The organism is Pseudomonadota bacterium (assembly GCA_022572885.1).
GTDB lineage: Bacteria > Pseudomonadota > Gammaproteobacteria > Steroidobacterales > MnTg04 > MnTg04.
The window spans coordinates 1-41565 of record JACZVC010000026.1 but is presented as its reverse complement, the minus strand read 5'-3'; the positions used below and the strand labels follow the sequence as shown (position 1 = coordinate 41565).

General features: G+C 55.4%; 41 protein-coding genes and 1 pseudogene. 25 read left to right on the top strand and 17 right to left on the bottom strand.

Annotated elements, in window-relative coordinates; all coding sequences use genetic code 11:
* Positions 1-55: 55 nt before the first annotated feature.
* The 6 genes from IIA05_10255 to IIA05_10230 form a co-directional block, all read right to left on the bottom strand.
* On the bottom strand, positions 56-1507 hold the full coding sequence (locus IIA05_10255; protein MCH9027486.1) for a tetratricopeptide repeat protein: 1452 nt from the start codon (positions 1505-1507) through the stop codon (positions 56-58).
* 282 nt (positions 1508-1789) lie between these two features.
* A complete protein-coding gene (gene nhaD / locus IIA05_10250; protein MCH9027485.1) occupies positions 1790-3247 on the bottom strand; it encodes a sodium:proton antiporter NhaD in 1458 nt (485 codons plus the stop codon).
* Between the two features lie 141 nt (positions 3248-3388).
* Positions 3389-3601 carry a hypothetical protein gene (locus IIA05_10245; GenBank protein ID MCH9027484.1) on the bottom strand — a complete coding sequence of 71 codons (213 nt, stop codon included), beginning with the start codon at positions 3599-3601 and terminating at the stop codon, positions 3389-3391.
* A 74-nt stretch (positions 3602-3675) separates the two neighbouring features.
* Positions 3676-3936, bottom strand: a complete 261-nt coding sequence (locus tag IIA05_10240) for a hypothetical protein (GenBank protein MCH9027483.1) — start codon at positions 3934-3936, stop codon at positions 3676-3678.
* A 116-nt stretch (positions 3937-4052) separates the two neighbouring features.
* The gene (locus IIA05_10235) at positions 4053-4286 is read right to left on the bottom strand and encodes a hypothetical protein (GenBank protein ID MCH9027482.1); all 234 of its coding nucleotides are present in this window, start codon (positions 4284-4286) and stop codon (positions 4053-4055) included.
* Positions 4287-4293: 7 nt separating this feature from the next.
* A complete protein-coding gene (locus IIA05_10230) occupies positions 4294-5262 on the bottom strand; it encodes a hypothetical protein (protein MCH9027481.1) in 969 nt (322 codons plus the stop codon).
* 465 nt (positions 5263-5727) lie between these two features.
* On the opposite strand from IIA05_10230, the gene pgaA reads away from it, so the two are divergent.
* From pgaA to IIA05_10200, 6 genes are all read left to right on the top strand, one after another.
* Positions 5728-8214: a poly-beta-1,6 N-acetyl-D-glucosamine export porin PgaA gene (gene pgaA / locus IIA05_10225; protein ID MCH9027480.1), complete on the top strand. Its 2487-nt coding sequence runs from the start codon at positions 5728-5730 to the stop codon at positions 8212-8214.
* Complete coding sequence (gene pgaB, locus IIA05_10220) at positions 8214-10151, top strand: poly-beta-1,6-N-acetyl-D-glucosamine N-deacetylase PgaB (GenBank protein ID MCH9027479.1); 1938 nt, start codon at positions 8214-8216, stop codon at positions 10149-10151. Before pgaA ends, pgaB begins: the two co-directional genes overlap by 1 nt.
* Positions 10152-10156: 5 nt before the next feature.
* Positions 10157-11410 carry a poly-beta-1,6 N-acetyl-D-glucosamine synthase gene (gene pgaC, locus IIA05_10215; GenBank protein ID MCH9027478.1) on the top strand — a complete coding sequence of 418 codons (1254 nt, stop codon included), beginning with the start codon at positions 10157-10159 and terminating at the stop codon, positions 11408-11410.
* Between the two features lie 5 nt (positions 11411-11415).
* A complete protein-coding gene (gene pgaD / locus IIA05_10210; protein ID MCH9027477.1) occupies positions 11416-11892 on the top strand; it encodes a poly-beta-1,6-N-acetyl-D-glucosamine biosynthesis protein PgaD in 477 nt (158 codons plus the stop codon).
* Between the two features lie 92 nt (positions 11893-11984).
* A complete protein-coding gene (locus IIA05_10205; GenBank protein MCH9027476.1) occupies positions 11985-12221 on the top strand; it encodes a hypothetical protein in 237 nt (78 codons plus the stop codon).
* 91 nt (positions 12222-12312) lie between these two features.
* Entirely contained in the window at positions 12313-12510 is a 198-nt protein-coding gene (locus IIA05_10200; GenBank protein ID MCH9027475.1) for a hypothetical protein, read from the top strand.
* 43 nt (positions 12511-12553) lie between these two features.
* Here IIA05_10200 and IIA05_10195 read toward each other — a convergent pair whose 3' ends face one another.
* The 7 genes from IIA05_10195 to IIA05_10165 form a co-directional block, all read right to left on the bottom strand.
* On the bottom strand, positions 12554-13507 hold the full coding sequence (locus IIA05_10195) for a lyase (GenBank protein MCH9027474.1): 954 nt from the start codon (positions 13505-13507) through the stop codon (positions 12554-12556).
* Positions 13508-13594: 87 nt separating this feature from the next.
* Positions 13595-15298 carry a tetratricopeptide repeat protein gene (locus tag IIA05_10190; protein MCH9027473.1) on the bottom strand — a complete coding sequence of 568 codons (1704 nt, stop codon included), beginning with the start codon at positions 15296-15298 and terminating at the stop codon, positions 13595-13597.
* A gap of 155 nt (positions 15299-15453) precedes the next feature.
* Positions 15454-15660 carry a hypothetical protein gene (locus IIA05_10185; GenBank protein MCH9027472.1) on the bottom strand — a complete coding sequence of 69 codons (207 nt, stop codon included), beginning with the start codon at positions 15658-15660 and terminating at the stop codon, positions 15454-15456.
* An 18-nt stretch (positions 15661-15678) separates the two neighbouring features.
* Positions 15679-16131: a methyltransferase domain-containing protein gene (locus tag IIA05_10180; GenBank protein ID MCH9027471.1), complete on the bottom strand. Its 453-nt coding sequence runs from the start codon at positions 16129-16131 to the stop codon at positions 15679-15681.
* Positions 16132-16285: 154 nt separating this feature from the next.
* The gene (locus tag IIA05_10175; protein ID MCH9027470.1) at positions 16286-17218 is read right to left on the bottom strand and encodes a PA2778 family cysteine peptidase; all 933 of its coding nucleotides are present in this window, start codon (positions 17216-17218) and stop codon (positions 16286-16288) included.
* A gap of 8 nt (positions 17219-17226) precedes the next feature.
* Positions 17227-17613, bottom strand: coding sequence for a PA2779 family protein (locus IIA05_10170; protein ID MCH9027469.1), 387 nt, complete (start codon positions 17611-17613; stop codon positions 17227-17229).
* A gap of 213 nt (positions 17614-17826) precedes the next feature.
* Positions 17827-19356 (bottom strand): peptidase, encoded by a 1530-nt coding sequence (locus tag IIA05_10165; protein MCH9027468.1) that lies wholly within the window; start codon positions 19354-19356, stop codon positions 17827-17829.
* Positions 19357-19570: 214 nt separating this feature from the next.
* Here IIA05_10165 and IIA05_10160 point away from each other — a divergent pair, with 214 nt between their 5' ends.
* Both IIA05_10160 and IIA05_10155 read left to right on the top strand, forming a co-directional pair.
* Positions 19571-20815 (top strand): hypothetical protein, encoded by a 1245-nt coding sequence (locus tag IIA05_10160; protein MCH9027467.1) that lies wholly within the window; start codon positions 19571-19573, stop codon positions 20813-20815.
* A gap of 190 nt (positions 20816-21005) precedes the next feature.
* Positions 21006-22679 carry an FG-GAP repeat protein gene (locus IIA05_10155; GenBank protein MCH9027466.1) on the top strand — a complete coding sequence of 558 codons (1674 nt, stop codon included), beginning with the start codon at positions 21006-21008 and terminating at the stop codon, positions 22677-22679.
* Positions 22680-22684: 5 nt separating this feature from the next.
* Here IIA05_10155 and ggt read toward each other — a convergent pair whose 3' ends face one another.
* Positions 22685-24370 (bottom strand): gamma-glutamyltransferase, encoded by a 1686-nt coding sequence (ggt, locus tag IIA05_10150; protein ID MCH9027465.1) that lies wholly within the window; start codon positions 24368-24370, stop codon positions 22685-22687.
* Positions 24371-24656: 286 nt separating this feature from the next.
* Between ggt and IIA05_10145 the strand changes: the two genes are divergently transcribed.
* The gene (locus IIA05_10145; GenBank protein MCH9027464.1) at positions 24657-24941 is read left to right on the top strand and encodes a hypothetical protein; all 285 of its coding nucleotides are present in this window, start codon (positions 24657-24659) and stop codon (positions 24939-24941) included.
* 42 nt (positions 24942-24983) lie between these two features.
* On the opposite strand, the gene IIA05_10140 is transcribed toward IIA05_10145, so the two are convergent.
* Together IIA05_10140 and IIA05_10135 are read right to left on the bottom strand one after the other, a co-directional pair.
* Complete coding sequence (locus IIA05_10140) at positions 24984-25424, bottom strand: hypothetical protein (GenBank protein ID MCH9027463.1); 441 nt, start codon at positions 25422-25424, stop codon at positions 24984-24986.
* A 106-nt stretch (positions 25425-25530) separates the two neighbouring features.
* Positions 25531-26685 (bottom strand): Fic family protein, encoded by a 1155-nt coding sequence (locus IIA05_10135; GenBank protein MCH9027462.1) that lies wholly within the window; start codon positions 26683-26685, stop codon positions 25531-25533.
* A gap of 376 nt (positions 26686-27061) precedes the next feature.
* On the opposite strand from IIA05_10135, the pseudogene IIA05_10130 reads away from it, so the two are divergent.
* A pseudogene (locus tag IIA05_10130) lies at positions 27062-27154 on the top strand (SEC-C domain-containing protein).
* Positions 27155-27959: 805 nt separating this feature from the next.
* Here the strand turns inward: IIA05_10130 and IIA05_10125 are convergent.
* On the bottom strand, positions 27960-28592 hold the full coding sequence (locus tag IIA05_10125; protein MCH9027461.1) for a cytochrome c: 633 nt from the start codon (positions 28590-28592) through the stop codon (positions 27960-27962).
* Positions 28593-28879: 287 nt separating this feature from the next.
* Here IIA05_10125 and IIA05_10120 point away from each other — a divergent pair, with 287 nt between their 5' ends.
* The 15 genes from IIA05_10120 to IIA05_10050 form a co-directional block, all read left to right on the top strand.
* A complete protein-coding gene (locus IIA05_10120) occupies positions 28880-29161 on the top strand; it encodes a hypothetical protein (protein ID MCH9027460.1) in 282 nt (93 codons plus the stop codon).
* Between the two features lie 65 nt (positions 29162-29226).
* Entirely contained in the window at positions 29227-29766 is a 540-nt protein-coding gene (locus tag IIA05_10115; GenBank protein ID MCH9027459.1) for a cytochrome c3 family protein, read from the top strand.
* A gap of 32 nt (positions 29767-29798) precedes the next feature.
* Positions 29799-32048, top strand: a complete 2250-nt coding sequence (locus tag IIA05_10110) for a molybdopterin-dependent oxidoreductase (GenBank protein ID MCH9027458.1) — start codon at positions 29799-29801, stop codon at positions 32046-32048.
* A 15-nt stretch (positions 32049-32063) separates the two neighbouring features.
* Positions 32064-32819 carry a 4Fe-4S dicluster domain-containing protein gene (locus IIA05_10105; protein MCH9027457.1) on the top strand — a complete coding sequence of 252 codons (756 nt, stop codon included), beginning with the start codon at positions 32064-32066 and terminating at the stop codon, positions 32817-32819.
* Positions 32812-34137: a polysulfide reductase NrfD gene (gene nrfD / locus IIA05_10100; protein ID MCH9027456.1), complete on the top strand. Its 1326-nt coding sequence runs from the start codon at positions 32812-32814 to the stop codon at positions 34135-34137. The genes IIA05_10105 and nrfD overlap by 8 nt, the downstream gene beginning before the upstream one ends.
* Position 34138: 1 nt before the next feature.
* Positions 34139-34651: a DUF3341 domain-containing protein gene (locus IIA05_10095; GenBank protein MCH9027455.1), complete on the top strand. Its 513-nt coding sequence runs from the start codon at positions 34139-34141 to the stop codon at positions 34649-34651.
* On the top strand, positions 34648-35178 hold the full coding sequence (locus IIA05_10090) for a cytochrome c (GenBank protein ID MCH9027454.1): 531 nt from the start codon (positions 34648-34650) through the stop codon (positions 35176-35178). The genes IIA05_10095 and IIA05_10090 overlap by 4 nt, the downstream gene beginning before the upstream one ends.
* A complete protein-coding gene (locus tag IIA05_10085) occupies positions 35175-36446 on the top strand; it encodes a hypothetical protein (protein MCH9027453.1) in 1272 nt (423 codons plus the stop codon). The genes IIA05_10090 and IIA05_10085 overlap by 4 nt, the downstream gene beginning before the upstream one ends.
* Before the next feature lie 53 nt (positions 36447-36499).
* Positions 36500-37000 carry a DUF4426 domain-containing protein gene (locus IIA05_10080; GenBank protein MCH9027452.1) on the top strand — a complete coding sequence of 167 codons (501 nt, stop codon included), beginning with the start codon at positions 36500-36502 and terminating at the stop codon, positions 36998-37000.
* Between the two features lie 63 nt (positions 37001-37063).
* Positions 37064-38338, top strand: coding sequence for a SpoIIE family protein phosphatase (locus tag IIA05_10075; protein MCH9027451.1), 1275 nt, complete (start codon positions 37064-37066; stop codon positions 38336-38338).
* A gap of 192 nt (positions 38339-38530) precedes the next feature.
* On the top strand, positions 38531-38932 hold the full coding sequence (locus tag IIA05_10070; protein ID MCH9027450.1) for an ATP-binding protein: 402 nt from the start codon (positions 38531-38533) through the stop codon (positions 38930-38932).
* A 3-nt stretch (positions 38933-38935) separates the two neighbouring features.
* Positions 38936-39232, top strand: coding sequence for an STAS domain-containing protein (locus IIA05_10065; GenBank protein ID MCH9027449.1), 297 nt, complete (start codon positions 38936-38938; stop codon positions 39230-39232).
* Between the two features lie 95 nt (positions 39233-39327).
* On the top strand, positions 39328-39873 hold the full coding sequence (locus IIA05_10060; GenBank protein MCH9027448.1) for a sigma-70 family RNA polymerase sigma factor: 546 nt from the start codon (positions 39328-39330) through the stop codon (positions 39871-39873).
* The gene (locus IIA05_10055; protein ID MCH9027447.1) at positions 39870-40628 is read left to right on the top strand and encodes a hypothetical protein; all 759 of its coding nucleotides are present in this window, start codon (positions 39870-39872) and stop codon (positions 40626-40628) included. The genes IIA05_10060 and IIA05_10055 overlap by 4 nt, the downstream gene beginning before the upstream one ends.
* An 82-nt stretch (positions 40629-40710) precedes the next feature.
* On the top strand, positions 40711-41565 hold an 855-nt coding region (locus IIA05_10050; protein MCH9027446.1), incomplete at its 3' end, for a hypothetical protein.

Genomic DNA, 41565 nt, shown 5'->3' with positions numbered 1-41565 from the left:
GCGTGTTGTCATTTGGATCTGTCGAGTCGACAAACAGACTGGTCGTCAAGTTTGCTCAGGACAGACTTTTCAGAATTGCCTTGAATCGCGGATGATCCCGGACAGTGTCCCAGTCGCTGTCCTGCTCTAGCCAATCGATATGGACGTTGCTTTTTCGTGTGTGTTCTTCAAGGAGATTCAGAGCGCGCTCTGTCTTTCCTGCCAATATGAGCGAGCAGGCTGTATTGTATCCGCAGGCGCTCGGGTTGATCGCATACGCGCGTTCGGCCCATTCGATACCTTTGTCGATGTTACCGCTATAAATCAAACCATTGGCGCCACGAGACATGGCGATTGCATCGTCGGGATTCAACACCAGATATTGCTCGGCAACCTCTACAGAATGCTCGGCCGCGTCCTGTTTTTCTTCTTCTGTCCCTACCGTTCGCAGCGATGTACTTCGTAATGTTGCAGCTGCAACGTCGTCAGGGCGAACGGCTCCTGCTTTTGCAAACATGTCGGCCGCTTCGCGGAATTTCCCTTGTGCGAAATAGGCCCTGCCAGCGTAATAATAGCCTTCGAACAGCCGTGGATCGAGTTTAATTGCGGACTGGTACTCAACCTCGGCTTCAGTATATTTGCCGTTCGTCGACAAAGCCAAACCGCGGCACGCATGTGCTTCGGCCAGGTCCGGTGCGAGTTGCAGTGCTTTAAGACTGCATTCCTTTGCTGCTTGTAGACTTTCCGGCGTTTTTTTAAACCACATACAGTTCCAGGCGTGGCATTCCGCAGCTCCAGCCCAGGCAAGTGCAAACTCAGGGTCCTGCTCGATGGCCTTCTCGAACATCTGTTGTGCGTAGTCGAGTTCTTTGCGTTCAAAGAAATAACGGCCGCGAAGATAGAAATCGTATGCATCCATGTTGCCCGTCGTGGCCTTCTTTTGAATCGAGCGTTGCTGAGTCGGCGTCAACTTGATTTCCAGCGCTTCCACGATATGGTGCGCAATCTCATCCTGGACGGCGAAAATGTCCTTCAGTTCGCGATCATAGGTTTCCGACCAGAGGTGTCTGTCGGATTTTCCGTCGATGAGTTGGCCAGTGATCCTGACCCGATCGCCGGAGCGCCGGACACTGCCTTCGAGGATCACATCCACGCCGAGCTTTTCCGCAACCGTACTGAGGTCGACGTCCTTCCCTTTAAAGCAAAATGAAGACGTTCTCGAGGCAACCGTGAGCTGTGGCAGCTTGCACAAAAGATTGAGCAATTCCTCGGCCATCCCGTCACTGAAATACTCGTTTTCCGGATCGTTGCTGAGGTTCAGGAATGGCAGCACGGCGATCGAACGACGCTGGTCGTCTTCACTTTCTGCTGTGGATTTCGTGGCAATCACTTCAGCGGCCTGTTCGGAGACTCCTGAATCGCCTTTGATGCCGTCGGGCGTTAGTTCGATGGCCCAGGCCATTACCAGGGCGATCGGAAAGCCGATGATTGCGAGCGCGATGACGAGTCGAACGGTCCAGTCGGGCAACAGGAGTCCCGGGAAAACGACGGAAGCGACTTCGATCAGCAGCCACGCGACGAACGCGTAAACGATCGCTACGCGAATCACCTTGCGGCGTCTTAATTCATGGTAGAACCGAACCAGGGAATTTTCTGCCATTCGCCGAGTTTTCCGTATCTGGAGGATGCGTAATCATAGCAGTCCGATTTCTCGAGGGCACATGTATTAACGCCATTGTCCCGGAGTGCGACCGCCCATTACCCCGATTCGCTGATTCTTTATTGGCTATTGGGTCAGTTCACCCAGGCTCTAATTCACCGCAACGCCAACGAAGCGAGTGTTGACCAGCAAATGCACCCAAACACTGAGCGCGTAACCGAGCAAAATGGCGGGCGCCCACTTGAGGTGGCCAAAGAAAGTATAGATGCCACGAGCCTGTCCCATTAGCGCGACGCCGGCGGCAGATCCAATCGATAACATGCTGCCACCGACACCGGCGGTCAGAGTGACCAGGAGCCACTGGTTGAGATCCATTATTGGGTTCATCTGCAGGACTGCAACCATGACCGGTATATTGTCGATGATCGCTGAGAAGAAGCCGACCAAAATGTTCGCCGTGGTCGGGCCGAGTTCCAGGTACATAAACTGCGACACCAGATCGAGATAGCCGATAAAACCCAGACCGCCGACGCACATGATAACGCCAAAGAAAAACATCAGCGTATCCCACTCCGCCCGGGCGAGTTCCCGATAGCTATCGAATGGCTGAATATCGCCTATAACGCCATAGCCGGCTTGATCGGCCGTTGCCCTAACATGCGTTCTTTGCAGGTAGTAGCCGAACATTTTTAGATAACCGAGACCCAACATCATGCCGAGGAATGGCGGCAGGTGCAGGAAATTATGGAAAGACACTGCGGTTACTATCGTACAAGCGAACAAGAATATGATGGTTTTTGCACCGCGCTTCATCTCGACAGCATCGGAATCATCGATTTTTGGTACTTCGTGCGAAACGGCGAAAGACATGATCGTCGCTGGCACAAGGTAGTTCACCACGGAGGGTATGGCGAGTGCAAAAAAGGCCTGGAATTCGACCAGCCCGCTTTGCCATACCATCAACGTCGTAATATCACCGAACGGGCTAAACGCTCCCCCGGCATTGGCAGCTACCACGATATTGATACAACTCAGTGCGGCAAAACGTCGATTATCTTTGCCGACGGCGAGGGCGACGGCACACATCACCAGGGCGGCCGTCAAATTATCAATTATTGGCGACAGAAAGAAAGTGATAAGTCCTGTGGTCCAGAACAAGCGCCGGTACCCGTACCCTTGATTGATCAGCCAGGCTCGCAGAGACTCAAATATGTTTCGCTCGCTCATCGCGTTGACGTACGTCATCGCGACCAGCAGAAACAAGAACAATTCCGTAAATTCAATCAGGAAGACCCTCACGGCAGTTTCAGCCGCGTGAACCAGGCCGTGACTCGCATACTCATAACCGACCAGCGCCCAGATAAATCCGGCGGCGAGCAATACCGGTTTGGACTTCTTCAGCTGCGTGAATTCCTCTATCACAACGAAGACATACGCAACCGCAAACAATATCAGCGCGGAGATTCCGACCCAGTTCTCCACCAGCTTCAGGGTGCCAGCAGTACCTGCCGCCAACACGCTGCCGGGAAGCAGCGCACACGCAAGGCCCGTCAGGAGCAGAACAATCGGCCGCGAGCGCCTGACAGCACGAATTTTACGAGTGGGCATGACGGATACTTTCATTTTGATTTCCTTTAGAACTCCGCGAACTGGCTCTGCCTCGGGTGCCAGGTCAATGAATTAACGAACAATTTTTTAGGCTATCAGGTGGAATATTATCAGGGCGCAAGATACGAGTTCATGAATAGATCAGAGCTTCCCGTACTTTATTCCCGCGATTTCCATAGGGTGGCCAAAGCGGTACCGGAAAAGCGACCGCAGCGCGACAACCAGCAAGGCTCCACCGACGAAAATACCAAACAATGCCAGACTGATTGGCAGCCATGGGTGATGAATGTCCATGCCCGTTCCAAACGCGATAAGGATTCCCAAAATAAAAAGGATGTGTCCGAACTGCTGCATCCGCGTTGCCTCCGTATGACATCGAGTTTTGTGCGCAGGTACGATGCCATGATATACAATTTTTGTGTCGCGTACTATATGTCGTAAGACATGCTCGCGCCACGGGGAACACGGATAACGCCAGCAACAGCCACGGCAATTGGTCTTTTTTCAGCAACAACGCGCATATGCTTGTTTGCCTTACACAAATGCCCCAACCAACGACGCGAGAAATAGCCATTCGAGTAGGTATAACCGAGCGTGCGGTACCAAGAATATTGACCAGACTGGCCGAGGCCGGTGTCTTGATAATCAAGAAGATTGGGCGGCGGAACCGCTACGAAATAGACCTTCAACGGCGACTAAGGCACCCATTGGAGTCTCACAAAACTATTGGTGAGTTTCTCCGGCCGATCAACCCTGACGGTGGTTGAGCGAGCCGCAAGTCTCGCGAAGCAAGCCAAACTTGAAATCATCTTGCTGCGTTTTGAGCCTCAACATGATCGGCAAACCCGGCGCCCGCTTCAGTATAGATATTGAACACATTGGTTGCGCCGGCTTGCTCAACAATCTCTCCTCGCACTGTACCGCCATGGCGTTCACAAAAATTCTCAAGGTCGGCAAAGGAAGTGGCAAACGGAGCGATCGCCATTCCCAGGGAAAGGGCGCAGGCGGCAACCTTGTTTTCGAGTGGCCAGTTTTTCAAGGCAGCCTCAGCGTAGCCGCTGCGCGATCAGCAAACCCTGCTTGGTGCTGTCGTCGCAAAACGCCATTTCCCAATCCGGGTCCGCCAGTATCGCTGCACAGGGAACAATATTCTTGAGGGACTTGGGAAAGTAAATATCGTGGAAGGCTGCGTAGCCGCCGATGGCAATATTGTCTTTCAGCATTGGCCACTCGATCATCGATGCCAATTCACCCGAGTCGAAAAAAATGAAATCCCAATTGGCGCCATTGGCGATTAACTTGTCGATGACGCTGCCTTTATCTTGAGAATCCATGTCCTGCAAGAACGTGATCTCGTTATCGAAATTTTTGCCCGAGGAAAACAAGTCGAGCAACCGGCGCGGCAGCGACAGCGAGGATTCTGTCGTCATCAGATCGCGTGCGGACCAATCCCAGCGACCGGCGATCTTGTTGACCTTGTGCCAGCGTTTGATCGAACAATTCTGATTTTGAAACAAGTGAAGGTGATGGGTCAGAGATTCAACATCGATGCCGCCGTACGCTTGTTTTGGTTCGTCTGCATAGAAATCAACGAGGTCGTCGCAATGTATCGTCGTGCCTTCGACAAGCTTTACGTGGCTGGAAACAGCCTCTTCATGGCGGGTATCCTTGAAATACGATCGCATCCGCGCAAAGCTCGCGTCGACGGTGCACACCTCTGCGCCGGATCTCTTTGCGAAACTCGCCCATACGGCGGTGGACAAGCCTGCGCCGATTTCCAGTACTTTCCTGCATCCTCGTTGCTCGGCAAAATCAACCATACAAGTGTAGGAGGGGAATGCCAGAAACTGTTTTTTGTTCGGGTAATTGAGGTCGGCATAGTGTTGCGCCTGCATCGCTCGCGCATTTTCCATGGCGGCAACGTTGTCAAAATTCCTTGTCAGCGCCGATTGCGAACCAGCGGCGCCATGGGTAAGTTCCTTGTATAGATGATGCAGTCTTTGTTTAACAGTCATTGATCCAGCCTGGAAAATATAGTTCGGTTCTGATGTCGGCAATCACCGGGCGAATGCAGATGATAAGCGATTAATTGTACGTGGCCGGTTATTACTTGTCCCTGCCTGAACCGCGCCATTTACACTGCAGGACGGGCTTTTCCCCCGGCCTTTTTTAATCGTTCAGCGAATGGAATTTAACATAATACAGGACGGAAGCGCCTGGCCGACTGCCGTTCAATACCGAATAACTCCTTGATATTGCGCACTCGAATACCCGGAAATGAGAGGCCTGTCGCGGCCCGCTACAGGGTGTCCCGCTAGTATTTAACTTAATTTGGCGATTTTGCATTTTGGTCGAATTGTAACCTGGAGCCCGGAACCCGGTGACGGGCGATTTTTAGCCACGATAACAGGGCCTTGATTCATGACCAAGGATAGCCAGCACCGGTCGAAACGGGGTCCACGGGAGCATCGGTTTAGCCTATGAAGTTGATAGCTTTTCTAAAGGCAGCCGTTTTTCTGCCATCGGTGTTGTGTATACTCCCGGCGCTTGGTGTCAGCGCAAATTCCGTGGACGGCGCCACTGTGCTGCCGCAGGATCGCACCCAGAATGCGCGACCTGCTGAATCGCACGAGCAGCTGCGGAGCCAGGCGGTCCAAAGTGCACGCTCCGGGGATTACGCCGTGGCCATCGACATACTCGAGCGGTTGCTTGAGCGCGATCCCGGCAATACCGATGCCTTTCATGATCTGTTGATCGTCCTCGGTTGGGCCGAGCGGGATTCGAAGCTTATGCAGTTGGCCGAGCGGCTGGACGCCGAGACCGCCCCGGTGGAAGTTGTGGAAACACTGGCCAAGTCGTTGCGCAACATCGGCGATTTCGAACAGGCCATCGGCTGGTACGAACTCGCGATTTCCCGCGCACCCGGCAGCCTGGAAAGCCACCTCGGCCTGGCAATGACCTATGCGGACCTGGGCCAGCGCAAACAAGCTTTGCGGGTACTCGGTTCTGTCGTGGTCGACGACCGGAACCGGTCACGCGTGTTGTTGGCCAAGGCCTATGTCTTTCGCGGTAGCGGTGACTTCGTCCAGGCGATTGTCGCCTATGACGAAATCCTGGCGAATGAGCCGGATCATCGCAGTGCACTACGCGGCAAGATTCTGGCAATGCAGCGTCTTCTCTTGCCGGTGCAGGCCCTGGAAATCGCATACGCCCATCCCGGCATCCTCACCGAGGATGAACTCGGGCAACTCCACACAGACTGGGGAGCTGTGCAGATACGCTGGGCAAATCAGACGGCAACCGGCAAATCGCAGGCCGGATACCCGTTAGACAAGGTGCTGAACCAGCTTGCGGGAACCCGGCGCAAGTTCGCCCGCAACGTTTCCGTGCAGCAAACCACCCGTTTCGATCGCATTGCGGCGCTACAATCCCGGCAGCGAATGAGCGAAGCAGTGTCCGAGTTTGAACAACTTGTTGCCGGGGCCGACGAAACTCCGCCATACGTTCTGGCTGCCGCGGCTGGCGCGTACTTGTACCTCAGGCAACCGGAAAAAGCGCAGGAATTGTTGCTGAGGGCTCTGCAGCAGGAGCCGGACAGCTTCGCACTGAACCATGATTTGTTCTATGTCTATGTCGACCTGGAACAGCATCGGCAGGCAATGGATCTCGCTGAAAAACTGCGGCAAAGCCAGCCGGTGTGGCGGCAGGTACCCGGTTCACGTGTTTTCAAGAGCAATCCGCGACGCATGCAGGCTGAGATCACGGCCGGTCTGTCGCTCGCTTTCGCCGATCAATTGCCCCAATCCCAGGCTCGTTTCGAAGGCCTGTTGTCAAAGGCGCCGCATAACACGGACTTGCGGCACGAACTGGCTACTGTTTATCGCCGACGCGGCTGGACCGACCGTGCCCTGTTCGAGTATCGGCAGGTGTTGTCCGTGGAGCCGGAATTGACCGCGGCGGATGTCGGTTACGCGCATGCCTTGCTGGATCGGCGCCGATACGAGCTTGCAGACAACAAAATCGGCAAGCTCGTCGTCGACACGGCCCGCAGGCAGGACGTGATGCGACTCCGGCAGAGGTGGGAGCGTCACAACGAGTATAAATACAACATCGATGCAAGCTATGGCGATAGTTCCGGCGTCCAGTTCGGCAGCCGGCAATACCGCGTAGACGGCTATTTCTTTGTCAAGCCGGTTGCCTACCGCTGGCGGCCCTTTATCCATACTACCGACGCCTTCGCCGATTTCCCTGAGGGCGATTCGACGCGCCGCCGTATAGGCGCGGGCCTCGAGTATCGAGGCGCTGACTGGCTGGGCAATCTGGAGCTAAACACCGATCGAGGCGGCGGCGGCGGCGAGTTGGGTGTCAGCGGCAGCCTGGAGTGGGTCGCCAGTGATTCATGGTCTCTGGCCGCCTTGTGGGAGACACAAAGCGGCATAGTGCCGTTGCGCGGTCACCGGGTTGGCGTGAACGCAGACCGGATTGGTCTGCAGCTTGGATATCGTGCGAGCGAGTCGCGACAATTTTCAATATCCGCTGAGCAACAAAAGCTCAGCGACGGCAACAAGCGGCAAAGCTGGTTGGGGCAGCTGAGCCAGCGCGTGGTTACCAGGCCTGTTTACAAACTTGACCTGAATGCGGAGGTTTTCGCGGCAAAGGGTAGCGCGCAAAATGTTGTCTATTTCAATCCGCGTCGCAACAGCTCGGTCCTGGTCACCGCGATTAATGAATGGCGCACTTATCGGCGTTATGAATTCGCGTTCACCCAGCAGTTCAACATCGGCTTCGGCTACCACCAACAAGACTCTTTTGGCACCGGACCGATCGGCTCTCTCCATTATCTGGCCAACCTCGAGGTCCATGCAGGCCTGAGCCTGCAATTCGGAGTGCAACGCACTCGCAATGTCTATGATGGCGAACGGGAGTACGCAACATTTTTCACGCTGGCTATCGGAGGATCGTTCTGATGCTTCGCGCCGCATCGAGCAGCATGATAATCATCCTGTCGCTGGCAGCCTGGTCCGTGCATGCCGAGCAAAGCTTTTTCGCCATTGCCTATCACGATGTTCGCAGCGACGTCATGGCTGACTACGATCCTGACCCACTTGCAGTCTCGACACAAAACCTGGCTGCGCACTTCGCATGGCTGCATCATCATGGCTACACGCCGGTCAGCATCGACGACCTCATCGCTGCCGCTCACCACGAACGAAGGTTGCCGGAAAAGGCGGTGCTGCTGACTTTCGACGATGGTTTGAAGAGCGTCTATACCGATGTATTTCCGCTGCTGAAAATTTTCAATTATCCCGCGGTGGTCAGCGTTGTTAGCGACTGGATCGAAATGCCACCCGGGCAGGCTGTCGATTACGGAGAGCGGCAACTTGGCAACGATGATTTTATCGACTGGGCCGAGGCTCGGGAGATGCGGGAATCCGGGCTGGTCGAAATCGCTTCGCACAGCGCCAACCTGCACCTGGGCATTGTTGCCAACCCGCAGGCCAACTCGATGCCGGCAGCGGTTAACCGGGCTTATCGCGATGGCCGCTATGAATCATATGAAGACTTTCATGCCCGGATCGCCGCCGACCTTGGGCGCAGTGTCGATGCAATTCGTACTGCTGTCGGCTCAGCCCCGCGAATCATGAGCTGGCCGTACGGAAAATACACGTCGTCGAGCCTGGATCTGGCCGCCAGCCATGGCATGCCTGTCTCGCTCACTCTCGATACCGGGATGAATACGCTGTCCGATCTTGCCAGTATTCGACGCATTTTAATCCGCGAAAATCCGGGTATCTATGAGTTCTCCGCTGAACTGCTGCTCCAGGATAAATCGGTCCTCAGGGCTGCGCAGGTCGATCTTGATTATGTCTATGACGATGACCCGGTGCAGCAGGAGTCTAATCTCGATGCATTGATCGAGCGGATCAAGGAACTGCAGATCAGCCACGTTTTTCTACAGGCTTTTGCGGACCCCGATGCCGATGGCGCTGCTGACGCCTTGTATTTTCCAAATCGGCACCTGCCGGTTCGGGCTGACTTGTTCAGTCGCGTTGCCTGGCAACTCAAGACTCGTTCAGATGTGCGAGTCTTCGCATGGATGCCGCTACTGGCGTTCCACGGCGAGAAATTCGACCCCGCCTGGCAGGTTCTCGAACACTCGGCGGCAGGTGTAAAGCCAGATCCGGATAGCGAGCCCAGGCTGTCTCCGTTTCACCCCGAGGCCCGGCGTGTGATCCGCGAGATTTACCAGGATCTTGCGACCTACGCAGATTTCGATGGTATTTTGTTTCACGATGATGGCCGTTTGAACGAACACGAGGACGCCAGTGCTGCCGCAATGGACAGTTACCGTCGTGAATTCGGCGATGACTTTGAAATCTCGCTGGCGCACGACGATCCGGAGCTCGGCAAAAGGTGGTCGAGGTTCAAAACCCGGACGCTGATCGATCTTGGCAACGACCTGATCTGGATTTTGCGGCAACAGAAGCCGGAGCTAAGGACAGCCCGCAACCTGTTCGCTCCTGCAGCCCTTGACGATTCGAGCGAAACGTGGCTGGCGCAATCCATGGATCTGTTTCTTGAAAGTTACGACTATGTGGCGTTGATGGCGATGCCATACCTGGAAAACAGCGATGACCCGGATCTCTACCTCGACCGTCTGGCAAAAGCGGTGGCACAGCGCGATGGCGGACTGGAGCGCACAATTTTTGAGCTGCAGGCGATCGACTGGCGCACTGGAACCGAAATTCCGGCAACGGTCCTTATACGGCAAATGCGCAGGCTGCAGGCGGCGGGAGTGAAACATCTCGCCTATTATCCCGATGATTTCATCGCCAACAGACCGGCTCTGGAGCAGCTTCGGCAGGGCATTTCACTGGCGGACTATCCGTTTAGCCGGAGGTAAATCCTATGGATGCCTTATTCAGTTTCACTTTTTACTACCCGCTGTTGATGGCATACATGTGGATTCTCGGCGCGCTTTTTTATTACTACCATCGTGAGCGGGTGGACCGTCGCGCACCGACCGATCCACCGGAACTGCCGGACTATCCCGGAATTTCCTTTCTCATCCCCTGTCACAACGAATCGGAAAGCGTGATCGACACGATCGAATCGGTGGTCTTGCAGCAATACCCGGTTTTCGAAATCATCGCGATCAATGACGCCAGCGATGACGATACGGGTCAGATACTCGACAAGCTGGCAACCAGGCACGACCAGCTCAGGGTCATTCATTTCAATGTGAACCAGGGCAAGGCAATGGGGCTGCGGATGGCAGCAATGGCATCGCGTTATGAATACCTGGTTTGTCTCGATGGCGACGCCATTCTCGATCCATACGCGTCGAAGTGGATTATGCGTCACTTCATCAATGGCCCGCGGGTAGGGGCGGTAACCGGAAATCCGCGGGTGAGAAATCGCACGACCCTGCTGGGCAAGATCCAGGTTGGCGAGTTTTCTTCGATTATCGGTCTCATCAAGCGTGCGCAACGGATTTATGGCCGGATTTTTACCGTTTCCGGTGTCGTGGCGGCATTTCGCAAGGAAGCGCTGCAAATGGTTGGATTCTGGAACCTGAACACGGTAACCGAGGACATCGACATCAGTTGGCGGTTGCAGCTCGGCCACTGGGATATTCGTTACGAACCCAATGCGTTGTGCTGGATTCTGATGCCGGAAAAACTGTTGGGTCTCTGGCGTCAACGATTGCGCTGGGCGCAGGGCGGTATCGAAGCCCTGATGCTACATAAAAAATCGCTGCGTCATTGGCATAGCCGCCGAATGTGGCTGGTGACGACCGAGTTGGTGGTCAGCACCTTCTGGGCATACGCGATGTTGACGAGTTTCTTGTTATGGGGCCTGGGGAAATTTGTCGAACTGCCCGCCGCATTGCAAGCGCCGGGCATTATTCCCGGCTGGACCGGTGTGCTGCTGGGTTTCACCTGCCTCGTGCAATTCGCCGTCAGTCTGACGATCGATAGCCGCTACGAGCCACGGCTCAGCCGCTATTATTACTGGATGGTCTGGTACCCGCTGCTTTACTGGGTTCTGCAGGCGATGGCGACTTGCGTGGCGGTGCCAAAGGCATTGTTGTCCGGGCTCAAAAAAAGAGGAACCTGGACCAGTCCGGACCGCGGTATCAGAGCCAGCAAGGCTCCCTGAAAATCATGAAACCAGACGCCTATATCGTATCGATCAAGCCCAAAGACCGGCGGAACCGGGCCAGGGATACCTTCCTGACCTTGTTGATGTGGGGGGTCTATATCTACCTCTGGATCCCGCTGATTACCCTGGGCGCGTGGCTGGCGGGTTTCGACAGATTTTATGAAGTCATGATTAACTACGGCGGGTTCGATGTCGTGATGGGGCTGCTCGATTGGTATGCACTAATGATCATTACGATTGCCGGCTGTATCGTGAGCTGGTCCGGGATAAATTATCGCCGTTTCCACGGCAAGGAACGCAGATACTCTGCGCCAGGGACGGAAGCACGAAAAATCAGCGAATTTTTTGGCGTACCGGAGACGGAAATTGACCGTATTCAATCCTCCAGGCGGCTGCTGATCGACCTCGATGATCTTGGCTGCATTTCGAACATAACGCACGGTGGTTATAACGAAGCTGAGGAGCAGGGAGATCCTTGACCAACTGATCCCCGTATAAGTGCCTGTCGGACTTGGGATTGTTCTGCCGCGGGCTAGTCCACTCGAATGGTTTTGCGAAGGTATTGGCTGGGATGGCGGTGGGTGACATAGTCGAAGTCAGTGGTTTTGTAACTGCCGATGCTGATATCGTCACTAAGCGCATTGAGATCAAACCGGCCGGCTCGCAATTTGCAGTGCGTGGCATCGTCAGCGGCCCGGATACCAACACCTTGAGATTCTCGATCAATGCACGGGTCGTTGCTTACAGTGCGGCAACTCCGAACGACTTCCCCGGCAGCATGGTTTCCTGCCCTGCTGACAACAGGTAGATTTCCGTCAACCTGTCTATACTCAACCGGCAGCAGTATGCTCGAAAAGTCTGGAAAGACGGCAGGCTCATTCATTAGGGAGATGGATTCGATGAATGATGAATTGAGACAGGTGTTGAAAAGCAGTCTGTTGGGTACCGCGGGTGCGATGTGGGTGGTCGGCGGGTTTGCCATAGTCTGGAATATGTTTGCAGAACACTGGGCTCTTGGCTGGGCTTCGCTGTTTATCTGGGTCTGGGGCGGTTGGGCCGGCGCCTTGTACTTCGATATCAAGCGTTTTTTCGGCTAGAACCCAAAGCCTGCATACCGAACACGCCTTGTGGCCCGCCAGCTCAGGGCACTGCAAGCCGACCCACGTAGTTGGTGTCGGTGCCGAACCACACTTCCCGGCTTTCCGGGTGGAAGTACATGTGGCGTATGGTTCCCGCGCCGCTGGGGATGTCAAACCCCGCGAAGAATTCTTCATTTTCCGGGTCGAAGCCAACCAGGCGATTCGGGCTGATACCGGTTTCCGCTATCCATATATTGCCATTGTCATCCAGCGCCGTGCCGTAGGGGCGTGACTGTTTGCCGGATGGCAATTCCCATTCTTTAATTTCCTGGCTTTCAGGAGAGTAACGGCCGAGAAAGCCACCGGCATAATCGACATACCAGACATCGCCGTTTGGGCCAATCTCCATTCGCCGCGGACGCGCGTCTGACCGTGGCAATGGTATCTCCGTCAGCTCCAGGGTCGCCGGATCGATGGTCGCCAGCCTGCTGGTTCCAAACAGGACGATCCAGGGCCGGTCCTTTGCATCGAGCTTGATGCCATACGGGCGTGCCCGCGATGTGGGGACATCCACCAGGCGGACTTCCCCGGATTGGGTATCCAGATGCCCGATCATGTTACTTTGCTGCAGCGTGAACCAGATGTTGCCATCGCTGGCAAACACCAGCGTATGCGGGTCGCGGGCGGTCGCTTCGGGCATCGGGTATTTCTTTATCTCTCCGTTGGCTGGATTGAGCCTGCCAATGTGTGCGTTGCGGTTGCCGGCATACCAGACGAAACCATCCTGATCGACGATCAGGTTGTGCGGATGGGTTCCGGTGTCGACTGCATAGCGCTTGAACTCACCGGTCTCGGGAACCAGGTAGGCGATGTAATTTCCCCGCTGGCCACAAAACCAGACCCGGCCTTTATCATCGACGAAAGGGTCGCGCGGTACGGTGCCTTCCCATGGCACCAGCCATTCCCTGATGTCCAGAGGCTCGGCCGCTTGCCCAGCGTTGGCAACGAGAAGCATCGGGACAAGCAGCAATGAACGGAACAGGATTTTCAAGTGGGCGGCTCCAGATCAGCGATATTCAGGTTCCTGGACATTGCCATATTATTAAAGCCTTGCTCGGAGTTGCAGACCGAGTTCCGTAGCCAGTTTCTGCATTCGTGGATCATCGTAATATAAGTGCGCTGCCGGATACCATGCAACCATCCATGGGTACCAGGGCAATTTGCTTTCTTTTGCGATATTCAGCCAGTGGAACATTTCCTCGTCGTTGCCTATAGCCGCATTGATCAAAGCCAATGGCAAGGCGTTGCCCGGCTCTTTTTCCATGGCATCGGCAATTTTTTGCGCGTCCTCGATTCGCCCGGCGAGTGCGTATGAGTAACCGGGCGCCCATGACCAGAAGTCACTGTCGCGCAGTTTTTCGTGTGCCTCGACTGCCTTGTCAAATTCGCCGGTTTCAGCAAAGGTATTACCCAACACCAGCAAGCCAACCGCATAATTGTCTCTGAGCTCAAGCGTCATATTCGCGTATTCAATTGCTTTTTCATATATGCCGGCTTGTCTATATTGAGCAGCGAGCCAGCCGATATAAAAAGGCGAAAGCGGACCCAGTTCCCTGGTTTTTTCACCGGCAGCCAGCGCTTCTTCGGTACGGCCCAGCAGTTCCAGCAACCAGGCGTAGTGGTAATGGGCGCCGGCCAGACTGGGGTTAAGTTTCAATGCGCGAATGAAAGCGTTTTCGGCGTCTTGCCAGTTCCATCCGTAATAAAGATTGAACATACCGATGGCCAGGTGCGCCTCGGCCAGCGTGTCGTCAAGCTCCAGCGCCTTTAACGCCGCATCCCTGGCCTGAGTGTATGCACCATCGACCGGGAAAGGGCTGTGGCCAAGTTTTGCATAGCCGTATGCGAGGCCGGCATACGCGAGAGCGCTCGTGGGGTTATTTTCGACCGCTTTGCTCAGTATGGCCAAACCGCGCCGGTATCCGCGTCTCGTCTCCTTGTGCAGCTGAAACATCCCTTTTAGGTAGTCGTCATAGCTTACTGGATTGACTGTGCGGACTGTCGCCAATCTTTTTTCCTCATCCGGCGTCAGTCGGACTTCGACTGCATTGGCAATGGCACGGGCCAGCTCGCCTTGTAGTGAAAGTATGCCGGTTAGCTCGCGCTCAAAGCTCTCTGACCAGACATAGGCGCTGGTTGCTGTGCTAATGATCCTAACGATAATTCTTACCCTGTTTCCCTCCCGTGTAACCGACCCTTCGATCACGTTGTCGACGCCCAGCGCTGTGCCAATGCCTGGAATAGACAATCCTTTTTTTAATCTCAGGGTCGATGTTCTCGAGCTGACCGTGAGCGACTGGATCTTGGATAAGCTGGTAATCAAGGCATCGTGCATGCCGGCTGAGAAATACTCCTGATCCGGGTCTCCGCTCAGGTTTTCCAATGGGAGTACGGCGATTGAGCTGTTTGAATCGCCAGCACTTTTCTGCATGGACCGTGTTTCAATAATTCGATTGCTCAAGTAAAAAACGACCAGGACGGATGTTGCGATAAGTACGGTCAGAATCACGATGTCGATTCGCTGCAGGGAAAGATCGGTGTGTACAACGCCTGGGGCAGCCGCCGTTCGTACGACCCCGTGAGTCGTTAGGTCGTAATGCCAGCTAAAGATCAGTGCCAGCGGCAGGCCAAGAAGAACGCCAAGCCACACGTAACGAATAGCCGCCTCGGGGACATTTACCGCAGGAAATACTTCGCTGGAAACCTGCACGGCGACCCAGCCGGCCACAATGTAAATCGCCGCCATAGTGAACACCCGGCGACGTCGCAGCTCTTGAATGAAATGTCGCACATGACCCATACCGCAAGTTTAGTGCATCTGACACTTATTGCAGCAGCCTGCAACGACAATGCCCGATTTCGAGCGCGGACTTCGATTGCGTCTATTTCACAGATGTGGTCTCAGGCCGACGCCAGTCGAGCTATCGCGGTGATATAGGTCTTGCGGAGGTGCCTGCGGAATGACACCGGTTCCAGGCCGCATTTGTTGAATAAAGCCGCAAAGCTTTTTTCATTAAACAGGTTCAGGTGCCATGGGAGCCACAGGTAGCGCCAGTTTTTGCCCGCGCGGCGTGCCTTGAAATGACTGCTGCAGGGTGTTTCCAGCATTATACAGCCACCCGGTCGCTACAAAGCCGTTGCGGCAGTGAGAAACCTGACCGGGTCGAGGACGTGCTCGATGACCTGGCGGGAAACGATGACATCGAAGCGCGCATCCGTGAATTCCACGTCCAGGAACATCTGGTTATGAACTTCAAACCCCAGGCTGCGTGCGTATTCGGCCTCGCCGTCGCCCGGCTCCACGCCGGCAATGCTTGTAAAGCCGGCCATCCTGGCGCCACGCAGAAAGTCTCCTGGGCCACGGCCAATCTCAAGCAGGCTATCTCCGGAAACGAGACGCCTGAGTTTTCGTGCTCGCCGACCGAGACGCCACGCTCGCGTGGGTTTGCTCAGGTGACTGTAGGTCTGGCCGGCGGGGACGGACCATTCGTTTCGATACAGAATTTCAAGTTCTTCTGCATCCGGCACCGGGCTCGTGTAAAGCAATGTGCAGTTGGTGCAACGAAAAATCTTGTACACGCCACGATCCGTATACTAATCACCGGAACCCTGGCAAACAGGACATTGCTTAACTACTAGCAAGAAAGATTCCTTATCTCTATCGTTTACTGTTGCTGTACGCAAAAAAAGTTGCTGCAACATACCGGAAGGGAAAACGTTTCACTCGGACTGGTCACCGGCAGCTGGAAATTTGTTCGCTGGTCGCGATCAAGGCTTCCGACAGCCAGGGTTCGGGATCTGAGCTCGACAGGGCTTCATCAATGATCTGTCTTGCTTCCCGGCAACGACCCTGATCGGCCAACATTTGTGCCAGGTTATTTCGCGTTGCCGTGTGATCCGGATTGGTCTGTAACAATTTCCTGTAGCTTTGTTCAGCCTGGCTAAAGTTACCACTTTTGAAAAATGAATTACCGAGGCCAAACAGCGCCGTGGAATTATCGGGCCACCGGTCCAGCGCAGCCTGGTATGACGAAATTGCCAGGTTGAGTTGACCGGAAGATTCGGCCGCAGCCACCGCCTTCAAGTAACGGCTTTCATCGCCGGTCGCCGGCAGTTCGCCCGGGGCCAAAGCGACCATCCCCCAGGATTCGCCCCTTTGCCAGGTCTTGAGAAACCGCCGTGCGGACTGCTCCAACCGCTTCGTTGTCCCTGAACGAAGAACGATGCGGTCTTTTTCCAAAGAAAACCCGATCACGACTGCGTAATGCCATACCGGCAGAAGCCTGGCGCCGAGGTTTTGAAAAACCAGCACGGTCCGGCCATCGGCGAGCTCCGCCAGCAACGCGGAAATTTCCGGTGGGATCACATAAGGCATGCGTTCGTAGCTGCGCGTCGCGGCCAGCAATTCCGATTGGAAACTGCCGCGCTTTCCAGGGACATAGACCCTGGCTACCAGTTCTTCGGGCCGTACGCTCCGGCCTGAAGAGCTTAGCAGGGTCGCTAGTGCGGCGGGCCCGCACTGGTATTCCTCCTGTGGGAAAAACGGTGTCTCCTGCCACTCGACCGACAAAGGCAGATCGGCCTCGCCTTGCAAAACGTTGCCCGCGCAGCCTCCCACCAGCATCGCCAATGGCAGCAACAACGGTCGAGTGAATCGCGGGATCACACTTTCAGTCAGATGCCACGCACAAGGTTGGTCACATCGAGCAATTCAAGGATAAGAATCACGATGAATACGATGCCGAAGATCTCAATAGCGCCGGCGCCGGCTTTATTCAACCCGTTCAGGCTATTTTCCAGATTCAGTAGTTCAGAATTGCTCAGACTCGCGACACGGGCTTCGGCATTCGCCGGATCGACGCCGAATCTGATCAATTGATGTCTGACATTGTCCTTGGCCAGAATGTCATTGATCCTGTCAATCTGACCCTGCCGTTCCTGTGCTTCAATCAGCGAGTCCGTACCGATCATACCGGCCATCGATCCCTGCGGGAATCCCAGGCAAAGCAACCCGGCGATCAGCGCAATAACGAGCGACTTGACGAAAATAGGATTATGCATGCGTGTCACCTCCATGTTTAGACGGCTAAATAGTATCAGCTAATGCGTCCGCCATGAGCAAAAAAACGGCGATATGGCATCGATGCCGCCATTGTTCGCGGCGATGGTTTTTGCCGCATCGGGATTCCGGGAAAGTCCACGCCATCCACCGGGAAAAGCCGCTGCCGCCCGGTCGATAAGCAGGGATACACGGTGTTACATGGTCTGCCTTGCCTAGCGTACGATGATCTTGTTTTCCAGCCAGGGGGATTTCGGTACCAGGCCGTCAACCGCATCCAGCGAGAAAGTTTCGGGCCCGGACAAAGCCAGTTTTTGCGTCGTGCCGGATGGCATAGGACAGCTTTGTGTGTCCCGATAATCCAGTGCCGCGGCCAAGCGCCCTTCCGTGGAATCGCCCAGCGCGGCCGAGAAGTCATCGGCGACCGAACAACCCGTCACCAGCACCCCGGTGGTCCCGGTGGAGTTTGCCGGCGAGAAGCCATCGGTGAAGTCGCCAAAGTCTTTCGCGTTGAGGCCCTGGAACTGGATTGAGAAATAGGTCGTTCCGCAATTGTCGTCAGGGAAAAATCCGAAGGGCTTGCCGCAGGTCGTCGAACCAATCTGGATGATTTCGACATCGACGCCTTGCAGGCTGTTGATGATCGATTCGCTGGCCGAACAGGTGTTGGGCCCGGTCAAAAGAAAAACCCGGGTCAGATCCAGCGTTGGCAATGCCTGGCCGAATGGTGCGGAAAAACCCTGGCTGGTTGAGTGAAAAGGAATCGGGGCCAGCGGCTGACCGGTAACCGGGTTGGTCACCGGGTGTTTGTCGTTGAAAACGATACGCTCGAAGGTCCGGCCGGCTGTTGGCGCCGGACCCGCGATCATGTACGCCAGCTCGCTGGCAATATCCAGAAACCCGCCGCCGTTATAACGCATATCGATGACCAGGTCGTCGATGTTTGCGGCCTGCAAGAAGTTGATCGCATCGATCAATCCCTGTTCCGCCGTCGCGATGTGGTCGTTGAACAGCATGTAGCCGACTTCACCGGTTATCGTCGAAATAGTGCTGACATTTTGCACCGGCGTTGACACGACATTGGCGGATACCATGTCAAATGTACGACTGCTCCCCGCGCCAAAATCCAGTACGGTAAAGCTATGGGTTTCGCCGGCCTGGGCCGGGAAAAGGCCCGCATTCAATGCGTCAATACCCGCGCTGGTGTTGTCATTGACCAGGTCAAATCCATCGATCGCCAGCAACATCGCGCCGCGGGCGAGGACGGGTAGTACCGACTCCGCCGGCGTGCCCGGATCGATATAGGCAACCACGACATTTCGCGGCGGGACCGAGGAAATGAACGACAGATTCATGCCGTATCCCGCGCTCACGCCTGCCTGCGACAACGCCAGCCACTCATCCGTGGGAAAAGTAAAATGAAACTGGTCCTTGTCGGTGCCGGATGCTGTCGTGGCGAAGGTCTTGAGTAGGTCGAAATAGTCGAGGGTCTGGAAACCGGCAGGGTCCCGGTCGATAATTTCACTGTACCAAAGATACAGCTCGTCGCTCCAGGATCGCAGCCAGTTATTCTCGTCCAGGGTCGAGCCTTGCACATCCGGGAAGGGCCGGCCGTTCGCGTCCACACCGCTCCGTGGCGACGCGCAATGTGAGGAAAAGGTGCCGGATGGCAAAAAGACACCCTGTACCCAATTGCTTATCGGCGGAGGAGAGCCTCCGCCGCCACCACCGCCACAGGCTGCCATGAATACGGCGCCAAGCATGATGGCGAGACGGAAAAACGGGTAACGATCACTGTTGTACATGGCGTGCCTTACGGTGGTTTCCTGGAAACTGGTTTGACAAGCGCTAATGGCATGGGTTCGGTTGGGCTGTTAGTGTGTCAGCCGTCCGTTTGCATTGACAAACTACCACAGCAACGAAATTTTGGCCAAGGCGCCGGCGTGCAGCGTATGTGTTATGACTAATGAACCCGATCAGGGCAGGTTGGCCGATTTGATCGGTTTTGCGACCGACATGACGACGGTTATCGCAGCCATCAGCTTTTCCCTGGGTCTGTGGCTGAGCTTTTCCGCCGGCATTCTGGGACTACCGCTGCTGCTCCTCCTGGTCCCCTGGTTTGCCAAGTATCTTTTCATAATCTTGAGCTTCGCAGCGCTTGGCCGGCCGGATGTCCCCGTGTTGTCCGAGGAGTTGATCAACCCGGCCCAGGCTCGGCCACTGTTCATTCTTTTTCTGATCCTGGTTTTTGGCGCGGCATACTGGTCGGCGGCGAGAGTCAGCCAGGGAGCGGAAAATGCGGTAATCTTGTCGGCAATTTTTCTGTTGCCGGCGATGATCAGCGTTGTCGTCATCTCAGACAATCCGTTTCGCTCACTGAATCCGCTTAACCTTTTCAGGCTGATCTTATCGCTGCGGCTGGATTATGCCGGTGTTGCCATAGCCTTTGGTTTGCTGCCGGTCTTGTTCCCCGGGTTGCTGGCATTGCATCTGCCGACGCCGGTGGTCATTTTCGTCTTGCTTTACTGGCTGCTCATCGTGTTCCGTTTCCTCGGTCACGGTCTTTATCTGAACAGGGCGGAGTTGGGCTTGCAGGTGATAAATGCACCAGAGATCGCCGCGGCCAAGGCGGATCGAGCCGCGGCAACAGCGCACAAAGCATGCCTGGATGAAGTGCATCTGTATTCTTCGGCCGGAAAATATGATCGGGCATATAAAACTGTCTGCCAGCATATAAAGGAACAGGCCGACCCGGATAGTGCCGAGGCCTGGTTCCTCGAACGGTTACTGGCCTGGGAAAATACCCGGGTCGGCGTCAGGCTTGCGCGGGATGCGGTGTCCCGGTTGTTGGCGGCCAACGATACCGCCGCGGCGTGGCGTTGGTGTGAGCGTTGCCTGCGTATAGCCCCGGGTTTCAGCGTGAAAAGTTCAGGCGAAGCCCTGGCCCTGGCGATTTATGCGAAACAGGCTGGTCGGAAAAAGCTGGCGTATGCGGTCCTGCAGCCGTTCACTCGGGAAAACGGCGAAGATTTCCTGGCGCGGGAGGGCATGCTCCTGGCGTTAAAAATCGCCACGGCAGACCCGGCCATGCTCGCCGAAGCGAAACGCCTGGCAGAAATAATCACTCGTCGCATGGGAGAGCAACTGCAAGCCGGCGACCTGGCGCTGATCAGGGCAGTGCGGGATGTGGTTTCCGCGGACTAGGTGTCCCGCGGTTTCATGCACTTTAACGGCAACATGCTGTCTCAAATGACAGGGGAAAAGTTGCGGGGCTGCTATGTACAGACCAGGGTCATGGATCCACAAAAGCAGTGTGGCGCTATGTGGATCATTTCTGTTCGTACAATGTGGCAGTGAGTTTCAACCGCTACCGATACCTCAGCCGCCGCCGCCTTTGGCCCAGGTCATTCTCGATCTCAACGGGCTGTCGACCGCTAACGGCTTGATCCGCGTCTCCGGTGCGGAAGCTACCGGTGCGTTTGGCGTGCCGGTTGCCGGCGGTTTCGATTGCGATAATGACGGCTTCGTGGATTACGCACGCTCGGAGATGCTCGCTTCCCCGTTTTCCAGGGCGAATGCCGGGCAGGTTCGACTGATATTTGGCGATGGGCAGATAAATCAAAGCATCGATACCGCGGTTCCGAATACCCGTATTCTGACCATCGCCGGTTCGGCGCCCAACGAAGTGGCCGGCAGCGAGATCTGGATGGACGATGTAACCGGCGATGGTCTCTGTGATCTGTTGATCGCCCGGCAAAATTTCACCGAACCTGCGTCAGGAAGAATTGGCGCGGGCGCGCTGACCATTTTGGTCGGCAACAGTATCTTGCGAGATCTCGCCAACAACGGCGTGATCGTGGACCTCGCCGCCCCACCGCCCAGTGTCACGTTGTTTACCCTGGTTGGCGCGGCCGAACTCGATCGCCTGGGCATGTGGGTGCGCACCGGTGACGTTACCGGCGATGGGATTGCCGATATCCTGGTAGGCGCGGATCAGGAAGACAATGCAAGCGAATCCAACCGGGGCGCCGCCTACCTGATCCGGGGCGGTGTCCACCTCAATGCCAATCTGACCATCGATCTGGCCGGCTTTGGCGCGACCGCGCTGGCCGGGCACATCGCGAAAATTACGCCACCGCCGGGATCGGCCGATTATCACTTTGGCGCAACCGTTGCTTTGGCCGATCTGGATAACAACGGGCGCAGCGAAGTCTTGATTGCTGCCGCATTGTCACGGATTGGCGGCAGTTTGCTGGCCGATGGGGCGCCGAACAACTCGGCAATCCGCCATGGCGGCAATCCCGGCGGCAGCTTGTTCATTGTCTGGGACGATAACTTTCCGCTCGGCACGAGTTGGGCCAGCGGTTTCAGTTTTTCGGTGGACAGTGCGCCTGGCAGCACCACGCGTATAGACGGCGGCAGCGTGCCGAATCTGTTTAGCAACGAGCGCTTCGGCGAGGAGTTACTGGGCGGCCTCGATTATGACGCCGACGGGACCGCGGACCTGTTCGTTGGCGATATTAGCGGTGTTTCCCGCACAGACCGGGTCAGGGCTGGAGTGGGCCATGTGTTTTTTTCGGCATCCCTGCTGAGAAATCAGAATTTCTCGATGACCACGGGTCCGGCCGGTGTGCGGACCACGACGATCCTCGGGCCAGCCGGCGCCATTTCCAGCGATACCTCCTTGCATGGGGACATCGATGGCGATGGTATTGCCGATCTGGCCATAGCGGGGCCCCTGGAAAACCCGCTGGGAAGGGTGCAGGCGGGGGTCGTTCATATTTTGTGGGGGCAAGCGGGGCGGTGGCCGGAGGTCATCGATTTGCAGAATGACCGGCAACCCGATCCAGCGGTGTTCGCGATCACTGACATATATGGAGCGAATGGCGAGCGCTCGGTCGACGACGCCGGTGACACGCTGATGTACAGTGCCGCCGCTGCGGATATGGATCGGGACGGCAAGATCGACCTGATCATTAATGAAATGCGCGGCAACGGCGTGTCGCCGACGGCGCTGGACGTTGGCAACCTGCTGATTATCAGTGGTGAAATCGTGCCCCGCCGCTGAGCCGATCAGTGCAAGACCCGCGCTTCTCCACGTTTGCGCGGATCCGATGCCACCCGGTAGCGATCGCCATCCCGCCAGACGATCTGGAGGTCGCCATAGTCCCATCTATGCGGCCTGGGCCGGTAACCTTTCTCGATCAGACCCTCGATCGTGGCATCGGACAACGGCCGGCTCCGGCTATAAGTCACCAGGTCGGGTGGCAGCAACTGGTGGTGAAACCGGCTGGCGCCAGCGGCTTCTTCGGGTGTCATGCCAAAGTCGAGAATATTGACGATCGCCTGAAACACAGTGGTAAATATCGTCGACCCGCCCGGTGTTCCCAACACCATGCTGATTTCGCCGTCTTGCAAAAGGATCGTCGGCGACATCGATGACAACATCCGTTTACCGGGTTGGATTTTATTCGCTGTTTTTCCGACGACACCGTAGATGTTTGGAGCACCGGGTTTGGCGCTGAAATCGTCCATTTCGTTGTTGAGCACGAATCCGGCGCCTTCGACGACCACGCCGCTGCCGAAGTAGCTGTTTAACGTGTAGCTGTTGGAAACCGCGTTGCCGTCTTTATCCGCGATGGAAAAATGGGTTGTATGGGGTGACTCCAGCCCGGGCGGTACACTGTCGATCGAAGAAATTGCATCCCTGTCAACTTCCGCGGCGCGCGCTTCGATATAGTCATCGGCGATCAGCTTGTCAATCGGTACATCGACGAAATCGGGGTCGCCAAAATATTCCGCCCGGTCCGCGAAAACCCTTTTTTCCATTTCGGCGATCAAGTGCACATATTGTGCGGAGTTGTGGTCTAGCCCATCGAATTCTCCGGCCAGGTGGTCTTTCATCTTGAGCAACTGGATGATCGCGAAACCACCCGAACTCGGTGGCGGCGCCGACAGCAACTGGTAGTCACGCCACGACGCCTTGAGTGGTTCCCGCCAGACCGGCCGATACTCGATCAAGTCATCCCTGCCGATCAGTCCACCACCGCGTTTCATTTCATCGACGAAATAGACAGCGGTCTCTCCCTGGTAAAAACCGGCACGACCGTTCGCCGCGATTCGCCTGAGAGTCTCCGCCAGCTCGGGTTGCGAAAACACGGCCCCGGCCTCCAGTTTGCCGAAATACCGATCGAAATTGGTTTTTCCCGCGTAGGTTTTTCGCTTTCTCTTTGTCCGTGCCGCCAACATTTTGTCTGCCACAAAACCGTTTTCCGCCAGGTCGATCGCCGGCGCGAGTAATTCAGCCCACGCCATGCTGCCAAATCGCTGGTGCGCGGCCCACATGCCAGCCACGGTACCCGGTACGCCGGGGGCCCTGTGACCGACCCGGCTCAAGCCCGGAACGACATCGCCATTTTCATCCAGATACATATCGCGGCTGGCGGCGGCTGGCGCGACTTCCCGGTAATCCAGAAAATAAGATCGGCCATCCATATAGATCAGCATGAAGCCGCCGCCGCCGATGTTGCCGGCCTCGGGATAGGTCACGGCGAGCGAAAAGGCCGTGGCGATCGCCGCATCGACTGCGTTGCCGCCGGCGCCCAGCACGAGTTCGGCAACGTCGGCCCCATATCTGTCAGGCATGGCAAAAGCCGCCTGGCTGGCGGGCGTTATGGAAGAAGTCTGATCCGCCGGCGCGCAGGCGGTCAGCAGAAAACCGCAGAAAACCGCGTACAAAACGGAACGGCGAACCAGCATCGAAAGCACCTTGTTTCTCGGAAATACGAATCCCGAGCGGCTTATACTGGAGAAAGTTCTCGCCAATAGCTACCTGCGCCGGCCGACCTTCAGGGTTAACGGGCTGACTGAATGCTGGTGAGCCATCAGGGCTTCCCAAAGACCATCACCCGGGGACTGCCCGATGCTCGCGAAGCTGTGCGCCTGCAAAAACCGTGATGTAAGTCACAGACTCCCAATGGCAAGGAATTAATATTGTTGTTCAATCATTATGTAATCTCGTGATACTTGGTATCAGGAGGGAATCATGACTTCAGACCCTAAAGTCAAATCGCCCGATGGCCCGGATCAAAAGGGACCTGACGATATCGTGAAAAATAAGAATAATCCCAACATTTGGGATGGCACCATCAAAACGTTAAAGTTGTCGATCATGAAGACCGGAATCTTCGGCGGGGCTAAAGTGCAAGAGGCCTTGCAGGAGCTGCAAGACCAGGACACGAGCGATGCAAGGATCGACTCGTCTGAAGAACTCGATGTCAGTGTGAGCGATGCCGGATTCAATCCTTATGATTCGTCGTGGAAAAAGTAAGCAGGCGCCTTCTGTTCGCGTTAACGACACAGTTAGCTCAGTTCAGTCCAGCGCTTGCAGCGTCATCAGGATTTCATAGCGAAGACTGTCAATTGTCAAATTGATCTGGCTGATACTCGCTTCGGGTTCCCCCAGGATTCCGGACTCCTCTGCCCAGGCCTTGCCAAGCTCGGTGGCGGCCTCCTGCACCGAGGCCGGCATTACCATGCTCAGGTCTTGCAGGCCAAGAACCACTGCCCACCCTTTTTTTTCACTTCCGGCGACGGTGCCGGGCGAAAAATGCCCAAGAAAAACCACTTCATGCAAATCGGCCATGGCGATAATCATTTCAAAGCCGGCGGCACGAATGTTTCGGTTAGCCTCGGTTTGTTCGTTCCGCCAGGTGTTGTAGCCGAGACTGGTCAGGGCGACAAGAAAACTGATCAGCGCAACGGCGTTTCGTTGTAACTGTGTCTTAATGGGTAGTTTTGCGTTATCGGGCATCGCTAAAAGTCTTGTTTTACGGTCTTGCTAAGAAAGACCGCATCAGCCTGCCGATTATTACGGCGCCCATAATGCGGCCATCCGGGTTAGCCGATTGAGAATCGCGCTAGGCGGCGGTATGGACGCTTGCTGTTTCGGTTTCTATGCCGGCGTAATAAATGTAGACGTTTTCCTCGACCGTCAGTAAATCGATATATTTCGGGTGTACGAACAAGGTCTCACGGCCGGATTTACTTTCCTTGAGTACACCGATATCGCAAAGCTGTTTGAGATAAACAGATGCCGTCTGGCGTTTGGCGATCCCTGCATCGACCAGGTTTCCGATCCTGCAGTAAGGTTGTTTGAACAACAACTCGCTCAGCTCCCAGGAATAAATTCTCGGCAACTTTTTTTGAATAAATAAACTCGTGTGTTGCATCAATTCGCGGATTGATTTGATTTTCTCGGTGGTCCACAAGCAGGTTTCTTCGACGCCTTCGATGACAAATTCCAGCCACGGCTCCCAGGCCTTTTTGGTTGTTACTTCGAGCAACAGGCGATAATAATCTTTTCTTTTGCGAATGATGTAGCGGCTCAGATAAAGAATCGGTGAATCGAGCAACCCCTGTTCGACCAGGAACAGGATATTCAGAATCCGGCCGGTTCGGCCGTTACCGTCATTGAATGGATGAATGGCTTCAAACTGGTAATGCTGGATCGCCATTTTTACCAGTGGATCCATATTCGATTTATCGTGCAGAAATTTTTCCCAGTTAGCGAGTTTTTCCGCTATCAGCTTTTTCCCCTCGGGTGGCGTGTAGATGATTTTTCGGCTGGCGCTGCTTTTGAGATTTGTTCCCTTGTTATCGCGGATGTCCAGTTTCTTGTCATTCTTGACGGTACGGCAAAGACCGATCGCCGTCTTTACCGTGAGTGAACCCAGTTGCACGGCACGGCTGCCTTCAAATAATGCTCGCCGATAACGCAATGCTTCTTTTGTCGCCGGGTCCGCCTTGTCTTCCGCGACGTCGGCAAATTCAAAAAGCTTGTCCGTCGTGGTTACGATATTTTCGATTTCCGAACTCGCGCGGGCTTCCATCAGCGGCAGTGCATTGACCAGGACCGCTGCATTGGGGATTAACTCGGCGGCCTGTTTCAGTTCCGCAAGCGCCACGCGCGCCGAAATACATTTTTTCAATATCGCGGATGTTTCGATTTCGCCATCCGCTGGCGGCAGCATCGGCAGGTCGTTGTATGGCGTTTGAGGGTCGAATTTGGCCATCGCAAAACACTCCTTGTAGCGCTGGTCGCGATGTGTCGATCGAAAAGACACATGCGGTAGATATGTCGATTTTTCACAAGTTTTTCGACATGTTTTGAGTATATGTCGATGAAATGGACAAATCAAGCAAACCTGTCGATTTTCATCGGTTTTTTCGACATATGTCACGGAAATGTCGATACGCTGCACATGTTCAACTAAAAGGCAAGATAAAACAATCACTTAGAGATTTCGGAAAATCACCAGCCAGGATTATGTTAAACAATGTGGCCGCTGACGCGATACAGACCTGCGAACCAGGCATTTGTCGATGACGCTCGAGCCCGGTTTCTGCTTTGTTATGATGACTACTTGTTGCCGCCACCCAGCGATCCCCATGTCCAGTCAACCCATGCCTCGCAGAAACGATCCTTGCCCCTGTGGCAGCGGGAGGCGTTACAAGCACTGCTGCGCAGGAAATCAGGCTGCGGCAAGCGTCAAAGCAGCCACCGCGAGAGCGACTCCCGACTACAACGAGCTGGGGTACATCCGTGATGGTCTCGATACGCCGCAAAAACAAGCGCTTTATTGTGCCGACCAGCCACCCGGGATCGTGGCAACCCGGGGTTTGGTGCCGCCGGGGATATTGATTATCAAGAAATACCTGGATCCGGCGCAGTGTCAGTTCATCGTTGATTATGCGAATCGACAGGGTGGGGAGAAATCCACGATCCAAAGTGAGGTTGTGCGGGAATCAGGACAGGCTGCGACCCGTGAGTCGACCGCGAGGATTACCGAGTATGTGGATATCGCGGGGATCAACGATCATGTCAATTCCCTGGTAAGCGATATTTTTCTTCATGAGGTGCAGCCATTCTACTCGACCGAGCTCGAATGGTTCGAATGCCCGGAGATACTTCGTTATCACAAGGGCGGGCACTACGAGCCGCATTCCGATGCGGACAACTGGACTGCATCGAAACGAAAATGGTCACGTGGGATGGACAGGGATTACAGCCTGTTGCTTTACCTGAACAATGATTTTACCGGCGGCGAACTCGATTTCCCGCATTTCGGTTTTCGTATACGCCCGGAGGCCGGCATGCTGGCTTGTTTCCCGTCGGATCATCGATACCTGCACGCGGCGAAACCGACGTTGTCAGGAACGCGGTATGTACTGGTCGGCTGGGCTGCTGCGAAAGGAAGCCAACGCGTCAACGACCGGCCACCAGACCGCGCGGTCAGGCTGAACGAATAAGGCCGCGGAAATCGGCTGGTAATTCCCTCGGGCGTACCTATTCCAGGGTGGCGATATAGGCGGTGACATCCCGAACCTGCTCATCGGTGGCCAGGATCATCGCCATCGGCCGCATTTGCGCGCCATAGATATCTTTCGGGTCAGTGCCCCGTATGCCGGCCTTGAAATTGTCGATCTGACGTTTGATGTACCAGTCATACTGTCCAGACAGGCGTGGCGCATTCAATGAGACATTGCCTTCCCCGTTGGCCCCATGACAGGCCACGCAAACCGCAAACGCCTTTTTACCGGCATCGGTATTGCCCTCAATAGTGGCTGCCAGTTTTGGAAGCGGCAGAGTCGCGATATACGCGGCAACATCCATTACCGCCTGTTCATCCGGCAGGGTTAGCGCCATCGGGCGCATTTGCGCGCCAAAAATATCCTCTGCGTGCGCGCCGCGCACCCCTGCCCGGAAATTATTCAGTTGGCGGACGACATACCATTCGTCCTGACCGCCGGTCGCGGGAGCATTCAGCACTGCGTTGCCCTCGCCATCCTTACCATGGCAAGCCATGCAGACATTAAACAAGACCTTCCCTTTTTCGGCGTCGCCATCGGCGGCTTTTGCAACCATCGTGTTGCTAAGCACAATGATGAAAATCAAGGCAATTCCCGGTAGTTTTTTCATGGCGTCCCCGCTTGCGGTATGCATAATTGGGAAACAAACTACCTAACTCTCTGTTTTTCTTCAAGCATTTTGCGAGCTGCTTTCCCGGCGATGGTTTTGCAGTGCGGTTTTGGAGTCGCGTGCTACACTCGGCCCTGTAACGGGAGCATCTTGCAACAGGGATCGTGGAAGTCACCTTATTTTTTTGTAACCAGGCCAGTGTCGAGCCTGACGGAAAGCTAAGTCTTCAAGGCGTGTTGAGCGAGTTGTATGCCCCGGCGTTTCCCGCCAGACAGGAACGGTTGTTTTTGGCCGGAATCATAGAGTGGCAACGTGCTGACGAGGGGAAAAAAGAATTCCTGATACACCTGAAAGACCCGGACGGGCTGGCTATTTTTACCATTGAAGGCCATACCGATGTGGACAGCAGACCGGAAACCCGGGCACCGGCAGTGACCCAGCTGGTGTTGCCGATGGAAAAACTGGTATTTGAGGCGGCGGGCGAATACCAGGTGGAAATCATGATCGCCGGCCAGCAGATCAACGGTCCTAAACTGTATTTAATGAAATCCGAAAAGGCAGATTTGTAGTTTGTAAAAGCAAGTAGTTTGTAAAAGCAATAGGCACAATTCGCAACGCGAAGAGAAATATAAAAATGTCAATTTCTGTTCTGGAAGCTCTTGCTCATTTTAAAAAACCGGCCCTGGTTATCTTAAGCGGGCTGGCGGGTTTTGTGGGGGGAATCTGGGTAAACAGCACTTATTTTGGCGATGCCACACCCGTTCAGCCCATCGAATTCAGCCATAGAATCCACGCTGGCGAAAACGAAATCCCCTGTCAATATTGCCACGTCTATGCCGCCCGTACGCCGGTGGCCGGCGTGCCATCGGTGGAAAAATGCATGGGTTGCCACAGGTCGGTCGCCACCGACAAACCCGAGATCATCAAGGTGGCGCAATATTACGCCGACCGCAAACCCATACCCTGGATCAAAGTCTATGACGTTCCCGATTTCGTGCATTTCACCCACAAACGGCACATCAGGGCCGGCCTGGAATGCGCAACATGTCATGGCCCGGTCGATACCATGGATCGAATAACCCGACAGCAACCACTGCGCATGCCGTGGTGCGTCGATTGCCATACACACAAAGAGGTCGAAAACGGACGCGATTGCTGGACATGCCATAAGTAAGAGCAGCAGAAGCTGCGAGACTCGAGGGCGAGATGAGTAACAAGATTAATCGTCGGGATTTTCTGAAGTTTATCGGCGCCGGAACACTCGGTGCGGGTGCTGGTTTTCTCATTGCCGATGCTTCTAAGATGTCAACCGAGTTCCTGATCCCGCAGGTCAATCTGCCCGAAGATTATTCACCTGGAATCGCGACCTGGTACAATACTGTCTGCACGCTATGTTCGGCCGGTTGCGGGATCTCGGTCAGAATCCGGGAAGGGCGAGCCAAAAAAATCGAAGGCAACCCGTCTCACCCGGTCAATCAGGGCAGGCTGTGTGCGTTGGGGCAAGCCGGTTTGAACGTGTTGTATAACCCGGACCGGATAAAAACCCCGTTGCTCAGGGATGGCGAGCGTGGCAGCGGCAGTTTTAGCCCGATCAGCTGGGACCAGGCGCTGACCACCATCTCCGGTGTCCTGGGTACGCTGAAAATTCAGAAAAAAGCCAACAATGCCTACCTGCTTAGCGGTGGCGTCAACGGTCATTTGCATGAGCTGTTTGCCCTGTTCATGGATCAGCTGGGCTCGGAAAACTATCTGCAGCATGAGTTTTCACACCCGGCCAGCCTGTATGCGGCGAACAAGGCCTGTTTCGACGTAGATGTCCTGCCTTATTACGATATTGCTAACAGCAAGTACCTGCTTTCTTTTGGCGCGGATTATCTGGGCGCCTGGTTGTCGCCGGTTCACCACAGCGTTGCATACGGGCACTTGCGGCAGGGGACCCAACAGCGCGGCCGCTGTGTGCAGGTTGAGCCGCGGATGTCGCTGTCGGGAGCAAATGCCGACGAGTGGGTAGCAGCCCGGTCTGGCAGCGAGGGCATGCTCGCCCTGGCGATGGCGCATTCCATCGTCGAACAAGGATTGTATGCGGCTGCCGATGCCGCTGACTGGAAGCGGGCGCTCGGCGCTTATTCGCCGGCCAGCGTTGCCGAACGAAGTGGAATATCGGCTGATCGCATCGTACGGATTGCGACAGAATTTTCTGCCGCCAGTCCCAGCCTGGCTATAGGAGGCGGGGCCGCCGGCGCATCGACAAATGGCACGGCTAACCTGGTCGCGGTCAATGTGCTCAATTATATCGGCGGCAATATCGGCGAAGCTGGCGGGATATTGTTTAACCCGGCCAGCACATTTTCCAGTGACCCTCCACGACCGCGCGCCGGCTATCAAGACATGCTGGAATTGTTTTCATCGCTGAGCGGCGATGACGCCGAGGTGCTGATTCTTCACGATACGAACCCGGTCTTTACCCTGCCTTCCTCCGCGAACGTTAAAGAGGCGGTGATGGCGGTTCCGTATGTCATCGGCATGTCGAGCTTCATGAACGAAACGATGGCGCTGGCCGATATTATCCTGCCGCTGGACACCTACCTGGAAGCCTGGGGTGACAACATCCCCGACCCGGGTGTCGGCTTCGCGGTTGCCTCTATAGCCCAGCCGGTCGTCAAGAGACTCTACGATACGCGGTCGGCCGGCGACATCATTCTCGCGCTGGCGCACCAGATCGGCGGCGAGCTTCCCGCCAACATGCCGTGGACGTCGATGGAAAATTACCTCATGGAAATGTGGCGGGCGATCTATCAGCGCAAAAGCAACGATAGCAGCGACCAGGGGTTCAGAAAATTCTGGTTGAGTATCCTGGAATCAGGGGTTTGGGGTGAGCGGCCGCGGCAACTGGGTCGTCCGCGCCAGGCCATGGGCCGGGCGATGTTGTCGGCAGTTGGCATGGCGCAGCCATCTTTTGCCGGCAAGGAGAGTGAATATCGGTTTGTGATGCAGCCCTATCTGAGTTTGGCTTTCCGGGACGGGCGCGGCGCCAATTTGCCGTGGATGCAGGAACTTCCCGATCCGCTGACCAGTATCGTCTACAACTCCTGGGTTGAATTGAACCCAAAAACAGCCGCCGAGCTTGCCATTCGCGAAGGCGACGTTTTGCTGGTCGAGTCCGCGGCCGGCCGGCTCGAAGCGCCGGCTTTTATCTATGAGGCGATCCGGCCGGACGTGGTGGCTATGCCGATCGGGCAAGGCCACGGCAACTACGGCCGTTACGCGAGCGGCCGAGGCTCGAACCCGATTGAGATTCTGGCGCCTGAGACCGATACCGACAGTGGCGCGCTGGCCTGGTCGGCAACCCGCGTGAAAATTTCAAAAACCGGCAGGCGGGTCCACGTTATCAAGACCGACGGTACGACGCGGGACCTGGGGCGAAATATTCTGGGGCACGAACATGGCCATGCCTGATTACAGGAGACGTAGATGAGCACAGCTTTGGAAAAATTCAGGAAGTACAGAAAGCCAGGCTATTACGACAAGTTCGATTACCACTGGACGATGTCCATTGACCTGGATCGTTGTACTGGCTGTGAAGCCTGCGTGGTCGCCTGTCAGGCGGAGAACAATCTGCCCATCGTCGGTGAGCAACAGTTTGCGATGCGTCGGGAAATGAAATGGATCAGGATCGAGCGTTACTGGGAGGGCGAGTACCCGGACATCAAGCTGCAATTCATCCCGATGCTTTGCCAGCAATGCGATCAGGCCCCCTGTGAAATTGCCTGTCCGGTTTTTGCGACTTATCACAACCAGGACGGGCTCAATACGCAAGTCTACAACCGCTGTATCGGTACCCGGACCTGCGCCGTTTATTGCCCATACGAAGTCCGTTTCTTCAACTGGTTCACCTATGAGTGGGATGAGCCGCTGGAGCAGCAGTTGAACCCGGATGTCACTGTCCGCGAAAAAGGCGTGATGGAAAAATGCACCTTTTGCATTCAGCGTATACGCCAGGCCAAAGACGCAGCGAAGGATGACGGCCGTCGCCGGGTTCGTGACGGTGAAATAAAGCCAGCCTGCGTGCAAAGCTGCCCGACCGAGGCCATGGTTTTTGGCGACCTCAACGACCCGGACAGCCAGGTCTCGAAGATGGCCAGAAACCCGCGTGGCTACCATGTCCTGGAGGAGTTGAATACGACGCCGTCAATTGTTTACCTGAAGCGGGTCCAGGCAGATGGCTGAATATATCGAACCGACTTATGCCGAGGTCAACAAGGATGTCCTGCGGGCGATGATGGAGACCGGTCCGAAGTACTGGGCAACGCTTGGTACTTCGATCGCGGTCGCCGGCATCTGTTTTTTCATTCCCTGGTTTTATCAGCTGGAGGTGGGCGTCGGCGCCGCCGGGATGAATCGCAGCGCGGTCTGGGGTACCTACCTGTCCAACTTTATATTCTGGATCGGGCTGAGTCACTCGGGCACCTTGCTGTCGGCGGTGCTGCATATCACCAACAGTTCCTGGCGCAAGGCGATTTATCGCAGCGCCGAAGCGATGACCCTTTTCTCGCTGATTACCGCGGCGCTTTTTGTCATGGTGCATTTGGGCCGGGTCTGGTTTGTACACTGGACCATCCCGGTGCCGAACCAAATGGATTTATGGCCAAATTTCCGGTCGCCGCTGATGTTTGATGTCATGGCGATTACCACCTACCTGACGGCCAGCTCGATTTTTATTTACATGGGATCGGTGCCGGATTTTGCCGCGGTACGCGATGCAAGTACCGGGCTGCGGCGCAAGCTCTACACGATATTTTCCTTCGGCTGGAGGGGGACGGCCAAGGAGTGGCACACGCTGGGCTGGGCCTATACTTTTTTTGCGGTGCTGGTTATCCCGTTGGCTGTATCGGTGCACAGTATCGTGTCCTGGGACTTCGCCTTGTCACTCGTGCCTGGCCTGCACCACACCGTCTTCGCGCCCTATTTTGTGACCGGGGCGATATTCTCGGGAACAGCGGGTATCGTCACGGTCATGTTTCTGTTGCGCAAATACATGAACTTCGAGCGTTACATTGGTGAAATCCACCTGGTCAACCTGGGGAAACTCCTGGTCCTCCTGTCGCTGATCTGGACTTATATCAACATCATGGAGGTGTTTACGACCTGGTTTAGCGGCAGTTCTTACGAGCTGGAGGCGCTCAAATGGCGGCTGACCGGTTTTTACGCGCCGATGTTCTGGGAAATGGTCCTGTTTTGCGCTGTCGTTCCGTTGTTGATTTTGTTCAAGAGAATCCGGACCTCGTGGAAGTCCATGCTGATCATCTCGATCCTGATCAACATCGGCATGCTCAGTGAAAGGTTCATCATCGTCGCGACTTCGCAGCCGAGAAAATTCCTGCCCAACGCATTCGGCTTCTATTTCCCGTCGGCCGTCGAAATTTCGATCACCATCGGCTCCTTCGCGGTTTTCACGACTTTGTTCCTGATATTCGTCAAGTGGGTACCGGCCGTGTCCCTGTACGAGGTAAAGGAAACGCTGAAACCATTGCGGAGGTCGAGTTGAAATGAACACTAATGTAATGGGTATTTTTGAGTTCGAGGACGAATTCATCAGCGCACTGCGCAGGCTCAAGGAATCGGGTTTCGACGAATTGACGGCGATGTCGCCGATACCGCTGCATGAGGCCGATCGTATTCTTGGTTTCGGCAAATCAGCGGTCCGGCGCTATACGCTGGCGGGGACTTTGTTCGGCGCGGTCGCGGGCTTTGCGTTGAGCGTCTTGACGGCATTGACATTCATCCTGCCGACTTCGGGGCGCCCGATCATTACTATTCCGCCATACCTGATCATCAGCTACGAGATGACGATCCTGTTCGGGGTGCTGTTTACCTTGCTCGGTTTTCATGTCGTCTCCGGTTTGCCCGCCTGGCGGGACAGGATTTATCTTCCATCATCCAATGTGGACCGGTTTACGCTGGTCGTCGAATGCGCCGAGGGCGAAAAGAGCGAGCTGGCGGAAAATATCATTCTTGACTCCGGCGCCGAGGCAGTGAACCGGGTGGAGGGGGATCGATGAAGCGGCCTGCAGCGATACTTTCGCTGGTGGGTCTGGCCCTCGTTATGGGGGTCATTCCCCGATCTTCAGCCCTGCCCTGGGATGAAGACATGCGTAACCAGCCCTCGATCAAGCCACAGGAATCCCTGGTCCATACCAATGCCAGTTCCGTACCGACAAAGAACAAGGAAACCATTCCGACCCCGGCCGGCATTAACGAGCTGGTGCTGGCCAGGCTGGCTGCCGGCGAGCTTGAAAACCCGGTCCGGGCAACGCCCGAGTCGCTGGACCTGGGCAGATCGTTGTATGAGGTCCATTGCCAGACCTGTCACGGCGGCCTGGGCAGGGGGGATGGGCTGGTCGGGCTGAAGTTCGTGGTCGCGCCGATGGACCTGACCATGGACTATGTGCAATTCCAGCCCGATGGCCAGATATTTTTCACGATCACCCACGGCAGTATTGCGATGCCATTCTATCGCGACGCCATCCCCGAGGATGAGCGCTGGCATGTGGTTAATTATATCAAACATGTATTGGGTCAGAAATGAACGGTGTTCCGGAAATAGCGCTCGGTGTGCGGGCGAAGAATGGCGGGTATGGTAAATGGCTGCTGTTTTTTGCCGTCGTATTTATTGTTTGCATGGCAATGCTGGCTTATGCGCTGCAGACCGGTTCAGGCGAAGTACCCTGGGCGTTTCTGACTGCAAATTTTGTTTTCCTGCTCGGCGTCAGCCAGTTTGGCGCGGCGTTTACCGCGATGATGCGCGTGATCGGCGCCAAGTGGGCGCGCCCATATTACCGGTTGGGAGAAGTCCTGACGCTCGCCTATATGCCGATCGCTATTGGCAGTTTGCTGATCATTTATTATTTCGGGCGGCACGATCTCTTCTACTGGCTGGACCTGGCGCCCGGCGAGCACCGTAACGCATGGCTGAATGAAACCTTTTTGCTGACCAGGAACCTGGTCGCGCTGATCGTTTTTTATGTTTTGGTTGCCGTGTCTTTCATTTATGGCCTGCTCCCCGATATAACACAGGAGAGCGCGACGAGCGGTCCGCGTTGGCGGCGTGCCATGTACCGCCGCCTGCTGAAAATGAAGGCAGCCAGGGACCAAGCAAAACTCAAGCGCTTCGTTTACTTTTATTCACCGCTGATCTTGCTGAGCTGCGCTCTCGCCAACACATTCATTGCCTGGGATTTCGGCATGATGCTGACGCCGCACTACCACAGCTCGGTTTATCCCATGTATTTCATGGTCGGCAATATGTTCGGGGGGACTGCCGTACTGCTTCTGCTCAGCGTTTTGCTGCGGCGTGTGATCGCGGTCGATGATTATTTTTCGACGCTGCATGTGAAAAGCCTGGGGATCATGCTGACGGGCTTCTCACTGCTGTGGCTGTATTTCTTCTGGGCGCAGTTTTTTGTCAGTTGGTTCGGCAATTTGCCGCAGGAATACGGGCCGCTGTGGAAACAAATGCACGGTTTTTACGGGCCCTATTTCTGGGTCATGATGAGCTGTATAGTCGCGATCCCGATCGGCAGCATGATTTTTGCCTGGGTTAAAAGAAGCTGGTGGGCGATGGTCATCGTTACGCTGATCATGACCCTGGGCATCTGGATCAACCGCTACTTGATGGTAATTTCATCGCTTTACGATGAATACACGCCATTTGCCAGTATTCCCGACTACTTCGCGTTTGCCGGGATTTTTGCGGGATTTTTGATGATCCTGCTGTTCCTGTTCAACGTTTTCCCGATGATTTCGATGTGGGAGTTGCGTGACGCAGCCAAACCGGAACATGATAGTGTCGAGTGACGATTTCGCGCCGTTTGTAGTGGCCAGCCAGGGCTAACGGAGACGATGTAACCATGATAAAAGCCGGAAATTTCGCGCTAATACCGGTTGCGCTGACTTTGCTTTTGCTGGCCTGCGAAGGAGGCCAGGAATCGGCAATCAATGAAAATGTAAGCCGGGTAACGCTTGCCGACCACATCAACCTGATCGATTTTGGTGACTACGTCGTGCATATCAATGCGATCGTCACCAGCCAGGTTCCTGCCGACGTAGCCCGTAACCTGGGGATTACCCGTAGCGACAACAGGGCAATGCTCAATGTTGTGATTACCAGAAAAATTGGTGGTGCGTTCGGTTCGTCGGTCAAAGGCACAGTAACCGGAACCGCAGTCAACCTCGTCGGGCAGTTGAAAAACATGACCATAAGGGAGGTCACCGAACACAATGCCATTTATTATATCGGTGAGGTCGTCGTGGTGGACGGGGAGACTTTATTCTTCAACGTCGATGTCACCCCGGACGGCGAAAGCCGGACTTACCATCTGAGATACAAGGGCCAGTTTTACTCGAGTTGATCCGGAATCCACGATTTTTTTGAAGACTCTTTCCGCAAGCTCGAAATACCGCATATCGGCTTTATGACTAAACCCCGGAATCATCCCGCGCTGCCACCCGAGGCAATGGCCAGGATTCTGGAAGTCACCGAGCAACTTGCCGCATCATTCGATCTGACGGCGATGCTGGCTGAAGTGGTCAGCGTCAGTCGATCGATCCTGGGGGCAGACATGGGGGCGCTTTGGCTTTACCAAGCGGATTCGCATGATCTGGTTATCAAGGTTCCCGAACTCGATTCGCCCGACCGGGTTGCCGCGGGCGATGGCCTGGTCGGCGAATGCCTGCTGTCGCGACAGATTATCAATGTTCAGGATTGCTACGCCGACCCTCGATTCCAGGGGGCGGTTGACAAGGCGACCGGGTACCGGACCAGGACCATGCTCTGTGTCCCGCTGGTGGGTAGGGACGAAGCGCTGGTAGGGGTTCTCCAATTGCTAAACAAGAATTCGGGGGAGTTTGATAAAGACGATGAATTGATTGCGCGCTCGCTGGCAGCACAATGCGCAGTTGCGCTGCAAAGAACCCAGTTGACTGAGGAATTATTTGAAAAAAGACATCTGGACGAAGAGGTCAATATCGCGCGTGAGATCCAGATGAGCACCTTGCCGACCCGGATGCCGTCGGTGCCTGGTTACGACCTGCATGGAACGTTCCTGCCGACCTCGCAAACCGGTGGCGATATGTTCGACTTGGTTCTGCTCGATGGCCAGTTATTCATGCTGCTGGGGGATGCTACCGGCCATGGATTCGGACCGGCATTGTCGGCAACGCAGATGCAGGCAATGATGCGGGTCGCCTTTCGTGTTGGGGCAGACCTCGATTCTGCGTTCATGCATGTCAACAACCAGCTTGCCGAGGATCTGCCGGATGACCGCTTCATCACGGCGTTCATGGGGTTTCTGAACCCCGACACCCATCACGTGAGATTCCATTCCGGCGGCCAGGGGCCGATTCTGCATTTCCACGCCGAGAACGGCGATTGTGAATGGCACAAGCCCACCAGTTTCCCGGTCGGCGCCATGGAGATGGATGCCCCCGATGAGGCGAAATTGCTCGTCATGCAGCCCGGTGACATTCTAGGCCTGATCTCGGATGGCGTTTTCGAGTACGAAAACCAGCAAGGCCAGCAATTTGGCGAGGGCCGTGTTGCCGAGGTCATGCGGGCTTACCATAATATCGCCATGGCCGATCTCAGCCAGCAATTGCTCGATGCCACCTTTGCATTCGGCAAGGAAGTGCCGCAGGCGGACGATATCACCGTGGTTTTGCTTCGCCGGCTGCCGATTTCGGGCATGTGAACGCTCGCATGGCCTGAAATCGAGGCCGGCAAGCCTTTGCGAGGGGCTTTGGCTGGTCTACACTAGCCCCGGACGAAAAATCGCCGGACACAAGAACAAGATGTAGGCGCGGGGGAGAACCAGTCACCGGTAAACGGCTGCCTTCCAGTCGGCGGCATGCTGGTGTTTGGGTTTAGTAATGGGAGTCGATCGATGGAAAAAAAGTTCAGAAGAAGTTTTGAAGAAATCCGCAACATCGTATCCATGACCGCGGATTTTTTCGCGCAGGAAAGCCTCGACAGTTCGCTGCGCAACACAGTTGACCTCGCCACCGAAGAGTTGTTTGTCAACATGGTCACTTACAACACCGAAACCGAGGCCGATATTCTGATCGAGATGCAGCGGGCCAATGGCGGTATCGAAGTCAGCCTGACCGATTATGGCGTCGATCGTTTCGATCCGACCGAAGCGACAACTTTAGATACGGAAGTTCCGCTAAAGGAAAGGAATCCCGGTGGACTGGGGCTTTACCTGGTCCTCAAAATGGTCGATTCCATTCACTACGAGTATCGCGACCGGACCAGTAAAATCACCTTCAGGCAGGGAGTGGCTTAGGCGATGTTTGAGATCGACTTTGGCGCAGATGGGGTGATTGTTGTCGTGGGACGGCTCGACGCGGCCGAGGCGGACCGCGCCCAGGCTTTTCTGGACGAAGTGCCTGGAGCCTGCGTGCTCGACATGGAAAAGCTGGAATACATATCGAGTGCGGGTCTGGGAGTTTTGCTAAAGACTCATAAAAGGCTGACGGCAACGGGTTCGGGCTTGAAAATGATCAAGGTCAGCAGTCATATCAACGATATTTTCAAGTATTCGGGTTTTGACCGCCTGTTCGAGATCGAAACCGCCGATGGATAATGGTTGCTGATGGAGTTTAATGAATCACGGCCAGGATCAAGGATCAACGGCTGGTTTCCCCCTTGCATCAACTTTTTGGCTGCCCGGCAGTAGTTATGAGTAAGGATCGTGATACGGAGCTGATAAGCGACTGCAGAAGGGGCGATCGGAATGCCCTGGAAACACTGGTCAGGCGCTACGAGAAGCCGATATACAACGTTGCTTACCGGATGCTGGGAAATCCTGATGACGCAGCCGATATTACCCAGATCGCGTTCCTCAAGGTTTTTGAAAACCTTGATCGGTACAACCCGAAGTTTAAATTTTTCAGTTGGATTTACCGGATCGCAGTCAATGAATCAATCAATCTTCTCAAACGGCGTGGTCACCTGGAGCCTTTCGATGACAGACAGGCGTCAAACCTGCGTGACCCAGAGGAGATGGTCGAAGCCGAGCGCCTCTGTAATTGCGTTCAGGAGGTCTTGATGGAATTGCAGGAGGAATATCGTGCGGTCATCGTGTTACGGCATTTTACCGAGTGCAGTTACCACGAGATTGGCGAGATTCTGCAGATCCCCGACAAGACAGTGAAATCCAGGCTATATACGGCGCGGCAGATAATGAAGGATAAGCTCTCGGCAAAGGGTCTGGTTGGCAAATGAACGACAAGAAATACATTGAGCTGATCCAGGCCGAGCTTGACAACGAGCTAAGTGTCGATCAACAAGCCGAGCTCGATACTTTGCTGGATGCATCCGCCGAAGCCCGAGCATCGAGAAAAGACTTCCGCGATCTTGCGGGTCTGCTGCGTAAGATTCCCGCGCGTCAACCTCCTGAAACTCTGCGCCGGAGTATTCTTGCGCAGATAGAGCTTGCCGGCCGCCAGCGGCCGGCGCCATCGGCTTGGGCCATGCCCGCAGCGGCGCGCATGGCCATGGCTTTTGCCGCCGGCGTCGTGGTCACCATCGGCTTGTTCCGGCTGGCGCCTGCGGATATCGGATCCATCGATACGCGGAGTTTGGTGGGATCCATGGTCAACAACCAGGCGCTGCCAGATGGGCTGTCTCGGGATCGGCTCGAGCTTGGCCTCGATACTGTGCAAGGCTCGGTTGAGTTGCACCGCAACAATAATCTGTTGATGCTCGAATTCGCATTCGATTCCAAGGCACCGCTAAACCTGGTGCTGGATTTCGTGGGTCAGGGCTTGCAATTTGAGGGTTTTGCGCATCAGTCGGTCGCCCCGCCAGATTTGCAGGTATCCGCGGATTCCATTGCTATCGTAGCGAACGGCGATCAGTCGTTCGTGGTTTTTCTGGCCTATACTGACGAAAAAGACAGGGGTTTTGCGGCCAGCATAACACTTGAGTTTCAATTGGCAGGAGGGCAGACACACCAGTTCGCTTTGACGGACCGGTAGGGTTGCCAACTTTTCAGGCGATAGCCTGTATTTGAACTAGAATCGTAAAAACCCCGAACCGGGGAACGAGAGGAGCAAAGGCATGACAACTAACACATCAAGCAATAACAGGACCATGGTTCTGATTGTTAGCCTGCTCGTGGTCATCGGGGTGATCGCGTATGTCGGCGACATGTTTCCATTCGGTGACGAGCAGGCCAGCGGTACCATAGCGCCGGCAGAACGCTATCGAGCGGATCAGCTAACTGCTGATGATATTAATCTCGGCGATCAGGCAATTCAGCAATTCATGCAGACAGACACGTACACACTGCTGGCGAACGACCAGGCATTCCAGAACGCCCTAAGCAGCGAAAGTTTCCGCGACGCACTGAACAGTGAAGGCCTCCGCGACGCGCTAAACAGTGAAGGCTTCCGCAACGCGCTGAACAGTGAAAGTTTCCGCAACGCAATGAACAGTGAAGGCTTCCGCGACGCACTGAACAGTGAAGGTCTCCGCGACGCGCTGAACAGTGAAGGTTTCCGCGACGCGCTAAACAGCGAAGGCTTCCGCAACGCACTGAGCAATGAAGGCCTCCGCAACGCACTGAGCAGTGAAGGCTTCCGCGACGCAATGAACAGCGAAGGTCTCCGCGACGCACTGAACAGCGACGGCTTCCGCGACGCACTGAACAGCGAAGGCTTCCGCGACGCGCTGAGTAGTGAAGGCCTCCGCAACGCGCTGAGCAGCGAAGGCTTCCGCAACGCACTGAACAGCGAAGGTCTCCGCGACGCGCTGAACAGCGAAGGTTTCCGCAACGCGCTGAGCAGCGAAGGCTTCCGCAACGCGCTGAGCAGCGAAGGTTTCCGCAACGCGCTGAGCAGCGAAAGCTTCCGCGACGCGCTGAGCAGTGAAGGCCTCCGCGACGCACTGAGCAGCGAAGGTTTCCGCGACGCG

Excerpts from the sequence above, each read along its gene's own strand:
- nhaD (MCH9027485.1), bottom strand. The coding sequence starts at position 3,247 with ATGCCCACTCGTAAAATTCGTGCTGTCAGGCGCTCGCGGCCGATTGTT.
- IIA05_10245 (MCH9027484.1), bottom strand. The coding sequence starts at position 3,601 with ATGCAGCAGTTCGGACACATCCTTTTTATTTTGGGAATCCTTATCGCG.
- IIA05_10230 (MCH9027481.1), bottom strand. The coding sequence starts at position 5,262 with ATGACTGTTAAACAAAGACTGCATCATCTATACAAGGAACTTACCCAT.
- pgaA (MCH9027480.1), top strand. The coding sequence starts at position 5,728 with ATGAAGTTGATAGCTTTTCTAAAGGCAGCCGTTTTTCTGCCATCGGTG.
- pgaB (MCH9027479.1), top strand. The coding sequence starts at position 8,214 with ATGCTTCGCGCCGCATCGAGCAGCATGATAATCATCCTGTCGCTGGCA.
- pgaC (MCH9027478.1), top strand. The coding sequence starts at position 10,157 with ATGGATGCCTTATTCAGTTTCACTTTTTACTACCCGCTGTTGATGGCA.
- pgaD (MCH9027477.1), top strand. The coding sequence starts at position 11,416 with ATGAAACCAGACGCCTATATCGTATCGATCAAGCCCAAAGACCGGCGG.
- IIA05_10205 (MCH9027476.1), top strand. The coding sequence starts at position 11,985 with ATGGCGGTGGGTGACATAGTCGAAGTCAGTGGTTTTGTAACTGCCGAT.
- IIA05_10200 (MCH9027475.1), top strand. The coding sequence starts at position 12,313 with ATGAATGATGAATTGAGACAGGTGTTGAAAAGCAGTCTGTTGGGTACC.
- IIA05_10195 (MCH9027474.1), bottom strand. The coding sequence starts at position 13,507 with ATGCTTCTCGTTGCCAACGCTGGGCAAGCGGCCGAGCCTCTGGACATC.
- IIA05_10190 (MCH9027473.1), bottom strand. The coding sequence starts at position 15,298 with ATGGCGGCGATTTACATTGTGGCCGGCTGGGTCGCCGTGCAGGTTTCC.
- IIA05_10185 (MCH9027472.1), bottom strand. The coding sequence starts at position 15,660 with ATGCTGGAAACACCCTGCAGCAGTCATTTCAAGGCACGCCGCGCGGGC.
- IIA05_10170 (MCH9027469.1), bottom strand. The coding sequence starts at position 17,613 with ATGCATAATCCTATTTTCGTCAAGTCGCTCGTTATTGCGCTGATCGCC.
- IIA05_10165 (MCH9027468.1), bottom strand. The coding sequence starts at position 19,356 with ATGGCAGCCTGTGGCGGTGGTGGCGGCGGAGGCTCTCCTCCGCCGATA.
- IIA05_10160 (MCH9027467.1), top strand. The coding sequence starts at position 19,571 with ATGACTAATGAACCCGATCAGGGCAGGTTGGCCGATTTGATCGGTTTT.
- ggt (MCH9027465.1), bottom strand. The coding sequence starts at position 24,370 with ATGCTGGTTCGCCGTTCCGTTTTGTACGCGGTTTTCTGCGGTTTTCTG.
- IIA05_10145 (MCH9027464.1), top strand. The coding sequence starts at position 24,657 with ATGACTTCAGACCCTAAAGTCAAATCGCCCGATGGCCCGGATCAAAAG.
- IIA05_10140 (MCH9027463.1), bottom strand. The coding sequence starts at position 25,424 with ATGCCCGATAACGCAAAACTACCCATTAAGACACAGTTACAACGAAAC.
- IIA05_10135 (MCH9027462.1), bottom strand. The coding sequence starts at position 26,685 with ATGGCCAAATTCGACCCTCAAACGCCATACAACGACCTGCCGATGCTG.
- IIA05_10125 (MCH9027461.1), bottom strand. The coding sequence starts at position 28,592 with ATGAAAAAACTACCGGGAATTGCCTTGATTTTCATCATTGTGCTTAGC.
- IIA05_10115 (MCH9027459.1), top strand. The coding sequence starts at position 29,227 with ATGTCAATTTCTGTTCTGGAAGCTCTTGCTCATTTTAAAAAACCGGCC.
- IIA05_10110 (MCH9027458.1), top strand. The coding sequence starts at position 29,799 with ATGAGTAACAAGATTAATCGTCGGGATTTTCTGAAGTTTATCGGCGCC.
- IIA05_10105 (MCH9027457.1), top strand. The coding sequence starts at position 32,064 with ATGAGCACAGCTTTGGAAAAATTCAGGAAGTACAGAAAGCCAGGCTAT.
- nrfD (MCH9027456.1), top strand. The coding sequence starts at position 32,812 with ATGGCTGAATATATCGAACCGACTTATGCCGAGGTCAACAAGGATGTC.
- IIA05_10095 (MCH9027455.1), top strand. The coding sequence starts at position 34,139 with ATGAACACTAATGTAATGGGTATTTTTGAGTTCGAGGACGAATTCATC.
- IIA05_10090 (MCH9027454.1), top strand. The coding sequence starts at position 34,648 with ATGAAGCGGCCTGCAGCGATACTTTCGCTGGTGGGTCTGGCCCTCGTT.
- IIA05_10085 (MCH9027453.1), top strand. The coding sequence starts at position 35,175 with ATGAACGGTGTTCCGGAAATAGCGCTCGGTGTGCGGGCGAAGAATGGC.
- IIA05_10080 (MCH9027452.1), top strand. The coding sequence starts at position 36,500 with ATGATAAAAGCCGGAAATTTCGCGCTAATACCGGTTGCGCTGACTTTG.
- IIA05_10075 (MCH9027451.1), top strand. The coding sequence starts at position 37,064 with ATGACTAAACCCCGGAATCATCCCGCGCTGCCACCCGAGGCAATGGCC.
- IIA05_10070 (MCH9027450.1), top strand. The coding sequence starts at position 38,531 with ATGGAAAAAAAGTTCAGAAGAAGTTTTGAAGAAATCCGCAACATCGTA.
- IIA05_10065 (MCH9027449.1), top strand. The coding sequence starts at position 38,936 with ATGTTTGAGATCGACTTTGGCGCAGATGGGGTGATTGTTGTCGTGGGA.
- IIA05_10060 (MCH9027448.1), top strand. The coding sequence starts at position 39,328 with ATGAGTAAGGATCGTGATACGGAGCTGATAAGCGACTGCAGAAGGGGC.
- IIA05_10055 (MCH9027447.1), top strand. The coding sequence starts at position 39,870 with ATGAACGACAAGAAATACATTGAGCTGATCCAGGCCGAGCTTGACAAC.